This window comes from Prevotella sp. tc2-28, from assembly GCF_900107705.1.
Classification (GTDB): domain Bacteria; phylum Bacteroidota; class Bacteroidia; order Bacteroidales; family Bacteroidaceae; genus Prevotella.
Genome location: NZ_FNRE01000002.1, coordinates 230,687 through 287,796, shown reverse-complemented (window position 1 = coordinate 287,796; position 57,110 = coordinate 230,687). Strand labels below are relative to the sequence as shown.

The following is a 57,110-nucleotide window of genomic DNA, read 5'->3' as shown; positions in this document are numbered from 1 at the left end:
ACGCCAACCACGACATCATCTTGCAGACCGTCCGTCAGAAGCAGACCGACCTGGAGAACGAGATGCAGCTGCAGTACAACGCCTATACGCAGGTCGCCGCCCAGCTCCTGGCTGCCGAGGCTAAGGTACAGGAGGAGACCCCTGCCTTCACCACCCTGCAAAGTGCTACGGTCCCTGTTCAGAAGGAAGGTCCTAAGCGCACCCGTACCGTCCTGATTTTCCTCTTCCTCGCTTTCCTGGCTACTACAGTGTACTGCATCTACAAGGAAGGACACCTCATCCCCCTCTTCAAACCCTCCAATAGCCCGGAGGACGATCTTGACGACCTCTCCCTTACCGACCTTGCCCGTCTCCTTAAAGGCGACAAGGAATAAATTCTCTCGCGCACATTGCGCGTAATAGATAATTAAATTAAAAAAATAAATTATTGCCCCCCTATAAAGGGGGCAATGAATTTTAAAAAAGAAACAGGGATCCGTTGGCCGACCGTTTCCGCAGAGGTATTTGTTGTACGCACTTCTCATCATATCGAATCAATTTTAATTCTTTATCGGCTGCAAAGATACAAAATCCGCAAACACCTTATGTGACCAAAATGGTCACACAATCTGTAAAGAAATCCGAAATCCTTTCAAACTACTAACATAATTTAACATTTAGCCCCTCTCCAAATGAGTTAACTCATTTAATCGATCGAGTTAACTCATTCGATCCATCGAGTTAACTCACCTTTTTTCAGTCGTTAACGCACCCCCAAATACACAAAATATAATTACCCAAAATGTAAAAACCTTTCATAACCTAAATACCATAACGAAACACAGTCTTTTTGTAAGCTGTCAATTTTGACGTATTGTGTATGAACTGGAAAATGATACCGTTCTTCGACGAGTCAAGTGTACCAAAGAAACGATGAGGATTAGTTATAAGAAAGAAATCTATGTTGTTGGTTATTTAGTGGTACAATTGTGGATATTCAAATTACCTGATTATGGATACCTGCAAAAAGTCGTAGAAAGAATTCATGATTTACGTTATGAACTGGATGGAGTTCATAGTCATATCTCTTATTTGAAAATGCATCTCATTACTCGCAAACTCTTTCGTATTTGGCCAAGGTTTCGGATGTATGGTTGGATACTTTATAATAGGATTATGTTTAGGCTGATAGGTATTAAGTATGGACGAAATCTTAGGGTATATGACAAGGTCTGTATTAACGGTCGGGGGTGGTACATTGTTGGTGACGACTTTAGATTTACTTCGGGTGATAGTATAACCCCAATTTGTAGAAATATTAGAGGGGCACTGTACACAATGAATAAAGACGCTCGTATTGAAATCGGCAATCGGGTAGCTATCACATCAGCTTGTATATGGGCTAAAGAGTGTATCACTATAGGTAATGATGTAAATATTGGGGGGGATTGTCTAATCATGGATCATGATGCACATCCAATAGATTATAGATTGCGTATATCAGAATATGAAAGGCGTGTCGGTAAAAGGGCTTATGAAAAGACGATTGTTTCTGGCCCTATCGAAATAGGAAATGACGTATGGATAGGTGCTAGATGTGTCATTCTAAAAGGTGTTCATATCGGTCCTCGTAGTATCATTGCTGCTGGAAGTGTAGTGACAAAAGATATTCCTTCAGATGTAATAGCAGGAGGGAATCCGTGCAGAGTAATAAGACAATTAATGAAAAATTAGAATATATTTTAGGGTCGAGTTAACTCATTCGATCCATCGAGTTAACTCACCTTTTTTCAGTCGTTAATGCACCCCAAAAATACATAAAATATAATTACCCTAAATGTAAAAACCTTTCATAATCTAAATACCATGACGAGACACAGTCTGTTGGTACTCAGTATAAACTCAGCCTTCATCCCATTAAACGAGGAAAAAAATGGAAGTAATAAAAACAGCAATTGACGGTGTCCTTATCATCGAACCACGTGTATTTGAAGACTCCCGTGGCTATTTCTTTGAATCTTTCTCACAACGCGAGTTTGACGAGAAGGTGACTCCAATTCTTGGGCATACCATAAACTTTGTTCAGGATAATGAGAGTATGTCCTCTTATGGTGTAATGCGAGGACTTCACTTCCAGAATCCTCCTTATACTCAAAGCAAGCTTGTTCGTTGCGTGAAAGGTGCTGTTCTTGATGTGGCAGTTGACATTCGCAAAGGCAGCCCTACTTATGGCAAACATGTGGCAGTGGAACTGACTGAGGACAACCACCGCCAGTTCTTTGTCCCTCGTGGTTTTGCCCACGGTTTTGCCGTATTGAGTGAAACCGCTGTTTTCCAGTACAAGTGCGACAACTTCTATGCACCCCAGGCAGATGGTGGTATAAGCATACTTGATGATCGTTTGGGCATTGACTGGAAGATTCCAACTGATAAAGCCGTTTTGAGCGAAAAAGATACAAGGCACGCCTTACTAAAGGACTTTGATAGTCCCTTCTCAATTGATGTTGACTTGTATGCTAACTGCTAAAATATAACCGATATTATCGTAAAATGTCCGATATATCAGCAAATAACAAACGTATAGCCAAAAACACTATCGCCTTGTACTTCCGCACATTCATCACAATGATTGTGGGATTATATACGGGGCGTGTGATGCTTCATGCCCTTGGCGTTGATAACTATGGCATCAACAACGTTGTAGGTAGCATAGTTGCAATGTCTTCGCTCATTACTGCTACTATGTCAGCAGCAATCTCACGTTATATTACTTATGCCCTGGGAAAAGGTGACAAAGACCAGTTGAAGACGATGTTCTCGACCTCTGTCAATGCTCAGATTGTAATGTCAATAATCGCAATTGTCGTTTTGGAAATAGGTGGTCTGTGGTTCTTGAATACCGTTGCGCAAATTCCACAAGGACGAGAAATGGCTGCTTTCTGGGTGTTTCAATGTTCTCTAATCTCGCTGGCCATTGGCCTCGTCAGTTCCCCATATAATGCACTGCTCGTGGCACATGAGCGAATGGGAATATATGCATATACAAGTATTGCAGAAGCAATGCTTAAACTGGCTATATGCTTCATCATATTGGCTTATGGTGGAGATCGTCTTATACTCCTTGCCATCCTCACCGTTTTGGTAGGACTTGGAATGCGCATATTCTATGGATGGTATTGTGGTAAGAACTTTTATGAAGCTCATTATAGTCCAAAGATATTTGATAAAGGATTATTAAAAGAATTGACCGTGTTCAGTGGATGGAACTTGCTGAATAATGGTGCATACACTTTTGCAACTCAAGGCGTTAATATGCTAATCAATGTTTTCTTTGGAGTTGCATACAATGCCGCGAGGGGTATTGCTAATACTGTTAATGCCGCAGTGCAGAGTTTTGTGGGAAACTTTACTATGGCATTTTCTCCTCAGATTACCAAATCATATGCGTCAGGAGATAAGGCGTATGCTATCCACCTTGGTAATAGGGGAACGAAGTTTTCGTGGCTGCTGATGTACATTTTCATCGTACCTGTTTGCTGTGAAGCAGATACGCTTCTTAGACTTTGGTTAGGAAAAGCACCAGAATGGTCTGCTCTATTCCTTCGTTTTGCAATGTTCGAATCTTTGGCTGTATGTTCCGGACAGAATCTCTTTCGTCTTATTCAGTCAGATGGTCATGTAAAGAGTTACACCATTCATGCAGCAATTACCGCTGGTTTTATATTTCCTCTTACGTGGATAGCATATACTTTAGGGGCACCGGTATGGTTGTCGTACGTTATTTTCATTATAGATTTTGTGGTACTTAATCTGGTTAGGTTCTATGATATAAAAAAACTCATGCAATTCTCTATAAGACAACATATAAAAGAGGTCATAATACCATGTGTGATGGTATCTATTACTTCATTCATCGTCCCACTTGGTATATGTTACTATATTAATCCTGGTATAATACGCTTCTTGGTGAATGTTCCAATATGTGTTCTTTGGACGGTAGTTTGTTGCATATTATTTGGTCTGACCAAGAATGAGCGCAACTTCATTTGGGATAAGACGAAGTTGGCAATAGAAAGGATAAGAAAATGATGACTATTAGTGACAAACATAACTGTTGTGGGTGTTCAGCCTGCCAGCAAGCATGTCCTAAGCAATGTATCTCAATGCAACAGGATGCAGAAGGATTCTTGTATCCTCAGGTCGACACGTCAAGCTGTATAGACTGTGGCTTGTGCGAAAAGGTGTGTCCTTTCCTTCATCCTTACGAGTCAAGAACACCTATTCATTCTTATGCTGCCATCAATAATGATGAGCAAGTCCGCATGGAGAGTTCTTCAGGAGGTATCTTCACATTATTGGCTGAACAAGTAATAAACGATGGAGGAGTCGTATTTGGAGCGCGCTTTGATAAAAATTGGCAGGTTACTTTAGACCATACCGAGACAATAGATGGTCTTGCAGCTTTCAGAGGCAGTAAATATGTTCAGGCTTGTGTAGGAGATACGTATGCTAAATGTTCCAAATTTCTCAAGGCAGGAAGAAAGGTTATGTATTCTGGAACACCTTGTCAGATTGCTGGATTGAAACATTATCTCCGAAAGGAATATGACAATTTATTAACGGTTGATTTTGTATGCCACGGAGTTCCAAGTCCTAAGGTGTGGGAGAAATATCTTCACGAACTGGTCGAAACCGTAAATTTACAAGGAGTGTTAATGCGCGATAAGCAGCATGAAGGGTGGAAACGCTTCAATTTTGTCCTTGACTACAAAAAGGAAGGGAAGATGATTTCCTTGTCATCGTGGCACCAAAAGAACGACTATATGAACGCATTTCTTCGAGACATGATACTAAGACCCTCGTGTTATGCATGTAAAGCCAAGGAATGCCGTAGTCATAGTGACATTACTATAGCAGACTTCTGGGGTATCCAAAGCATCCGCCCCGCAATGGATGATGATAAGGGTACAGGATTAGTCCTGATTCATACCGCAAAAGGCAAAGGATATGTGCCTTTTGATAAGATGAAGTATAACGAGGTCACCTTCGAAGAAGGCTATCGTAATAACTCCGCAATATATAGAAGTGCTAAACCTTGGCCTAGACGTACAGAGTTTTTCCGTCAGCTTGATAACGAAGATGGGGTTGTAGAATTGATTCGTAAATCATTAAGGCCAACTGCCAAGATGTGCCTTAAGTCATTTACAAAAAAGCTGCTTACTTACCCTATAAGGATTGTTAGAAAAGCAATCTTCATAATGGGGGAGGGCAAAACTGAAATAACTCAAAGAAATATACATAAAGAAAATTTGAATGTAGTAGCCATTCCTGTTGCAATACTGCGAACTTATATGATTAGTTCTATTAAATTTCGTGATAAGCAGAAGGGGTGGTCACAATATAGTATTACAATAGAAATGCAAAAAAATGAAAATAGCATTATTAAACTTAAAATATGATAATAACTATGGGGGGAATCTTCAGCGGTATGCACTGATGAAGGTTCTTCAGGACATGGGACACGATGTAACCCACTTAAATCTCAGGTTTAATTATCATCGTCCATGGTATAAGATGCTTCTTTCACTTATAAAAATAATGGTTAAAAAGTTTTTCCTTGGTAAGGATGTGAAAATTCCTCGATGGCAGCATGCGCAACATACATACGAAGAGTTATGCTCTATCACCGAGCCTTTCTATAATAAATATGTTAAACATACGGAGCAGATCACCGATCTGCGCAAACTTAGCAAGTTCAACGGATTTGATGCATACTTTGTGGGTAGTGACCAGGTGTGGAGAAAAAGAATAGCAGGCGACTATATCAAGACAATGTTTCTTGATTTCCTGCCTAAGAATACGAAGTCTAAAAGAATTGCATATGGAGTGTCGCTAGGTGTGACAGAAAATGAATTTTGCAGCGAAGAGATAAAACAATTGTCAGACTTGTACCGACGTTTTGATGCAGTGTCTGTGCGTGAAGATTCTGCCTTAGACTTGTTTAAGTTGTATGGATGGAACGAACCTCAGGCCATTTGGGTACTGGATCCAACATTGCTTCTGTATAAGGAAGACTATATGCGGCTGATTGAAAGCGGAAATACTGTACAGCCTGAAGGCAATCTATTCTGCTATATTTTAGACAAGACTGATGATATGGATTCCCTAATCCAACAGAAAGCCAAAGACCTAAACCTGAAAGCCTTTGAATTAGGCCTGGATAAACCTGTAAGCATTGAGCAGTGGCTCCGGTCTTTTTCAGATTCAGAGTATGTAATTACTGATTCGTATCACGGATTGGTGTTTTCTATTATATTCAATAAGCCATTCTTTTTGATAAGAAATGAGTTTAGGGGAAATGCCAGGTTTGATAGTGTTATACGAATGTTTGATATAGAAGATGATTGCAGTGACAATTTGAATTGGAATTTGATTAATAAAACCATAGCGGATTACAGGGAGAAATCGTTCTGTTTCATAGCTAATGCAATGAACTAAAATATTAATTTTAATGAAGATAATATATTATAGTAGTTGTTTCTTTGCGGATTGTGATTTTCCTCTAATAAAGGAGTTACAAGATAAAGGTATAGACGTTAGGTATTATATTCCAATTGGATTTAATTTCCAAATAGCAAGTATTTTAGAGTTCAAACAACCTGTCCATAGATGGGGCATATATAAAGCGAAAAGTTTTGTAGACATGCAGATATATAAGGACTGTGTGGATTTAGACCGACTATATTTTATATGTGGGGATAAACCTGCAAAATGGTTTCCATTGTCATGGGTGTTGTGGATATGGGTGTATATTCATATGTTGCTTCAAAGAGCGGATGCTATTCATATCACCTGGCAATTTCAAGGATACGATATGATATTAAAATATCTACCATTTAAAGGGAAACGGTTTATGACAGTCCATGACCCTGTGCAACATTCAGGAATAAGAGGGCGATCTGATCAAGAAGAAAAGCGGAAGATGTCTATTAAATGGGCTAATTATTTTATGTTGCTTAATCATAACCAGGTTGACATTTTTACTAAAACTTATAATATTGAAAAAGGTAGAATCACAATTTCTAACCTTGGTGCATATACAAGTTTGCTCCATGTTAAGACTAATCCTGAACCAATTTGGGACAAGCCTTACATATTATTCTTTGGACAGATAACTCCTCATAAAGGTGTTGAGTATCTGCTTAAGGCTATGGTTCAGGTACATAATGAATGTCCAGATATAGGTCTTATAATAGCAGGTAGCGGGGAGATTTATTTTGATTATACTCCATACGAAAAACTTGACTATATTAGATTGCTGAATTATTATATAGGAGTGAAAGAACTAGTAAATTTGGTTGGAAATTCTATTTTTACAGTATGTCCATATAAAGATGCTACCCAAAGTGGTGTGGTTCAATCGTCATTGGTATTGAGCAAACCGGTTATAGTTACAAGGACGGGAAACATGCCTGAAATGATTAAAGAAGAAAAATTCGGTTGTGTTGTTTCTCCATGCAATAGTTATGAACTAACAAGTTCGATTATTGATTTGATAAAGAACCCGAGGAAATTAGACTGTCTGGTAAACAATATAAAAAATGAATGGATTCCCTCTATATCATGGGCTCCTATTGCTGACAAATATATAGAATTATATAATTCTATATCAAAATGATAATTTTGGTTTTTTAAGATTGGAAACAGAACTTTCGATTATCTGGAGCCATCTCTACACATACCGTCTAAGCGAGTGGCTAAGAAATAAGAGGAATATGCTCTATACCCTCTGGATTCGAAATTTTCTCGTTGAAGTTGGTGAAATTCTCTGTGATGTCAGATGTTGTGAATAAAATAATGAAATCTGTTATAAAAAGCATGTTAGGGTTCCTAATGTGGATGGTCAGTAAGATATATCCATACGCACTAAGCAAAAAATTACGTAGGTGTCGGAATCTCCTATATACGATGTGGATTAGGAATTTTATTGGTGATGTAGGTGAGAATTCCTGTTTCTGTTACCCTTTGCGACTGCAAGGTGGAGGGAGTAAGCGGATACATATAGGAGATAGAACAGGCTTCCAACCTTATTGTGTGCTTGGCTGTTGGGAACGTTATGGCAAGGACGAATGCTATGAACCAGAAATTATCATTGGAAATGATTGTAGTATAGGTGAATATTGCCATATTACGGCAATCAACCGTATTACAATCGGTGACGGATTGTTAACAGGTCGGTTTGTCTATATTGGTGACAATGCGCATGGCGGATTGTCGTTGGAAGAAGCTGAAACGCCCCCTGCTCGCCGTCATCTGACGTCAAAAGGCGAGATAAAGATTGGTCGAAATGTATGGATAGGTGATAAAGTCTCCATCTTCGGTGGTGTTACCATTGGTGACAATGTTATCATCGGTGCAGGATCTATTGTTACCCATGACATCCCAAGCAACAGTATGGCTGCAGGTATGCCTGCGAGGATTATTAAGCAATTATAATAAATTTTTAATGTATTTTTTTAGAATGAATTTATTAAGAAAGCTTGTTTATTATTTGATGCACGAAGATTATCATTTTGCTCGTAAAGGTGCAAACTGTTCAATTGGGCGAGAATGCATAATCAATTCTTCCTCTATGATAGAATTAGGCAACAATGTGTCCATTGGTCCAAGAGCTGTATTATATGCGATATATAAGAAGATTATATTCGGTGATAATGTTCTCCTAGGACCTAATGTGACGATAGTTAATGGCGATCATAGTATTAGAAAGATTGGTATTCCATTGATTAATAACCACGAGAAATTGCCAGAAGATGATGCAGATGTTATTATTGGGGATGAATCATGGATAGGAGCTAATGTTACCATCCTTAAAGGTGTAAATATTGGCAGAGGATGCGTCGTGGCTGCTGGAGCTGTACTTGTTAAAAATGTCCCCCCCTATACAATTGTTGGAGGTGTACCAGCAAAAGTTTTAAGGAATCGATTTACCTTAGAACAAGCTTTGCAGCATGAATCGATGCTTTACCCTATAGAAAAAAGATTATCAAAAGAAGAACTAAGTCATTTGAAATGATATATATTTATGTCAAAACCAAGATTAATTGCATTTTATTTACCACAGTTTTATCCTACGAAGGAGAATGACGAGTGGTGGCAGAAGGGATTCACAGAGTGGACTAATGTGGGTAATGCAAAGCCGTTATTTAAAGGACATTATCAGCCCAGAGTCCCTGCAGATTTAGGTTATTACGATTTACGAGTTCCAGAGGTTCGTGAAGAGCAGGCACAGTTGGCTCGTGAAGCCGGCATCGAAGGATTTTGCTATTGGCATTATTGGTTCGCAGGTCGCAGATTATTAGATAGGGTGTTCCGCGAAGTAGTGGAAAGTGGAAAACCAGATTTCCCTTTCTGCCTCTGCTGGGCAAATCACAGCTGGTATCAGAAGACATGGGACTCAACTAAGCCAGACAAACTCCTGATAGAGCAAACATACCCGGGAGTAGAAGACTATGTTAATCATTTTTATGCAATGCTTCCTGCGTTTAAGGATAAGAGGTATATAAAAGTAGACGGGAAATTACTTTTTGGATTCTTTTCTGCAACTGGTATAAGCAAAGAACAATTTCGGTTGTTTGCGTCAACATGGCAGAAATTAGCTCGGGATAATGATTTGGAAGGTTTCAAATTCTTCGGTTTTACCTATGATGCAGAAGAGTTTGATGAAATTTCCGAAAACGGATTTGATTATGTTACGATAGATTATCTTAATCATATGAAGCATACAGTTAATTTAGCAAAGAATGTTTTTAAAAGATTGTATCGTGACATTTCTGGTTGTCCTAATAAAGTTTATGATTATCAAGACTATGTAAAATATATTCTTAATAACTTTAATCCAAATAGGAAGAATCAGCTTCCTTGTATTTTGCCTAATTTCGATCATTCTCCAAGAAGTTCCAACAAAGCATTTATATTGCATAATTCAACTCCTGAAAGGTGGGAGATGTTATGTAAAAAAATGTTTAATATGATTTCTGACCGTCCGCATGAAGAAAATATAGTGTTCCTAAAGGCATGGAATGAATGGGGTGAAGGAAATTATCTAGAACCGGATTTGAAGTATGGGAAAGCTTATATAGAAGCTACTAAGAAAGCTATAGATAATGTGAAATAATAGCGTAAGTTGTCATTTTAATTGTAAGCTGTCAATTTTCTTTTAGAGAAAGCGAGTAAACTCGAGCGGACGTATTGTGTATGAACTGAAAATGATACCGTTCTTCGACGAGTCAAGTGTACCAAAGAAACGATGAGGATTGTTATAAGAAAGAAATCTATGTTGTTGGTTATTTAGTGGTACAATTGTGGATATTCAAATTACCTGATTATGGATACCTGCAAAAAGTCGTAGAAAGAATTCATGATTTACGTTATGAACTGGATGGAGTTCATAGTCATATCTCTTATTTGAAAATGCATCTCATTACTCGCAAACTCTTTCGTCTTAGGCCGAAGTATAAATTCTATTGGTATATAATATGGAATCGGATCTTTTTCTGGCTGCTAGGTATTGATTACGGCAAGCACCTTCGGGTATCTAATAAAATATATATTCTAGGGAAAGGAAAAATTATAATCGGTGACGATTTTAAATTTAGTTCTGGCGGCTGTATTAACCCGATTAGTCGTAATATTCGTGGAGCAATGTTTCTAATGACCCCTAAAGCAAGAATAGAGATTGGCAATAGAGTTGGTATATCATCTTCCTATCTTTGGGCAAAGGAGCGCATTACCATTGGTAACGATGTGAATATAGGTGGCGACTGTTTGATTATGGATAATGATGCGCATCCGATAGATTATGAGCAGCGGCGTAGGACCTACGTGAAAGAAGTTGGTGAAGAGTCCTATTACAAGACTATTGGTACGTCCCCAATAGAAATAGGTGATGATGTGTGGATTGGTGCAAGGTGTCAGATATTGAAAGGTGTTCATATCGGTGCTCGTAGTATTATTGCCGCAGGTAGCATTGTTACAAAAGATATTCCTGCAGATTGTATTGCAGGAGGTAATCCATGTCGGGTAATAAGAAATATCGATAGTACTTCTGGCTGTTAGTCTCATGTAAGCTTTTCTTTCTTTTGAATGAGAGCGGACTCAAGCGAACGGACGTATTGTGCAACGAAAATGGAGAATATACCCTTAACATATGGTTCGCAATTCATGGTTAAGACTTAATGGTTCTTTAATTTAATTTTTTCGCTCGTCGTCAAGTGCTTGATTTGTTGCATCGTCGTAGAAGAAAAACAACTCTAAAACGATGTTATAAACCTAGACGTCCGCTCGTGGTTACTCTCTTTCTTCTGAAAGATAATAGACAAGATTACAATTTAAAGTATAGGTTGAATCCCAATGCCATTGGTGAGATGATTATCGCCTATATGGACGAGTTGCGGTTTGCCTCAAATAGCAGGTGGGAATCCATCTAGAATAATTAGAAATGATAATGAATAAAATACTAGAGTACAGTTTGTCAATCCCCAAAAGTATATTCTTCTGTTTTAGATGTCTTTCTTTTAGAAATGCTTTGCATCTTCCTATTTTGATAAGATATAATGTCATGATTAAGAGCATAGGTGATATTGAGCTGAAGGAGGTAGGGTTTGGCTGTGTTAGAATTGGGTTTGGTGATGTCGGAATTTTTGATAAAGCTCATGAGCGCTCAATCTGGGATGTAAAAGGAAAAGTATCTTTTCTCGGGCATTGTTTCATAGGACATGGCTCTAGAATAGTGGTTGGCCCAGAGGGACAGGTAAAGTTTGGAGATTTTTTTAGATGTACTTCAGCCATGTCACTAATATGTTTTAAGGAAATCTGTTTTGGATATAGGGTGTTAGTTAGTTGGGATACTCTTTTCATGGATACAGATTTCCATTATGTCCAAGACCTCAGTGATAATACGATTATAGATAACAGAAAACCTATAATAGTGGGTAATCATGTATGGATAGGATGCCGCACTACAATTATGAAGAATACTAGAATTAATAATGATAGCATTGTTGCGGCTGGTACGGTCGTTGTTGGGCAATATAATGAAACTAATATTATTATCGGTGGATGTCCGTCTAGAATAGTGAAAAAGGGAATAAATTGGAAAGAATAATGTTCCATTATAATTGGAACGAGATAGTTTTTAATCAAATAGCCTTGGAAAGAGGGGACAATAGAGTTCTTTAACACCAGAGGAACGGGGGGACAGGTACCTGTTTCACGAAAACAAGAGTTAGCGATAATCAATAGTTAAGTTATGCCACGGCAGGCAAGAGAATCATCAGGAACTGGTATATATCACGTGATGATGCGTGGTATAAATCATCAGAACCGACGCACGCAGCAGGCGCAGAGCCAAACGTGTTTGAGCTATGCCTTGCAAGAAGGAGGAAGACGAAGTCAACATTTTCGAGGAACAGGAGGACTATTACCAGTTTCTCAATACCTTGGAAATGATGGCTCAGTCGTATGAGCCCGATGGTACTCCCTCTGGAAGATACTATATTCTATATGCTTATTGTCTGATGTCGAATCATATCCATCTGCTCATTCGTGAACGTGATGATAAGATTGGATTGGCAATAAAAAGGATCGCTTCCTCCTATGTTTACTATTATAATCACATGTATTCGAGAGACGGTCATTTGTTCCGCGAGCGGTATAAGAGTGAGCCAGTGAACGATATGTCCTATTTCGTAACTCTTCTGAGGTATATACACTAGAATCCTGTGAAGGCAGGGATGGTGGATGAGGTAAAGGATTATGAGTTTAGCAGTTGGGGCGAATACATTGATAAGAATAGTACGCTGATTCCATTGTGCGATACTCTCACTGTTTTGAACCGAATACCATTTGGTGAGTTGAATGAACTCGTGAATGAACCCCTGTCTGATGATATTGCTTGCCTTGATATAGAAGAAGCTTCGAAACGATGTCCTTAGGACGATCAGGTAATGATGCTGATTAAAGAAAAGACTGGCGCAACAAATAGCAACGCTTTTCAGCAATTGCCGGCTGAAATAAAAAGGTCTGTGTTAGTAGAGCTGAAGGGTAGGAGAGCCTCGCTGCGCCAATTGGAAAGATTGACCGGAATAGGAAAAACCATGATTTATCGCATGTGATGAAACAGGAACCTGTCCCGGTGTTCCTTAAAGCATACCTTCCTTTGGATTTTGATAAAGTATTGTCAAAATTTCATGCCGATAATATTAATTATTAACCATACTTTAAAATTTGCTGAATAAAAATGAGATTTAGTATTATTACAGTTTGTTTTAACAGCAGTCACACTATTAGGGATACTATCCTTTCTGTATTAAATCAAACAATGTCACCTTTTGAATACATAATTATAGATGGAAAATCAACAGACGGAACACTTGACATTATAGAAGAATTTAAGCATATTTTTGAAAATAAAAAAATACCTTTAAGAGTTTTCTCTGAGTCTGATAAAGGCCTTTATGATGCTATGAATAAGGGTATTGGAATGGCTAGTGGTGATGTTATCGGTATAATTAATAGTGATGATTGGTATGAACCAAAAGCTATAGAATATGCAAACAGAGAATTTGAACAAAGGAAGAGCATATCCATTGTACATGGTCTAGTGAGAAGGATAAGACATGATGGGTATTCATATTTAATGGCAGGCAAAAACATCAAACGATTGCGATATTATATGTGTTTAAATCATCCAACCTTTATGGTAAAAAAATCAGTATATGATAGAATAGGGGCATTTGATTTACAATACAAACTATCAGCCGATTATGATTTCACCTTAAGAGCATATTTATCAGGATTTGAGTTTTATAAGGTAGAGAAGATAATGGCCAATATGCGTTTGGGTGGCATTTCTGAATTAAGATATAAAGAAGGTTTAAAAGAAAAAAGAATAATCCAAAAGAAAAATGGATTTTCTTTTTATGTATACTCTCTGTCATACATCGCTTTTGAAATTAAACATCGCATCATTAATTTTTTGGTCAAACGTAATATAAATTATCAAAAGTTTATAAAAAAGAAAATATGATGAAGATTCTTCATGTAATAAATTCTTTGTCTAGTGGGGGGGCAGAAAGACTTGTAACCGACTTGATGAGAAAGATGAATAATGATGATTATGAATTAGAGACTTTGATCTTTTCGAATAAAGCAGATGTATATTCCAAAGGTTTAATTGCCGATGGCTATGTTGTTCACAAACTTGCAGATGTTTCTATTTATAATCTTTTATTTGTAGTGCCTAAATTAATTATTTTTTTCAGAAAACATAATTATGATATCATTCATGTGCACTTGTTCCCTGGTATGTATTATATATCTTTATTAAAAAGATTCCATTGTATAAAATGTCCGATAATATTTCATGAGCATAACACTTCTAATGGTCGTTTGGAGAAGCCAATGTTTCGACTAATTGATAGATTTGTGTATAAACCATATAAAAAAATAATTTGTATAAGTGAGGCCGTTTCTCAAATGTTGACATCGGTTTATCATCTTTCATCTGATAAAATTTGTACTATTCAAAATGGTATTGATTTAGACAGGTGCAAGCAAGCAAGGCCTGTAATGAGAAAGGTTATTAATAAGAACCTATCTAAGGATGATATACTAATTATAATGGTGGCACGATTCAATAAACAAAAAGACCATTTGACATTGTTAAATGCTTTGGCACGAATGCCAAATAAGTTTAAATTGGCATTATTAGGAGAAGGAGAACGTGAAGAAGAATTACGAGAAATGGTGTCTGAACAAAATTTATCTAAAAGAGTGTTTTTCTGTGGTTATAAATCTAATGTTTATGATTATATCAAGTCGTCGGACGTGTTTGTCCTATCTTCATTTTTTGAGGGGTTTGGACTTTCATGTATTGAAGCTATGGCATGCGGAATTCCTGTTGTCATATCAAATGTTCCTGGTCTTGCAGATGTGGTTGGATTTGCGTCAGAAAAATTTGAAGTAGGTGATATTGATGGCCTAATAGAATCAATTTACAAATTGATATTTAATAAAGATATTTATAAAGAAAAAGTATTAATGGGACTAAAACAAGCAAGATTATATTCAGAAGATAAAATGATCTCAGATCTTGGTAGATTATATAAATATGTTGTAAATGAAGGCGAAAGTAATAATAAATAATATTGCAAAGGCAATTTTCCTATTTTCATCATTTACGGTTTGGTTCGCTTTGACACCGTATCTAAGATGGAATATTTTTTTAATTCTACTTCTGTGTGGAGTTAATGCAATCTTGTATTTGTCTTTACCTAAACTTTCGCTTCCAAAGGATTCTTTTGTAGAAAATGTTATAATGATAATGTTAGTAGTGATAATATCATTATCGTTTATTTTTAATATAATATTTAATCCTCATCCCAAGTTATTATCTAATTTCTTGGGTATGTTAGTTGTTATAGTTGTATTCTATTTTTATTATAATGCAGTAATATATTCATATATCAAAACAGATTTAATAATAAAGTGGTGTGCTTATGGTGGTGTGCTTGTTATTCTAATCTCAGTCTTAGATGGAGTACTAGCAAATTTTTTTAATATCCGTATACATGATTGGTTTGTATATGGATTTCCTGGTAATGCTTCTTATTTTGACAGGGCAATTTGGTCTTCCCCATGTAGCCCGTGTGTAGAACCTGCTGAGACAGCATTGTATATCAATTGTCTTTTTCCTTTTTGTTTGTATTATTTTAAAGGGATTAAGAAATACTATCTTATAATATTATATATATTCTGTATTTTTGAATTATTTTCAAGTGCGGGAATATTTACTATGATTACGGGGGCGTTATTCTACCTCTATATGACTCAGCCCAAAATGAAGATGTTTACAATTTTAGGCGTCATATTTTTCTTTCTTTTATTATTGGTCATTTATTATTCTGAATCGGTATCTTATTATTTGGAACAATTAGCCTTTGTAGAAAAAATAACGTTGAGCGGTGAGACCGCTTCCGATTCTGATAGAAGCGATGCATGGGCAAAGGCAATTGCCGATGGATTGAAATCTCCTTTTTTGGGTAATGGCCCTGGATATGGAAAAGATACACGAGAAACAGGATACTTAAGTCTTTTTTTGCTTATGCTAGGAGATTATGGCATAATTGCTTTTCTTTTATTTATAGTTTTCTGGTTTTTATTATGGTATAAAACATTCTTAATAAAGGGCAGAATTCGTGTTTATATTATTCTTTCTTTTTATTCTGTTACTATTGCCGCCTTATTGGGAGACACATCTAATAGTTTTGTCCAATGGTTACTTATTCCCATAATATACAAATTTTATAATAATAGCAAGTATTCTTTGATTCCTGTTAAATATGTTGTAAAAATATTATTAAAGGGAAATAATGTTGATTTTAAAGTGAAATGATTATAGTAAATTGCTATGAAGGTCCTCCATATAGGTAATTTTAAAAGTGGAATTGATACATATATCCGTAATACTGTAGCGTTAGCAAGCTCGGACTTTACTTTTGTTATTGTCGGTGGTGCTGATGATAATAGTGAACCTTATATCCGTCATGGAAAACCACTGAAACAGTACACTATTGCTATGTATCGTGCTTTAAATCCTCTTAAAGATACAAAGGCCGTAATTCAAGCTGTAAAAATTATAAAAAATGAAAAACCAGACATAGTACATTGCCATAGCGCAAAAGGCGGAGTAATAGGTCGATTTGCAGCATTCTTTACAAGGAGGAAGAGTATTTATACTGCGCATGCTTTTTCATTTCTTTCTGCAGAGTCAACAAAGAAACAAAAGGTATTTTTGGCTTTAGAAAAAATTGCGAGACTGAACTCTGTGCTTTTGGGATGTTCGGAGAGTGAGCGTCTGTTGGGAATGGAGAAGGTTGGCTATACAATGAAGAATGCTTTTGCGTGGAATAATGCTATTCCACGGATTCAAGAGAAGGATATTCAAGATCCAGATGAAACTATTAAACATGAAAAGTATGTTATATCAATCGGGCGTCCCTCATACCAAAAGAATCCACTTCTTATGGTAGAGGTGATGAAAAGAGTGCATATGAAACACCCTGATGTAAAGTTTTATTTGGTGGGTGTGGGCTTTTATTCGCCAATGCTTGATAAAACTAAAGCGCTGATTCATCAATATGGTCTGGATGATAGTTTTGTTATGGTACCATGGTTGAACCATGCTGAAACATTAGGTTATTTGAAATATGCGCAGGTTTATCTTACAACATCGCTTTATGAAGGCTTGCCTATTGCGGTGCTTGAAGCAATGGCGATGGGTAAACCTATCGTATCAAGTGATGTGATAGGCAATAATGATTGTGTGAAAGATGGTGAAAATGGCTATTTGTTGCCAATGGATGCAGATAAGTTAGCTATAGCTGTCACTCGGCTGCTTGATGATGAGAAATTACGCGAAAAGATGGGTAAAGCTTCAATAGAAGTTTTTGAGAGAGAATTTTTGATTGACAAAAGAATAAAGGATTTGGAAAATATTTACCAGGAAATTGCAAAGAAGAAATGAATTATATTATAACTGGCGGTACTGGTTTTATCGGTACTCATTTGACTAATCTACTGAATGAAGTATATCCAGAGGCCAAAGTATGGAATCTGGATATTGTAAAACCGGGAACTCCGAATCCGGTAGTTAAGAATTATAAGCCTGCAGTAAGGGAAGGAGAAAAACTCGGTTCGGCATTCGTAGAGTGTGATGTTAGGAAGCCTATCGAGAATCTGCCTTTTGCTCCAACACCTGAAGATGTGATATTTAACTTTGCAGCTGTTCATCGAACACCGGGACATGAGGATATAGAGTATTTTGAAACGAATATCCGAGGGGCAGAGAATGTATGTGCATTTGCAGAGAAATATGGTATTAAGCAGATTGTCTTCACTTCATCAATTGCTCCGTATGGTGCATCAGAACAGTTGAAAACAGAATTGACTCTTCCAACTCCTAATACTGCTTATGGCATATCCAAACTAGTGGCAGAGAAGATTCATCTGGCTTGGCAAGCTGGTGGTGCAGATCGAAAGCTGACAATTGTCCGTCCGGGCGTTGTGTTCGGACGTGGAGAGAATGGAAATTTCTCTCGTCTGTATTGGGGTATTCGTAAACATACGTTTGCTTATCCTGGAAGAAAAGACACCATCAAGGCTTGTATTTATGTAAAAGAACTGGTGAGATTTATTCTTTGGAATGTAGAGGAACGCAAGACTGCATTTGATTTGTTTAATTGTACTTATGAGCCTGCTTATACGATTGAGAAAATCGTGAAGACGATGAAGGAGGTAACAGGTCTGAAACAGTTTGTGCCGTACATTCCTAATGCAATCATTATGCCAATGGCAGCATGTGCAAAACTTGTTGGTAGTCCAATGGGAATATGTCCTGCTCGCGTGAAGAAGCTACAGATATCAACGAATATTTGTGGTAAGAAAATGAAATACAGTGGCTATCAGTTTAAGTGGAAATTTGAAGATGCTTTAGCTGATTGGTACTGTGACAATAATGGAGAATGTCTAGAATAATTACCAAAATTCTTGGTGATTTATTAAATATTGGCCAGAGGGCTAATTACAATAAACGTTAAACAATAACCAATAAACTGTGAGAAGCAATAATCAAACGAACGCTTTTGTGCAAAAGAGCGTCATTGCGGGGGACTTTATCGTCTTTAACCTGATATTGGGGGTGTTCGCACTCAACCATTGGAGGATAGAGGCGTGGGAGGAGAACCAGTTGGAGGTGTTCGGACTGGTAGGGAACCTGGCATTGGTCATCAGCCAGCTACGCTTCTCGCCCACCATCCACCAGCGTGTAGTGGGGGCAGGGGACATCTTGCGGAGAATCATGGGAATGACCATCCTGCAAGCGATAGTAGGCTATCTTCTCTTGAAAATAGTAGACTACAACTTGCCTGTGGGTTGGCTGATATGGGAAATCAATACGGTGTTCTTCGTATCGATGGTCTTTAAAAGAATGATAGAACGCCAGTTAATCAGGTTCTTCCGTGAGGCGGGACGTAACACTCGCATGGTGACATTGGTGGGATCGGACACAGAACTGGTGAACATCTACAGGAAATTGATGAACGATGCGACGTTGGGATACCGGGTTATAGGTTATTACGATAACCTTAACCCTAACGTTAACGGGAACGGGAACCTTAACGTTAACCCTAACCCTAATGTTAACGTTAACGGGAACGGGAACGGGAACCGGGAGACGATAAGCGGTAACCCTGACGATAACCTTACCTTTGAGGATTACGGGTTGAGGAGATTGGGTTCGATTGATGATATGCTGGCGGCGATGGCGCGTCATGAGGATGTGCAATTAGGTGATGAGGTGTATGTGTGTCTGTCGCGACGGGATGGTGACGTGATTAAGAAGATATCAAGGTATTGTGACTACAAGGTGGTGAGGTTCTTCTATGTTCCTGTGTCGGTGGAGTCGATAGGACTGAACTTGAAGCGGGAACTGATGGACGACATAGAGATCTATACGACGTATGAGATTCCGCTGCAGAACTTGGGTAACAGGATGATAAAGCGGGCGTTCGACATCGTGGCGTCGCTGATATTCCTGATACCGACAGCGCTGATGTTCCCCTTTATCTGGCTGATCATCAAGATACAGAGCCCGGGACCTATCTTCTTTAAGCAGGCGAGGACGGGAATTGACGGCAAGACATTTATGTTGCTGAAATTCCGCTCGATGCATGTGAACAAGGATGCAGACAGACTGCAGGCAACGAAAGACGACCCGAGGAAATTTCCATTCGGTAACTTCATGCGTAAGTCGAACATCGACGAGCTGCCGCAGTTTTTGAACGTGTTGAAGGGTGACATGAGCTTTGTAGGCCCCAGGCCTCACATGCTGGCGCATACGGAACAGTACTCGGCACTGATAACCAAATATATGGTGCGCCACTTCGTCAAGCCGGGACTGACGGGATGGGCACAGGTGACGGGATTCCGAGGGGAGACGAAGGAGCTGTGGCAGATGGAGGGACGCGTGAAGCGCGACATCTGGTATATGGAGCACTGGAGCATCTGGCTGGACATCCGCATCGTATGGCTGACCGTCAAAACGATATTTATACATGATGAACATGCGTATTGACAACGGGAACGGGAACGTTAACGGGAACGGGAACGTTAACAGTAACAGTAAAGTAATGTATAGATTTGTAGTTGGTCTTATGCTGGGCTTGTGCTCGGTGTGTACGAGAGCTCAGGTGTTTGAGACGGTTAGTGATTCCGTTGAGACGGAGCGTGTGGTGGTGGCGGATGGGTTCTGGAGGCACTGGTTTTTGCAGATGGGTCTGGACATGACGCTGCAGAACCCGTATGGGTATGACTTTGCGAAGGTGTTTCCAAACGGAAAGTCGTTCGGACTAGATGTGGCGGTGGGTAAGTGGTTTACTCACCAAGTAGGCTTCCGTGGGAAGTTCAACTGGGAGAATCGGTTGCCGCTGCTGAAGAATGGGCACGCGAACTGGCTAGCTCCGTTTGACCAACCAGGGGTGAATAGAGAGAAGGGGGGATATGTCGCTTTCTACGGGGATGTGTTGCTGAACATGCATAACCTGTTCGGGACGTACCGGGCGGACAGGACGTGGAACATGAGCCTGTATCCGAGGATTGGCGTGAACTATAACTTCGGGGTGTCGAAGGGCTCGCTGCTGGCAGGTATCGGACTGCTGAACACCTACAGACTGAGCGACCGGTGGAGCGTGTATGGGGACATCGCATATATCATGACGGGAAGTGGCTTCGTAGGGAAAGACAAGGTGAAGGGTACCGGGACGGGAAGTAACTCGAACGGATACCTGACGATAGGCCTGGGAGCGCAGATGACGCTTGGAAGAATTGAAAGATTGAAGAATGGAAGAATTGAAGGATTGAAGGATGGAAGAATTGAAGAGGGACGTGGGGTGCTGGCAAATGGCATCTGGGACAACTGGTTTGTGGAGGTTGGTCTGGACATGGGACTGATGAACCCCTACGGCTGTAACTTCTCGAAGGTGATTCCGAAGGGGTTGACTTTCGGACTGAATGGTGCAATGGGTAAGTGGTTTACGCCTGAGTTTACTCTGCGTGCCCGTGTGCAGTGGGAGAATGGGATGATTCCGAATAACGGACTAGAATGGGTGGCACCCAGTGACAGTCCGAAGGATAATTATAAAAAAGGTGGAATAGGGGTGGCTACGCTGGATGCCATGCTGAACATGACGAATACGATAGCGGGCTATATCCCTGACAGGAAATGGCATACGACGGCCTATCTGCGAATGGGACTCATCAGCCAGTTTGTGGAGGGCTCCAGCTCGCCGCTGATGGGCGTAGGTCTGGAGGAGACGTACCGCCTGACGGACAGGACGAGTGTCTATGGACGGGTGGGGTACCAGGTGTCGACGAGTGAGGGCATGGGCTACAGCACGACAGGCGTGGAGGTGGCTGCTGGCAGCAACGGCTTCTTCGACATCGGAGCTGGTATCAGGTATGACCTGGGACAGAACCAGTTCTATCCTTATCGGGGACAGTCCCTCAGTGATCCGCAAGGCTGCTCACAGCAGGACCAGTTCCCTGAGGGACATAACTGGCCGAGATTTGCAGTGAGCACACTGGCATCGGTAGGGGTGTCGTATGCGGCAAAGACAGCGCTCAAGGCGATGATCAAAGTGGAAAGACCGGACCATTCTGACAACAAGTCGTTCCCCTCAGGTCATACCGCCATGGCCTTTGCTGTGGCCCGCTCCATCGACAAGGAGTTCAGAAACGAGAGCATCGTGATTCCCATCATAGGCTATTCTGCTGCTACGGCAGTAGGCATCCAACGCATCGCAAGTGACCGCCACCACTGGTATGACGTGGGGGCTGGTGCCGTGCTGGGGTTTGCCTCTGCAGAACTGTCGTGGTGGCTGAGTGACAAACTGTTGAATCGATAAAGGGAACGTTAACCTTAACCCTAACCTTAACCCTAACCCTAACCCTAACGTTCTTGAGACCTACGGAACAAGCGAGCAAGCTCGAGCGAACGGGAACAATAAACAGTAAACGGGACTCCGAGCTTTGCTCGCCTGAGCACCTACGGAGCGCAAGAAACTGTAAACGGTAAACCGTAAACAGTAAACCGTAAACAGTAAACTAGAATAAAAGAATTTGGGCTGACCTTTTGGTTAGTCCATTTTTTTTGTGTAATTTTGCACGCGATTTTCAGAATATAACATTTCATTGCAATGAATATATCGTATAAATGGTTAAAAGAGTACGTTGATTTCGACCTGACACCGCAGGAGGTGTGTGATGCGCTGACATCCACGGGTCTGGAGGTTGACGCACTTGAGGAAGTTCAGAGTATTAAGGGTGGACTGAAGGGACTTTACGTCGGCAAGGTGCTGACGTGTGAGATGCATCCTGACTCAGACCATCTGCATGTCACCACCGTTGACTTGGGTAAGGGCGAACCTCAGCAGATTGTATGCGGAGCACCTAATGTGGCCGCAGGACAGAAGGTTATTGTGGCTGACTTGGGTTGTGTGCTCTACGATGGCGACAAGGAGTTCGTCATCAAGAAGTCGAAGTTGCGTGGTGTAGAGTCGCTGGGCATGATTTGTGCGGAGGACGAGATTGGCATTGGTAACGACCATGCCGGCATCATTGTATTGCCTGAGGATGCCAAGGTGGGTATGCCTGCTGCGGAGTACTACCACTTGGAGAGCGACTGGCTCATCGAGGTGGACATCACGGCTAACCGTGCTGACGCACTGTCGCACTGGGGTGTGGCTCGTGACCTGTATGCGTGGCTGAAACAGAACGGATATAAGACGGCAACGCACAAGCCGGGGGCATCGTCGTTCACGGTAGACGACAACAGCCTGCCCATCGACGTGGAGATTGAGAACACGGAGGCTTGCAAGCGTTATGCGTGTGTGAGCATCACAGGCTGTGAGGTCAAGGAGTCGCCCGACTGGCTGAAGAACAAGCTGACAACCATCGGTCTGCGTCCGATCAACAATATCGTGGACATCACCAACTATGTGATGATGGCCTTAGGTCAGCCGCTGCACTGCTTCGATGCTGACATGGTGAAAGGTCATAAGATTGTCGTCAAGACCATGCCGGAGGGTACGCCCTTCCAGACACTGGACGGTGTGGAGCACAAGCTCTCTGACCGTGACCTGGCTATCTGCAATGCGGAGGAGCCTATGTGTATCGCTGGTGTCTTTGGTGGTAAGGGTAGTGGTACGTATGAGACCACGAAGAACGTGGTACTGGAGTCTGCCTACTTCCATCCTACCTGGATCCGTAAGTCGGCACGTCGTCACGGACTTAGCACGGACGCCTCGTTCCGCTTTGAGCGTGGCATCGACCCCAATGGTACGATAGAAGCACTGAAGTATGCAGCCCAGCTGTGTAAGGAACTGGCTGGCGGTAAGGTATCGATGGAGATCAAGGATGTCTATCCCAACAAGATGGAGAATGCCGTCGTAGACCTGAGCTACAGCTATGTACACGCTCTGGTCGGCAAGGACATTCCCGTAGAAACCATCAAGAGCATCTGCGACTCGCTGGAGATGAAGGTGCTTAGCGAGACTGATGAGGGATTGAAACTCGAAATTCCTGCCTATCGTGTGGATGTACAGCGCCCCTGCGACGTCGTCGAGGACATCCTGCGCATATACGGATATAATAATGTGGAGATTCCCACGCAGTTGAAGTCAAGCTTAGTCATCAAAGGTGACGAGGACCAGAAGCATAAGTTAGCTAACCTCGTCAGCGAACAGCTGGTAGGTGCCGGATTCAATGAGATACTCAACAACTCACTGACAAAGTCGGCCTACTATGACGAGGAACAGCAGGCTCAGCTGGTGAAGATCATGAATCCGCTCAGCAGCGACCTGAACGTGATGCGTGGTACGCTGCTCTTTGGCGGACTGGAGAGCATCGAGCATAATGCCAAGCGCAAGCAGGGAAACTGCCGATTCTTCGAATTTGGAAACGTGTATAACGTTAACGGGAACGTTAACGTTAACGCTAACCTTAACCCTAACGAGAAAAGCGGGGACTGGTTGAAGGCTAATGGTTATTCTGAGGAGAATCATTTGGGTATATGGCTCACGGGTAAGCGTGTGGAAGGATCGTGGGCGCATGCGGATGAGGATACCTCGTTTGCTGAGCTGGATGCTCACGTTGATAACATCCTGGCACGTATCGGTGCTCAACCAGGCATGCTGGTGCGTAAGAAGTCGGACAATGCAATATTCTCTGCTGGTCTGACCATAGAGAACCGCGGTGGTAAGAAACTCATTGAACTGGGTGTGCTGACCAAGAAGCTACAGCGCCAGTTCGATATCGATACACCGGTATACTATGCTGAGCTGAACTGGACAGCGCTGATGAAGGTCATCCGCAAGCAGAAGGTGGAGTTCACCGAGATAGCCAAATATCCTGCTGTCAGCCGTGACCTCGCCCTGCTCATCGACAAGAACATCGAGTTCCAGCAGATTGAGGACATTGCACGTCAGACGGAGCGTAAGTTCCTGAAACGTGTCGAGCTGTTCGATGTCTATGAGGGTGACAAGTTGCCTGCCGGCAAGAAATCTTATGCCGTCAACTTCATCCTTCAGGATGCTGAGAAGACCATGGGCGACAAGCAGATTGAAGCCATCATGGCGAAGCTGATACAGAACCTGAAGAAGCAACTCAATGCTGAGCTGCGATAGGGGAATAGACCGCAGATTACGCAGATTTTACAGATTATTGCAGATTTTTGATTTCTATTCTGAATGGAAGAAGAAGAGTACAACTTGCTGAAAAAATATCGTGATGATCAGACTTTTGCTGTTATTGGAGCCGCAATGGCTGTTCATCGTGAGTTGGGCCCTGGATTTCTTGAATCTGCCTATGGGGATGCTCTTGAAATGGAGTTTGAAGAACGAAAGATTCCTTATGAGAGGGAGAAACTGATTCATATATTCTACAAGGGAAAACCTATCAAGACACTCTACAAAGCTGATTTCGTCTGCTATGGTGGTCTAATAATAGAGATGAAAACTGTTGAGACAATTACAGATGTTCATCGATCTCAATTGATTCATTATCTTAAAGCGACAAAAATAAAAAAAGGATTATTAATAAATTTCAAGAACAAAAGTCTGCAGTATGAAAGATTCGCTAATGATTATTAATTAATCTGTGTAATCTGTGTAATCTGCGGTTAATTATTCAAACTTATGGGAAGAGCATTTGAATATCGCAAAGCTGCGAAATTGAAGAGATGGGGCCACATGGCCAAGACGTTCACAAAAATTGGTAAGCAGATTGCCATTGCCGTGAAGGCTGGCGGTCCGGAGCCTGACATGAACCCTGCACTGCGTGCTATCATTGCCAATGCTAAGCGCGAGAACATGCCGAAGGATAATATCGAGCGTGCCATCAAGAACGCAATGGGTAAGGACCAGAGTGACTACAAGGAGGTGACCTATGAGGGATATGGCCCTCACGGAGTAGCTATCTTCGTAGACACCCTGACAGATAACACAACACGTACCGTGGGTGACGTCCGCTCAGTATTTAACAAGTTCAACGGTAACCTGGGTACACAGGGATCACTGTCGTTCCTGTTCGACCACAAGTGTGTGTTCACCTTCAAGAAGACCGACGGTCTGGATATGGACGAGATGATTCTCGACCTGATTGACTACGGTGTGGAGGATGAGTACGACGAGGACGAGGAAGAGAACAGCATCACCATCTATGGTGACCCCTCCAGCTTCGGTGCCATCCAGAAACACCTGGAGGAGAATGGCTTCGAGGTTACCGGTGCTGAGTTCACCCGTATTCCTAACGACCTCAAAGACGTTACGCCCGAGGAGCGCGAGACCATCGACAAGATGATCGAGAAACTCGAAGACTTCGATGATGTACAGACCGTGTACACCAATATGAAGCCGGAGGGGATACAATAAACGTTAACCCTAACCCTAACGTTAACGGGAACGGGAACGGGAACCAAGATACAATATACAATAAACCGCTTGGGATGCCGAGCGGGTTATTGTTTGACGTAGTCTGATTGACGGAACGTAGTGTTAAAGAGCTGCGTTCCTTTTTTCTTTTTAGAGTAATAGACGTAGCGGAAGTTGTAGCCGGCTTCTTTGTAGATGCGGAGGTTGGCACTGTTCTTGACTTCGTTGAGTAAGAGATCACGGGTGTTGACACCATTAACCACTGCGGAGTCATCGATGTCACCACTCAGGGTGTAGGCATAGGTGATGGTGTGTGTGGACTTGTTGAAGGTCATGCTGTCCATCACGATATTCTTGGCAACGAGGGTGGGGCAGTGCTTGGCAGTGTAATCCTTTGCCTCACGCTCACAACGGTCTTCGAGGGTCTCCTGACAGGCTGTCATCAGTACTAATGCAGCAGCTATCCATACGATTTTTTTCATCTTCATTCTATTTTTATGCTGCAAAATTAGTTATTTTTTTAGAATATCTTGCTATTCTTTAATTAATTATTTTTATCTTTGCACTTCAAAGGAATAATTATGAGGAGAGATGAAAAAAACGGTAAACAGTAAACAGTAAACGGTAAACTAAATATGAAAAAGATGTTTTTAATGTCGTTGGCTACTATGTTCGCAATGACGGTAGGCCACGCAAAGGTCAATGTGACAGAGAACAAATCACAGACACCTGACGGTGTAGAGGCTGTCGACATGGGACTCAGTGTGAAGTGGGCTAACATGAATGTGGGAGCCAAGAAGTCGTCGGGCTTCGGTACGTATTTCGCCTGGGGCGAGACAAAGCCGAAGGAGTATTACTCATGGAACACCTATGCCTGGAGTCGTGGCAACACCCAGTTCCTGACGAAGTATTCCACAACAGACAGAAGAACGCAGCTGGCACTCTCGGATGATGCTGCTCGTGCCAACTGGGGTGGTGAGTGGCGTATGCCCACCGTTTCAGAGTATGAGGAGCTGATCAACCCTGCCAACTGCTCTTGGGAATGGACTAACAAGGATGGTGTGAACGGCTATAAGGTTACTAGCAAAAAGACCGGAAAGTCTATCTTCTTCCCCATCACTGGCTGCCGCTTCTTTGGCGAAGTGCAGTTCCGTGCCATCAATGGCATCTACTGGACATCCTCGCTCTATACCACCAATCCTAACAAGGCATGGTGTCTGGAATTCAACTTCGAAGACGTCTCCGTCTATTACGGTGACCTGTCCAGCAACCGCTTCAGCGGAAGATGCATTAGGGCGGTGAGATAACGGGAACGGGAACGTTAACCACTAAAAAAAAGGAACCGATGTGGTTCCTTTTTTTGTTGCGGAGAGTGAGGGATTCAAACCCCCGATACCCGAAAGGGGTATACCGGATTTCGAGTCCAGCGCGATCGATCACTCTGCCAACTCTCCGAATAAGTGAGCGCCAAAGAACTTGTTCATTTGGCCGAGCGTGAGGAGAGTCAACTTAGTTGAACTCTCTCGATTTTGCGGATGCAAAGGTAGTTATTATTTCTGAAATGGCCAAACTTTTCCTTAATTTCTTTGGTGTTTTCCTCACTTATTAGTACTTTTGTGGCATGGAACAACATACAAGGGAAGAAAAGATGGCGGCCTTCGGGCGAATGTTGGATATATTGGACGAGCTGCGGGTGAAATGTCCGTGGGACAGAAAACAGACCAACGAGAGCCTGAGACCGAATACCATAGAGGAGACCTACGAGCTGTGTGACGCACTGATCAAAGGTGACGAACATGAAGTGATGAAAGAACTGGGCGACGTGCTGCTGCACGTGGCTTTCTATGCCAAGATAGGTGAGGAGAAAGGACAGTTCGACATGGCTGATGTTTGTAATTTCCTCTGTGACAAACTGATATTCCGTCATCCACATGTGTATGGCGAGCAGAAGGCGGAGAGCGTAGAACAGGTGTTGGACAACTGGGAACAGATAAAACAACGCGAGAAAGATGGCAACAAAACGGTGTTGTCTGGTGTGCCTGCTGCACTGCCTTCACTCATCAAGGCCTACCGAATACAGGACAAGGCGCGCCATGTGGGCTTCGACTGGGAACACCGCGAGGACGTATGGGCCAAGGTGCGTGAGGAACTGGGTGAGTTGGAGGCGGAACTGGCTCGTGACGACCGTCAGGCCTCTGAACAGGAGCTGGGTGACTTCCTCTTCTCCGTCATCAACGCTGCCCGCTTGTATCACTTAAATCCTGACAATGCGTTAGAGATGACGAACCAAAAGTTCATCTCTCGCTTCAACTACATTGAACAGCGCAGCAAGGAGATGCAGAAACCCATGGCAGAAATGACACTGCAGGAGATGGACCAATTGTGGGAAGAAGCGAAAACGGTAAACGTTAACCCTAACCTTAACCCTAACGTTAACGGGAACGGGAACCTTAACCCTAACCTTAACCCTAACGTTCTTGAGACCTACGGAACAAGCGAGCAAGCTCGAGCGAACGGGAACAATAAACAGTAAACGGGACTCCGAGCTTTGCTCGCCTGAGCACCTACGGAGCGCAAGAAACAGTAAACGGTAAACAGTAAACGGTAAACAATAAACAGTAAACGGTAAACAGTAAACAATATATGAAGAGAATTAATGTAATCATGATGGTGGCTGTCTGTGTATGGATGATGGCCAGCTGTGGTAACAAGACTCAACAGGTAGCTTTTGAGGAAATCGATTCCACAGGAATGGGAAATGTTGATCCTACCATATACGGTGTGTGTGGTGAGGCTACTGCGATGAACACACTGCAACTATTGACGGACACCGGAGATACGCTGAACATAGACATGGCAGATGCCCAGGAGAAGGAACGCGTACTGGGCGGACTTCAAGTGGGTGACCGACTGGCGGTCGTTCCGACAGCGGACAAGAAGGCGGCAGTTATGGTGATCAACCAGACTTCGTTGCTGGGCAACTGGGTGATGCCGAATCCTATTGACGGCAGCGACGAGGTAGGTATCTGTATCAAGGAAGGCGGTATTGCCGAGGGCATTGAACAATCGGCTATCGTCTATAAGACCTGGCGTCTGGTGAAAGGACAGTTGGAAATCATCATGACGCATGAAGGCGGTAGCGGTGAGGATGAGCTATACCTCTATGATATCGTGAAGCTGGGACCTGACTCACTGACCTTCAAAGACAGCGAGGAGACGTTTGAGTACAGTCGACAGAAGCCTCGCGAGGAATATGGCAAGGACGTGAAACTGGAGGAGTCGTCAATTACGGACTTCGCGATGTAAAAGCCTTGGAGCCTTTTAAAGTTCACATATTAGGATGCGGCAGTGCACTGCCAACCTTGCGCCACTTCCCATCAGCGCAGGTGGTGGAAGTCAGGGGCAAGCTGTTCCTGATGGACTGCGGCGAGGGTACGCAGATACAACTGCGGCGCTCAAGACTGCGGTTTACCAAGATCAGTGCCGTCTTCATTTCCCATCTGCATGGTGACCATTGCTTCGGACTCATCGGACTGCTGAGTACCTTCGGACTGCTGGGACGTACGGCTAAGTTGACGGTGTATTCGCCTGCAGCATTGGCTACTGTCATGCAGCAACAGATGGACACGTTCTGTCGTGACCTGGAATATGAGGTGGACTTCATACCTGTGGACACCATGGTTCAGCAGGTGGTGTACGAAGACCGCTCGCTGACCGTTGAGACCATCCCGCTGGAACATCGTGTGAAATGCTGCGGATACCTGTTCAGGGAGAAACCCACGCTGCCACATATCCGTCGTGACGTTGCCGACTTTTACGGTATTCCCGTCAGTCAGTTTGACAATATTAAGGCGGGCGCGGACTGGACGACAGCAGAAGGGGAGGTGGTGGCCAACAGCAGACTGACAACACCTGCGGATGCCCCCAGGGCCTATGCCTATTGCAGTGACACGCGCTACATACCTACCTTACACGAGCGGTTGAAAGGTGTCACCACCCTTTATCATGAGAGCACCTATGGCGAGGATAACCACCTGAGAGCAGAGAAATATTTCCACTCGACGGCTCGCGAGGCTGCGATGGTCGCCCGTCAGGCAGGCGTTTGCCAACTGTTGCTTGGACACTACTCGTCACGCTACGAAGACGAACAGGTGTTGCTGCGGGAAGCACAGGAAATTTTCCCCAACAGTCTGCTGACTGACGAGAACAAAGTGTTCGACGTATGATTTTTTTGTCACGGAAAAGTGATTTTTCTTACAAAATATTTGGTGGAATGAAAGAAACTTCGTATATTTGCACCAATTAATGGATATACGTACGTATGACAAAACGTTTACTGATCTTCACATTAAGTGCGCTGATGCTGGCTCCAGTAACCATTCTGAAGGCAGCAAATGCTCCGTTTGAGACGGTTCAGCAAGACATGGACGATGAGGTGACCATCAGTGTAAACGGTACGTCGGTAACCATCTGCAATGCTCAGGGTGAGACCCTTGAGGTCATCTCGCTGACAGGACGTAAGATGATGACCGTACGCATTGACTCTCCGGCACAACGTATAGACCTTAATGTTCCAAAGGGATGTTACATCCTGAAAGTGGGGAAGGTAGTCAGAAAAGTTTCCCTGCGATAATTCTATTATGTTACGACTGAAAGACCCGAAGACGCGACGTGAAGCGTTTGAACGGCTGGTTAAAGAGTATAGCGAACCGCTGTACTGGGTGGTAAGGCGTATCGTGCTGAACCACGAAGATGCCAACGACGTCGTACAGAACGTGTTCATGAAGGCATGGATAGGACTGGATAACTTTCAGGAGGAGTCCCGCCTGTCGACATGGCTTTACCGTATCGGTCTGAACGAAAGTCTTGACTTCATTCGTAAGCAAAAGAACCAGATGGTCAGTGCCGACGATCCTGATGCGGGAGCACTTGCCAAGCAGCTGATGGCTGACGAGTATTTCGACGGTAATGAGACGGAGGCGCTATTGCAGGAGGCTGTCGCCCAGTTGCCTGACGTACAACGTGCAGTCTTTACCCTGCGCTATTTCCAAGAGATGAAATACAGTGAGATGAGCAAGATACTGAACACGTCGGAAGGCGCGCTGAAAGCGTCGTATCATATTGCTGTCAAGAAGATTTCGGAATTTTTCAAGCAACGGGATTAAACTTTCCATGAATGGAAACGTCAAAGCAATAAAAGAACAAAACAATGATGATACAAGAAGAACAAATTCTGAAGGAAAAGGTAGGACAGCGCAACTGTTTCAAAGTGCCAGAAGGCTATTTTGACCAGTTGTCAGCCAGCGTGATGGAAAGCCTGCCCCAGCAGGAGCAAAAGGCCCGTACGACCGTTTTGCGTAAGTTGCTTTATATGGCAGCCTGTACCGTCATTGCCGTACTGATGGGTGTTACCTATTATTTCCATCAGGGCAACAGTCATGTGGAGGCTCCCTCGGAATCGAACTATTATGAAGAATTGGCCGACTATGCCATGATAGACAATATGGATATCTACGTCTGCATGGCAGAAGAATAAGGTTGAACAAAAGAAAGGATGATGGCATGAAAAGATTTCTGATCATAGGAATGCTACTGGTGACGGTCATGATGGCCGGAGCACAGGACAAGAAGAAGTTCTCGCCGGAGAAATTTCAGGCTGACATGGAGGAATATATCTCTGAAAAGGCCAACCTGACGCCCCAGGAGGAGGCGAAGATCTTCCCCTTGCTGCGCGAGATGCATAAGAAACAGCGTGCCATCTATAAGAAGGTTCACAGGCTGGCGAAGAACAAGCCGACAGACGAAGCAGCATGTGCCTCAGTCATCGAGGACTACGACAATGTGAACATCGAGCTGAAGCAGATAGAGAAATGCTATCACAAGAAGATGATGCAAGAGGTGCCTGCCTCAAAGGTCTATGAGGTTATCAAGGCTGAATACTATTTTCACCGTGGGTGGATGAAAGGCATACAGAAGGACAAACGCCGCTAAGTCCGCAACGCTCACAGTGAGGGCGTCGCGATGTGCAGACATAACGCCCGTGAAGCAATAACCAATGATGTGCCCGTGGAATATCTTCCGCGGGTATGTTTTTTACCAGTTCCTTCTCTACATGATAAGGGGTGTCCGCCTTCTTGGCTACCAGGCCGAGGCGGTGACTGACCCGAAAGACATGGGTGTCGACAGCCATCGTGGACTTGCCAAAGGCAACACTCTGGATGACGTTGGCAGTCTTGCGACCAACGCCCGGCAGGTCGAGCAACTGACGCATGTCCGAGGGTACCTCGCCATGATGACGCTCCACCAACATACGGGCCATCTGCGACAGATGAGCGGCTTTGGCATTAGGATACGAAACGCTACGTATATATTCGAAGATCTCGTCGGCATCAGCCTGTGCCATCGCATGGGCATCGGGGAAGCGACGGAAAAGCTCGGGGGTTACCTGGTTGATGCGCTTGTCGGTACATTGCGCACTGAGGATAACGGCTACCAACAGTTGAAAGACACTGCCGAATTCCAACTCGGTCTGTACCTCGGGCATTTCCTGACGAAAATAGTCCAGAATATAGGCGTAGCGTTCCTTTTTATTCATAAATCACTGCAGCTTGTCAGCCACGAAGTCTGCCAGCTCCTGTCCACGGAGTCCGCGACGCAGGACCTTGCCTTTCTGGTCGACAACGATGGTATGGGGAATGCTGGTGATGTTGAACATCAAGGCAGCAGCATTGTCCCATCCCTTCAGATCGCTCATCTGCGGCCAGGGGATGTTCAGCGACTTGATGGCACCCACCCAGGCGTCTTTCTCGTTGTCGAGGGAGATACCCACAATGCCGAGACCCTTGTCCTTGTATTGGTTGTAAAGGGCGATGACGGAGGGCATGTCCTGACGACAGGGACCACACCAGGAGGCCCAGAAGTCGATGATGGTGATGCGTTTTTTGCCAACCTCACTCATGATGCTGAGAGAGGAGCCGTCAGGAGCAGGCTGCGAGAAATCAGGGATGGTAGCGCCCTCACTGGTCTTGGCAGTCGCTGCAAGGCGCTCTTCTATCTGCTTGATGGCAGGACGCTGGCGCATCTCATCAGGGAGTTGCTGGATCAGACGGGCACGTGCGTCATTGTCTATCAGCTCATCAGGATAGTAGGTCAGCAGGAAATAGCCGAACTCGTTCTTGATATGCTTCTCGGTGGTTTTCACGACGAGGTCGGCAAAACGCTTGTTGAGCAGGGTAATCTGTGCCATGCCCTTCTGTTGCTCTTCTTCACTGATGTTGTTGCCATAAATGTGTTCGGCAATGCGGTTGATCTCCTTGCCGATGCTCATCACGGAGTCGTTCAACTCCTGCCAGGCGTCGTTGCACAGCGTGCCACCGACACGACTGGTGCCAGGCTGTTCCTTGAGGGATATCTTGATATTGCCACGCTCGATGAAGAACGGGGCGTTGATCTCATTGCGCTTGGCACTGTAGATCATATGGAGACGAACGGAATCGACCTCACCGCTGAAGGAGAACGCACCATCCTCGACGATGATGGTGTCACAGGGAGTGGCCATCTCCATGTCAGACGTTAAAAAGAGGGTGTCGCCGTCGGCGGCTCCCTCGATGGTTCCTGTGACCTGATAGGAATTGGACTGACAGGCAGTCAGTGTACCGAAGAAGAGTACACTATACAATATATTGGTCAGAGATACTTTCATTGTTGATTACTCTACGGATGGTTTCTGCAAACATATCGGCAACGCTGAGCTGCTTGACCTTGGCACAACGCTGGGTATAGGGAATAGAGTCGGTGAAGACAATCTCTTCCAAGGCTGATGCCTGGACACGGTCACTGGCAGGACCGCTCATCACACAGTGGGAGGCACAGGCACGAACGGTCTTGGCACCGGCTTCCTTCATGATGTCGGCAGCCTTGGTGATGGTGCCTGCCGTGTCTACCATATCGTCGATGATGACGACGTTTTTACCGGCAACGTCGCCGATAATCTGCATGGTGGCTACCACATTGGCACGGGCACGTGTCTTGTTGCACAGCACGAGGGGACAGCCCAGGTACTTGGCATAGGTGTTGGCACGCTTCGAACCACCTACGTCGGGAGAGGCGATGACCACGTCGTCCAGATGCAGGCTCTGCAGATAGGGCAGGATGACACCGGAAGCATAGAGATGATCGACGGGTACATCGAAGAATCCTTGAATCTGGTCGGCATGCAGGTCCATCGTGATGACACGGTCCACACCTGCCACACTGAGCAGGTCGGCAACGAGCTTGGCTCCGATGGATACACGTGGCTTGTCCTTGCGGTCCTGACGAGCCCATCCGAAATAGGGGATGACAGCATTGATGGTGCGGGCAGAGGCTCGCTTGGCTGCGTCGATCATGAGCAGCAACTCCATCAGATTGTCAGAGTTGGGGAAGGTGCTCTGCACGAGGAAGATGTCGCGTCCACGAATACTCTCCTCATACGAAACAGCGAACTCGCCGTCAGAAAACTTCGTGATCTGAAGCTTACCAAGCGGACAACCTAAACTTTGGCAGATTCTCTCTGCAAGGTACTTTGTGGCAGTACCCGAAAATACCATGTAGTTTTTGTTAGGATTCATTGTTGTTTATTGATGTTAACCGATTGCTTTGCGTAGTTTACTGAAATGGTCAATCACACTCTGATAGTCCACTTCCTGTTGGATGTTAAAGCGGTTCCAGATATCGCCACAGATGACAATACCGCCAAAACCGAGGTCTTTCATCTGCTTGACCGTGTCAAGGTTCATGCCTCCCAGGGCGTAGACGTGGCGATCGATGAGTCCGCTGCGCGACGCCTCCTCCAGCTGCTGCTGGGTGAACGAGGCCTTGCAGTCGGGCTCTGACTGGCTGTCGCCAATGTATTTCAAGAACACATAGTCGGCCTTGCGCTTCGCCTCTTTCAACAGCTCCAGGTGGGTACATGTACGACTGACATGTCCCTTGTAGCCGCTGGGCACTGGCGTCGTCTCGTCCTCGATATGGATGCCGTTCAGCTGGAACTCCTCTTTCAGATAGTAGTTGTCATGAACGGTAATCCGCTTATAGTTGTTCCCGGGAAGCAACGATAACAGTCGCTCCGAGTACATCGGTGACGAGCCCGGCTTGTAGAGATGAAGGTTATCGAGGCCCTCGTCGAAGAGTGCCGCGAGAATCTTGTCTTCCTCCACAAAGAATGTGGGGCGTGTCATAACTACCAGTTTCATGCAGAAGACGGGTTAGTTGGCGGATTCGAATTCTTTCAGGAAACGAACGTCGTTCTCAGAGAACATACGCAGGTCGCTGACTCTGTATTTCAGGTTGGTGATACGCTCGACACCCATACCGAAGGCATAGCCACTGTATATCTTGGAGTCGATGCCGCATTGTTCAAGCACGTTGGGATCTACCATGCCACATCCCAGGATCTCCACCCAGCCGGTATGCTTGCAGAAGCCACAGCCTTCACCACCGCAGATGAAACAGGAGATGTCCATCTCGGCAGAGGGCTCCGTGAAGGGGAAGTAGGAGGGACGCAGACGAATCTGCGTGTCGGCTCCGAACATCTCACGGGCGAAGGAGAGCAATACCTGCTTCAGGTCGGTGAACGACACGTTCTTGTCGATATAGAGACCCTCGACCTGATGGAAGAAACAGTGCGCACGCGCTGTGATGGCCTCGTTACGATAGACACGTCCCGGACAGATGACACGGATGGGGGCTGTCAGTTTGCCGTCTTCCGTATGCATGTGCTCCATCACACGGGCCTGGACACTGGAGGTGTGCGAGCGAAGCAGGATGTTCTTGGTGACGTCGTTGGGATGCTGTGACACGAAGAAGGTGTCCTGCATATCACGAGCGGGGTGGTCGGCGGCAAAGTTCATCTTGGTGAACACATGCAGGTCGTCCTCCACCTCAGGACCGTCAGCCAGCACGAAGCCCATACGTGAGAAGATGTCGATAATCTCGTTGGTCACGATGGTCAGGGGATGGCGCGTACCCAGCTGGATGGGGTAGGGCGTGCGCGTGAGGTCGACGGCCTCGTCGGTAGTCTCCTGGTTGGCACACTCCTCGCGCAACTGGTTGATACGCTCGGTAGCCAGGGCCTTCAACTCGTTAATCTTCATGCCGACGGTCTTTTTCTGGTCGGCTGCCACATTACGGAAATCGTTCATCAAAGCCGTGATCTCGCCTTTCTTACTGAGGTATTTCAGGCGCAGCTGTTCCACCTCGTCGGCATTCTTGGCACTTAGTGTTTGTACTTCTTTCAGAAGTTCGTCTATCTTATCTAGTATCATAATCTGACTAATAATGCGTAAATTTTGATGCAAAGGTACAAAATAAATCATAATTCATAATTATTAATTCATAATTATTTTCTATCTTTGCACAAAATTTAGAGAGAATACCGATTTTTTGGTGTAAATAGATGGAACGATACCTTATTTCAATGAGCTTGTTGCTCTTATTGCTGGCCTCATGTGGCGGTAATAAGACGAAGAACATAGACGAAGAAGTGGCACCTGACACGCTGAACACTGACACAACAGTGGTCGATTCTATGGAAATCGTCATGGAGAGCATGCCTGTTCCCAAGGCTGCTGACGAGTTGTTCGACGACTTTATCTTCAACTTCGCTGCCAACAAGAAACTTCAGATGGAACGTATCCTCTTTCCCTTGCAGTCGTATAATGGCAGGGAGAAGAAGATGATCAGCAAGAAAGAGTGGAAAATGGACTATTTCTTCATGCGACAAGGCTATTATACGGTGCTCTTCGACGATGAGCGTGCCATGGAGATTGTCAAGGACACGCATATCAGTCATGCGGTACTGGAGAAGATCTATTTCAACACCTCATCGGTCATCCAGTATATCTTCGACCGTCCCAAGGGGGCCTGGATACTGACAGCGCTCCGTACCATCCCCATCAGTCAGTCGAACAACGCCTCGTTCCTCCAGTTCTATCACCGCTTCGCCTCTGACAAGGAGTTCCAGACGGAGAGCCTGGGAGCTACGGTGAAGTTTGTGGGACCTGACCCTGACGACGACTTCAGCCAGATGGAGGGCATCATCACCCGCGACACGTGGGAGGCCTTTGCCCCTGAGCTGCCTACAAGGATGATCTATAACATCATCTACGGACAACCGAAGAAGGAGGCACAGACAAAGCTCTTCGTCATGCGTGGCATCGCAAACGGTCTGGAGATGGAGATGTCGTTCAAGAACAAGGGCGGCAAGTGGATATTGGTAAAGCTAACAACCTGAAGCCATGAAGGATTGCAAGAACTATAGTCTGCTGAGACATAACACCTTCGGCATTGATGCACAGTGTCAGCGTTTCCTGGAATATGCCGACGAGGCGGAAGCCTGTCAGGTGGCTGGCGTGCTTCGTGAACTGACGTCACCTTATATTATTATAGGAGGAGGAAGTAACCTGTTGCTCACACGTGATTTCGACGGTATCGTCGTACACTCCGCCATTCGTGGCATTGAACAGCAGGGTGACGGACGTATCCGCTGTGGCAGTGGAGAGGTCTGGGACGACGTGGTGGCGTGGTGCGTGGCCCATCAGCTGTATGGCGCAGAGAACCTCTCGCTGATTCCCGGTGACGTGGGTGCCTCGGCCGTTCAGAACATCGGTGCCTATGGCGTGGAGGTGAAAGACCTGATCGTCGGTGTGGAAGCTGTTGAGATAGCAACCGGCAGGCTGTGCTCTTTCTCCAATGCAGACTGTCAGTATGGCTATCGCGACAGTCGATTCAAGCATGCGTGGAAGAACCAATACCTCATCACGCATGTGGTGTATCAGCTGTCTACCGCCTTCCAGCCTGTTCTGGACTATGGCAATATTCGCACAGCACTCGCTGAGAAAAAGATAGACGAGGTGTCGGCCCAGGCATTACGCGACACGATCATCGACATCCGTAACCAGAAACTGCCTGATCCTGCCGTACTGGGCAATGCCGGCAGCTTCTTCATGAATCCTATTGTCAGCCGTGAACAATACGAGCTGCTGGCGAAGGAATATCCGCAGATGCCACACTATTTCATTGACGACGACCACGAGAAGATTCCCGCAGGATGGCTGATAGAACAGTGTGGCTGGAAAGGAAAGTCACAGGGAAGGGCAGGGGTGCACGACAGACAGGCGCTCGTCCTGGTGAACCGCGGAGGTGCTACGGGTAACGAGATAGTGGCCCTTTGTGAGACCATTCAACGCGATGTACAACAACGTTTTGGCATTGCCATTCATCCGGAGGTGAACGTCATATGAAGCTAACTTTCTTGGGAACAGGGACATCATGTGGGGTACCCACCATCGGGTGTAAGTGCTATACCTGCACCAGCAAGGACCCTCATGACAAGCGGCTGCGCTGCTCGGCACTGCTGGAAACAGAACAGACACGACTGCTTATCGACTGCGGTCCCGACTTCCGGCAACAGATCATGACGCAGCCGTTCAGGAAGATTGACGGTATCCTGATCACCCATGCCCATTACGACCATATGGGTGGCATGGATGATATCAGACCCTATTGCCAGTTCGGAGAAATCAATGTCTATGCTGATCCCTTGGCATGTCAGGGCATGTTACAGATGTTGCCTTACTGCTTTGCAGAGCACCGCTATCCTGGCGTGCCTGCCATCCAGTTGCACCAAATCGAGAAACACCATCCCTTCCAGATTGGCGACTTGCAGATCATGCCTTTCGAAGTGATGCACCACGACCTTCCCATCCTTGGATTCCGCATTGGTTCCCTGGCATATATCACGGACATGAAATCCATCCATGAGGAAGAAATTACTTTTATAAAAGGATGCGAAACGCTGGTAGTCAATGCGTTACGTAATACACCGCATCACTCTCATCAAACCCTTTCAGAGGCTGTAGACTTCGCCAGAAGGATTGGTGCCAGACAGACGTGGCTGATTCATAGCAGTCACGACATCGGTCGACACAAGGAGGTCAATGCCCAGCTACCCAGTGATATCCAACTGGCGTACGATGGACAGGTCATTGAAGTCTGAAAGAAAGAATTGATTTTACTTGCGTTTCTTCTTGCCGAAGAGATGTCCGTAGCTCTTCATCAGTTTACGGACGAGCAGGAAGGCATCAATAGCTGTGATGCTGTTGCTGATCAGGTTGGCAATGAGTTCCCCCTTGGAATCTGACTTCTGGGGGGCTGTCAGTTGATGCCACAAGAGGCCGATCTGCTCGTTATCCTTCTGGATATTGGCATGAAGGGCTTCCTTACGTTGCTGGATCTGTTCTAAAGTACTGTAGGTGGACTGTGGCATGGTTCTAATTCATTAAGATGTTTGCAAGGAAACGGACAAGGGGACGCTCAATCCAGGACTTGCGGAAAGAGAATACCAGCAGGAGCAGCAGGAAGAAGACCATTGCAATGAAGAAGAATGCCCAACCGGTACCGATGACGGGCGTCAGCCAATAGGCTACGGCCAGTGAAAGGTAGAACATCACGGCAATGCCCAGTACAACCAAGACAAAGGCCAGGATGAGTGCCGTGACAAGACGTACCACTTTCTCGATTACATCGAGCTTCAGATATTCCTTCTGAAGCCCCATGTAATCTTTTAGCACCTCAATGAGTTGAGCAATGGATTCTACGTTCTTGTCGCTTGAAAACATAGCCATAACAGATGATTATACCTCAGGAGCTGCATCTGCAATGTCGTCGACGAGGTCGCTGACTTCCTTGCGGCTCAGTTTGATGTTGTGCTTCTTCATGAAGTCGTCAACAGCGTCCGTGATCTTCGTACGGGTGTCTTCGCCCTTTTCAGGAGCCAACAGAAGTCCGATAACTGCTCCGGCGATAGCACCACCGAAGAATGCACCTAAATAACCTAAACTTTTCATAATCGTATTTTTTAAGAGTTAAACATGTTTCTGTTTTCATCGCAAAAATACAAAAATAAATTGAAATATGGCACAGAAAAATCCTAATTTTTTGTTAAAAAGGGCCGTTTTTTTTTATTTAACAAACTTTATGCACGTTTTTTGTTGTTTTTTCTGCAAAAATACGTATCTTCGCAGTGTTTTTATGACAAAACTAATTTTTATATATTGAAACTGTAAAAAGGAATTATGAAAAAGTACACTGTTTTTTGCGCAACAATGTGCGCAGCTTTGCTCTTCACCGGTTGTAAGTCTAGCGAAAGTGCTTATAAGCAAGCTTACCTGAAGGCTAAACAGCAGGAAGAGATGCAACAGGCCACTGCTCCCGCTGCCAATGAGGTCACCGTCGCTCCGATGGTAGAGAAGCCCGCTAACCAGGCACGTGTCGTGGACAATGCCGACAACATCGCTGTTCGTCAGGAGAACGTCACCGTTGTGAACGGTTCTGGTCTGAAGAACTTCAGTGTGGTGGTAGGCTCCTTCTCACTGAGAGCCAATGCCGAGGGTCTGCAGCAGACGCTGAAGAGCGAGGGCTATGACGCTCAGGTGGTTATGAACAGTAATGTATCGCCTGCTATGTATCGCGTAGTGGCTACTACATTCGATACAAAAGCCGATGCAGCTGCCAGCCGTAACGCTTTGCAGACGAAGTATCCTGGCGCATGGCTGCTCTATGCTAAATAAGCAGTGGCCAGAATATTATCAATAGATTACGGTAAAAAACGTACAGGATTAGCAGTTACCGACCCGCAGCAGATGATTGCCAGCGGGTTGGCAACTGTTTCTACATCTGAACTTTTTGACTATCTGAAAAAATATGTTGCCGCTGAGCAGGTGGAGTGCATCGTCATTGGCGAGCCCCGCCAGCCCAATGGACAGCCCAGCGAGAATCTTCAACGCGTTCAGCAGTTCGTGAACAGATGGCGCAAGGCGATGCCTGACGTGCCCATTGACTATTTTGACGAGCGCTTCACGTCTGTATTGGCTCATCAGGCCATGCTGGACGGAGGACTCAAAAAGAAGGCGCGCCAAGACAAGGGGTTGGTGGACGAGATCAGTGCCACCATTATCCTGCAAGACTATATGCGCTGGCGCCAAAAATGGTAAATCGATAAAAACATAATAGAATATGGTATTACCTATATATATATATGGACAGCCCGTCCTTCGCAAGGTGGCAGAAGATATTCCTGCCGACTATCCGGAGTTGGACGCTTTTATCAAAGATATGTGGGATACGCTGGCTGAGAGCGAGGGGATAGGTCTGGCTGCTCCTCAGGTAGGGAAATCTATCCGCGTAGTGGTGATTGACTTGGACCTCATCAGTGAAGACATGCCGGAGTACAAAGACTTCCGTCGGGTATTCATCAATGCCCACATCGTGGAGTATGACGACTCGGAAACAGAAGCCTTGGAGGAAGGGTGTCTCTCACTGCCAGCCATCCACGAGAAGGTGTTGCGTCCCAAGCGTATCCATGTCCAGTGGCTTGACGAAAAGATGCAACCCCATGACGAGTGGATAGAAGGCTATCTGGCTCGCGTCATGCAACATGAGTTTGACCATCTGGATGGAAAGATGTTTGTCGACCGTGTCTCACCACTGCGGAAACAGCTGATAAAAAGTAAACTGAAAGCATTGCTGCAAGGTCGTTTCCGTTGCGGATACAAGACCAAGGTGGCAAAGCGATAGAAAGACGATGCTTAGGAAGTTCTTGTTCCTTATCTTGTTATATCCTGCGGTCGGATGGGCTCAGTTCAACACAGACCGTTTGGTCATGATAGGACGCTCAGCGCTCTATTATGAGGACTATGTACTTTCTATCCAATATTTCAACCAGGCGATTTCTGCCAAGCCCTATCTCTTCGACCCCTGGTACTACCGTGCGATAGCCAAGTTCTATCTTGACGACTATGTGGGTGCGGAACAAGATTGTACGGAGGCTATTGAAAGAAATCCCTATGTCGTCGGCATCTATGAACTGCGTGGACTTTGTCGTATTCAGCAGAAGCAGTATGACAATGCCATCCGCGACTATAACGTCGCACTACGCTATGATCCCGTGAATATGAATATCTGGCATAACCGTGCCTTATGTCGTATTCAACAGAAAGACTATGACCATGCACTGAACGACCTTGACTCCATGGCTGTCATGTGGAGCAGGAATGCCAGGATATACGCCATGCAGTCGGAAGTATACCTGGCACAGAAGGACACCACCAAGGCCATCGCCGCCCTTGACAAGAGCCTGGACATGGATGCCTACAACGGAAGCACCTGGGCACAGCGCTCTTCCATCAGTCTGGCGCGCCAGGAATGGAAGGAGGGTGAGGGATATCTTGACAAGGCCATCCATCTGTTGCCGAAGGAGGCAGGACTATACATCAACCGTGCCCTGGCCCGCTTTAACCAGAACAATCTACGGGGTGCCATGGCTGACTATGACATGGCCCTTGACTATGACCCCAACAACTTCCTGGGACACTATAACCGTGGACTGCTCAGAGCACAGGTGGGTGACGACAACAGGGCCATCACGGACTTCGACTTCGTGCTGAAACTGGAGCCCGACAACCTGATGGCTCTCTATAACCGTGCCTTGCTGTTGGAGAATACGGGTAATCCACGTGCTGCCATCAGGGACTACTCAAAGGTGATCGAGCAATATCCGAATTTCTGGATAGGACTCCAACAGCGTGCCTCGTGCTACCGGAAGCTAGGCATGACCAGGCAGGCAGAACAGGATGAGTTCCGTATCCTGAAGGCGCAGATAGACAAGCGCTATGGCAAACAGCCCCGTCTCTCGAAGAAACAGATGCGCAAGCGCAGCGACGAGGATATCGAGAAGTACAACCAGTTGGCTGTTGCTGACGAGGAGGAGATGCAGCATGAGTATCAGAGTGAATACCGCGGTCGTGTGCAGAACAGGAAGGTTGACATGGACTACATGCCCATGTACTGCCTCTCTACCAGACAGAAGATCAGTGCTGTCAGGCATTATGTGACCTATGACCGTCAGGTGGACTCGCTGAACCACGAGCTGCCCCAAAACCGACAGCTGTATATCGTTGCCGGGGAAAGTGACATCAAGGACCCTTCAGTCTATCTCAAGGATGACGGCAGCTCGGCACTGGCCTTATGGATAAGGGCCATCGCCCAATGGCAGGACGAAAGCATTGACCTGCCGATGCGTACGTCAAACCTGATAGAGCTTCTGACAAAGGCCATCCAGCAGGCACCCGCCAATGCCTACCTCTACTATAACAGAGGAAATGCCTATGTGAAGTGTCTGGAATTCCAACAGGCCATAGCCGACTACTCCAAAGCTATCCAGTTGGATGGAAACATGGCGGAAGCCTACTATAACCGTGGACTTGCCCGTCTGGCCAATAAGCAACAGATCGAAGGCAACAACGACCTCAGCAAGGCCGGTGAGCTTGGCTTATATACAGCCTATAGTATCTTAAAGCGGCAAAGGAATAAATAAGCACTACAAAGTAAAACAAAAGACACTGAGATATGACACTGATTATCGTTACAATGCTGATTGTGTCCTACGTGCTGATAGCAACAGGTCACTTGACGGGAGTAAACAAAGCGGCCATCGCCATGTTCCTGGGTACCGTAGGCTGGGTGGTCTATGTGTGCTGGGGCTCAGACTTTGTCATGGACCAGCATCCGGCAGACTATCTTGAATGGCTTGCCGGCAGCGAGGCATCGAGCGATGCAGTGAAATATTTCATCTATGACAATATCTTCCTGAAATATGTGGGAAGGGCTGCGGCCATTGTGATGTTCCTGTTGGCGACGATGTCTATCGTAGAACTGCTGAACAACAACGGCTGCTTCGACTTTATCACGGAGTGGATACGTACGCGTAATTCCAAGCGTCTGCTGTGGACCATCACACTGGCCACGTTCATCCTCTCTGCCAACCTTGACAACCTGACGACGACCACCATGATGCTGGTCATCATGCATAACATCCTGCAGAACTCACGACAGCGTATGTATGTGGGGTCTGCCATCGTACTGGCCGCCAACTGCGGAGGTTGCTTTACGGTCATTGGCGACCCGACAGGACTCATCCTGTGGGGGAACGGTGCCGTGACGGCAAGTCATTTCTCTGCCTACCTGGCACTTCCTGCCATCATCGCATGGGTCATCCCAACCATCTTCATCAATCGCGAGCTGCCCGACAGACTGGATACCGCATGGAGTCCCTCGCCTTATCGTGGTGATGACACCCGTCTGAACCGCTGGCAGCGCTTCGTGATGCTGATTGTGGGCATTGGCGGACTGTGGTTCATCCCAACGTTCCACAACATCACCAAGCTGGCTCCATTCCTGGGGGCCCTGTGTGTGCTGAGCGTGCTATGGGTGGTCAACGAGGCGTTCAATCACAGACTCATCAGTTCAGACAGAACGACACAACGTCGCATCCCGATGTCACTGCAGTATGGGGTATTGCAACAACTGCTCTTCGTCATGGGTATCATGTTAGGCATGGGCGTCGTTACGGAGACAGGTGTATGGGCTGACGTATCCAACTGGATGGACACCTATGTTCATGATATCTGGATATTAGGATTCGGGGCTGGACTACTGAGCGCTATCGTCGACAGCTTTACCATTGCCATCTCCAATATCTCCCTGTATGTGGTCGGAATAGGCGACATCGCGACCAATGGATCCTTCTGGAAGATCATTGCCTATACTACTGCTGTAGGCGGGTGCCTGCTTTCCGTAGGAAGTATTAGCGGCTTAGCCCTCATGCGTGCAGAACATGTTTCGCTACTTTGGTATATCAGACATCTGACGCCTAAAGTCCTGCTAGGCTGGGTACTGGGTTATGTGATCCTTTGGATAGAAATCAATATCATCAGTATTTGATTTCAAATTGGACAAAATATGTTCTAAAAGTAATTTTTATGAAAACATTTCCGAAAAAAAAACGGAAATGTTTTTTTTGTTTGAATTTTTTTTTCTATCTTTGCAACAATATTGCTAAAACAATAATAACTTTAAATATTTAACTGCTTATGTCACAGATTGTTGGACACATTTCCCAGATTATCGGTCCTGTTATCGACGTGTTTTTTGATACCAAAGGACTGGATGCCGAGAAAGTGCTCCCCAAAATTCACGAAGCATTGAAGATTGACCGTGGTAATGGTAACCAGTTGATTGTCGAGGTGCAGCAGCATATCGGCGAGGATACGGTACGTTGCGTTGCCATGGACAATACCGACGGACTGCAGCGTGGATTGGAAGCTATCCCTATGGGCACACCTATCCAGATGCCCTCAGGAGAACAGATTAAAGGTCGTATGCTGAACGTTATCGGACAGCCTATTGACGGTATGAAACAACTCAATATGGAAGGCGCTTATCCTATCCATCGTGAGGCTCCTAAGTTTGAAGACCTGTCTACGACTAAAGAGGTCTTGGCAACCGGTATTAAAGTGATCGACCTGCTGGAACCCTATCTGAAGGGCGGTAAGATTGGACTCTTCGGTGGTGCTGGTGTCGGTAAGACCGTGCTTATTATGGAACTTATCAACAACATCGCCAAGGGACACAACGGTTTCTCCGTATTCGCTGGAGTAGGAGAGCGTACGCGTGAAGGTAATGACCTGATCCGTGAGATGATTGAGTCGGGCGTTATCCGTTATGGAGAGAAGTTCAAGGAGGCCATGGCTGAAGGAAAGTGGGACCTCTCTCTAGTCGATCCGGAAGAATTGAAGAAGTCACAAGCCACACTAGTCTATGGTCAGATGAACGAGCCACCAGGTGCACGTGCTTCAGTAGCCCTGTCGGGACTGACTGTGGCAGAAGGATTCCGTGATGGTGGAGGAAAAGATGGAGGTGCAGCAGATATCCTGTTCTTTATCGACAACATCTTCCGTTTCACACAGGCCGGCTCTGAGGTGTCTGCACTTTTAGGACGTATGCCTTCTGCGGTAGGTTACCAGCCTACACTGGCCTCCGAGATGGGTACCATGCAGGAACGTATTACTTCAACCAAGTCAGGTTCTATCACTTCTGTACAGGCCGTTTATGTGCCTGCTGACGACTTGACGGACCCTGCACCTGCAACAACGTTTACCCACCTGGATGCTACGACGGTGCTTGACCGTAAGATTGCTGAGCTGGGTATTTATCCTGCTGTTGACCCGCTGGGTTCTACTTCACGTATCCTTGACCCGCTTGTTGTAGGAAAGGCTCATTATGAGTGCGCTCAGCGCGTGAAGGAGATCCTTCAGCGTTACAAGGAACTGCAGGATATCATTGCCATCTTGGGTATGGATGAACTCTCTGATGAGGATAAACTGACCGTTAATCGCGCTCGTCGTGTACAACGTTTCCTCAGTCAGCCTTTCTCTGTTGCAGAGCAGTTTACCGGTCTGCCAGGTGTGATGGTACCCATTGAGGAAACCATCAAGGGATTCAATGCCATCCTGGACGGTGAGGTTGACGACCTTCCTGAGCAGGCATTCCTCAATGTCGGCACCATTGAAGACGCGAAGGAGAAGGCAAAGAAACTGTTGGAGGCAGCTAAAGGTTAAATAGTAAATGGTCAAATTGTAAATTTACAATATGTTAAAGCTGAAGATAGTTTCTCCCGAGCGGATAGAGTTCGATGGCGAGGTCGAGCGTGTTCTCGTACCTGGCTCTCTCGGACAATTTGAGATTCTGACGAACCATGCCCCTATCATCTCGTCATTGGACAAAGGGAAGGTGGTATATGGTCTGGCGTCGGGTGAGAAGAAAAGTCTTGATGTCATTGGAGGCTTCGTAGAAGTTCAGAAGAATGTCGTCAGTCTTTGTATAGAAATAGAATAAACTGAGTTCAGAGATGGTAGATATCGACAAACAGTGTAGCCATTACATCGTTCAGTGTATTGCCTTGTTCATTTTGCTGAATTTCCTGGCAAGTGTGGCCATGCACTATCACTATGTAGGCAATATCGTAGTACCAGTATTGGTGAGTTCGCTGTTTGTTCTAGTTCTGGAGGTAACTGCTGCACTTGTATGGCGCTGGGTAGCCAAAAAACACAGTGATATGCTGCCTTCGTTCTTCACGGCTGTTTCTGGCTTCCGTTTCCTGGGAGCATTGATGGTAATGGCTATCTGGTATCTGGCATCTGGACGTCAAGAGATGATGACGTTTATCGTTGTCTTCCTATTGTTCTACATGGTTTCTCTGATACACCATTCTATCTTCTTTTCGAGAATAGCTAATCGCTTATAACGGTTTAAACCCCAAAAAGTTAAATGAAACAATTAAAGTCAATATGTCTCTTGTTGATGCTGACACTGACACCAATGTCTATGCTGGCAAATGAGCAACAGGGTGAGGAGCTCAACATACCAGAAGTGGTTCTTGAGCACTTGGCCGACGCTTATGAGTGGCACATTGCGTCATATGAGGGAAAACACCTGAGTATACCACTACCTATTATCATAAGGAGTGAACAGACAGGTGAATGGTTCTTCTGTACAGAACACTCTCTGCCTCAAGGTTTCTTCTTCAATGAGGAGGCTCATGGAAAGATCTATGAGCAGATGGCTGACGGATCATCCGTGCGTCCGCTGGACTTGAGTATTACGCGCAATGTATTGCAGATATGGATAGTTGTTGCAGTACTGCTGGCTATATTCTTGTGTTGTGCGAGATGGTACAAGAAACATGATAAGACCAGCAATGCCCCAGGCGGCTTTGTTGGTGCTGTGGAGATGTTGGTAGTCATGATCAACGACGACGTGATTAAGTCGTCGATAGGTGAGAAGCACTACAAGCCATACGCACCCTATCTGCTTACGGTGTTCTTCTTCATATTGGTAACGAACCTGGTAGGACTCCTTCCAATATTCCCGGGTGGTGCCAACGTGACAGGCAACATCAATATCACCTTCTTTTTGGCCTTCTGTACTTTCCTTGCCATCAACCTGTTTGGAAACAAGGAGTATTGGAAAGAGATTTTCTGGCCTGATGTACCTATTTTCCTGAAAGCCATCCCTGTGATGCCAGCTATAGAGCTGTTTGGCGTGTTTACCAAGCCTTTTGCCTTGATGATCCGTCTTTTTGCCAATATGATGGCAGGTCACGCAGTGATACTGAGTTTCACTTGCGTCATCTTCCTCGGGTGGTCTATGGGTGTTGGCTATGGCCTTGGCTTGAACCTCTTCAGTATTGTCATGCTGCTCTTTATGAATGCACTTGAGTTGCTGGTCGCTTTCGTTCAGGCATACGTCTTTACCATGCTTAGTGCGGTGTTTATCGGCTTGGCACATAAGGATCACGAAGAATAAACAAAATAAAAAACAAATACATTATTAATATTAACAACTAAAAATTTTAAAAGTTATGATTACATCATTGATTTTAGCCGAGGGTCTGGCTCAGCTGGGCTGCGGTCTGGGAGCTGGTATTGCAGTAATTGGTGCAGGTTTGGGTATTGGTAAGATTGGTGGCAGTGCCGTTGACGCTATTGCCCGTCAGCCCGAGGCTTCTGGTAAGATCTTTACTCAGATGATTCTGACATCTGCTTTCGTTGAGGGTTGTGCCCTTTTCGCTATTGCTGCTTGTGCATTCTTGATCAAATAAGTTTAGCAAATGGATTTCACTCAATTACCATCAATCCTTACGCCTGATCTCGGACTATTGTTCTGGATGCTATTGGCGTTCTTGGTGGTCTTTGGGGTGCTTGCTAAGTTTGGTTTCCCAGCCATCATCAACATGGTGGATGAGCGAAACAAATACATAGACGAAAGTCTTCGCAAGGCCCATGAGGCCCAGGAGCGCTTAGCCAATATCGAGAAAGAAGGTGAATCCATCTTGCAGGAGGCTCGCGAGAAGCAGGCTCTGATATTGAAGGAGGCTGCTGCCACGCGTGATGCGATGGTAGAAAAAGCCCAGGAAAAGGCTAGGGCAGAGGGTGCCCGTCTGATGGACGAGGCCAAGGCTGCCATTGAACAGGAGAAGAAGGCCGCCATTGCCGATATTCGCCAACAAGTAGCCGCCCTGAGTGTTGACATCGCAGAGAAAGTCCTGAAGCAAAACTTAAAGGACGACAAGTCTCAGATGGATTTGATTGACCGTATGCTGGATGAAGTTTCTGCTAAAAAATAAATGGAATAACGTATGGATATAGGAGTAATATCGGTCAGATATGCGAGAGCGCTCTTGAAGAGTGCCACCGACGCAGGGCTTGATAACCAGTTATGTCAGGAGATGACCATGCTGGCTAAGAGTTATATCGAGGTGCCCGCATTACGCCAGACGATAGACAATCCCATGCTCTCAAAGGACAAGAAACAGGAGTTGCTCGAGACCGCCTGTGGTGGTCAGATTAGTCAACTCTGTCGTACCTTCATCAGTCTAGTACTGAAGGAAGACCGCGAGAACATGATACAGTTTATGGCTAATTCGTACGTCACGCTTTATCGCAAGCAGAAGAACGTCATCAGTGGCAAGCTGACCACTGCGGCTCGCGTGTCTGCACAGACCGAGCAGAAGATGCGACAGATGGTGGAAAGCCAGACTAATGGTATTGTAGAGTTTGAGACCGAGGTGAATCCCGACATCATTGGCGGATTCATCCTGGAGTATGACACCTATCGTATGGATGCGAGTGTCAGGACCAAGCTCAACAACATTCTTAACACACTTAAAAAGTAAAACAAATGTCAGATAAAATTAAACCAAGCGAAGTGTCCCAGGTACTGCTGGAGCAGTTGAAGGGTATCAGCGATGCTGAACGTTTCGACGAGGTGGGTACCGTACTGACTGTCAGCGATGGTGTAGCCCGTATCTACGGACTACGCAATGCCGAGGCCAACGAGTTGTTGGAATTTGAGAACGGCACGATGGCTATTGTGATGAACTTGGAAGAAGACAACGTGGGTTGTGTGCTTTTGGGTTCCACTGCTGGCATCAAGGAAGGTATGGTTGTCAAACGCACCAAGCGCATTGCCTCTATCCGTGTCAACGACAACATGTTGGGTCGAGTAATCAATCCACTCGGACAGGCTGTTGACGGAAAGGGCGATATCGACCTGAAGGATGCTTTCGAGATGCCGCTAGACCGTAAGGCACCTGGTGTTATCTATCGTCAGCCTGTAAAGGAACCGCTACAGACGGGTCTGAAGGCTGTCGACTCCATGATTCCTATCGGTCGCGGTCAGCGTGAGTTGATTATCGGCGACCGTCAGACCGGTAAGACCGCGATTGCTGTTGACACGATTATCAACCAGAAGAGTTTCTATGAGGCAGGTAACCCCGTCTATTGTATCTATGTAGCCATTGGCCAGAAGGCCAGTACGGTAGCTACCCTCGTTCAGACACTGAAGGAGCATGGTGCCATGCCTTACACCATTGTAGTAGCCGCAACAGCAGCTGATCCTGCCGCCATGCAGTATTATGCTCCGTTTGCTGGAGCTGCTATCGGTGAGTATTTCCGTGATCGAGGCTATGCAGCCCTCGTGGTATACGATGATCTGTCAAAGCAGGCTGTTGCCTATCGTGAGGTGTCATTGATCCTGCGTCGTCCTTCCGGACGTGAGGCCTATCCTGGCGATGTGTTCTATCTGCACTCTCGTCTGTTGGAGCGTGCTGCCAAGATGAACGAGCAACAGGAAGTTGCCGAGCAGATGAACGACCTTCCAGAATGTATGAAGGGACATGTTCGTGGCGGTGGTTCACTCACTGCACTGCCTATCATCGAGACCCAGGCAGGTGACGTGTCGGCATACATCCCCACCAACGTGATCTCTATCACCGATGGTCAGATTTTCCTTGAGAGCGACCTCTTCAACCAAGGTTTCCGTCCTGCCATCAACGTCGGTATCTCCGTGAGCCGTGTGGGTGGTTCGGCACAAATCAAGTCGATGAAGAAGGTTGCCGGTACGCTGAAGATTGACCAGGCACAGTATCGTGAACTTGAAGCATTCTCCAAATTCTCAAGTGATATGGATGCTGTGACGGCGATGACGCTTGACCGTGGACGTAAGAACAATCAGTTGCTTATCCAGCCCCAGTATTCACCTATGCCCGTAGGTGAGCAGGTTGCCATACTGTATTGTGGTGTACACGGATTGATGCGTGACGTGCCCATCGATCAAGTTCGTGAATGTCAGAACCAGTTCCTCGATAAGTTACGCTCATCAGCACCAGAGGTTATCGAAACGCTTGCCGCTGGTAAGATAGATGACGAGGTGACGAAGAAGATAGAAGCTGTCATGGCCGACATCGCAGGAACGTATAAAAAGTAACAGCCTATGCCAAGCCTGAAAGAAATTAAGGGCCGTATTGCTTCGGTAAACAGCACACGAAAGATTACCTCTGCCATGAAGATGGTGGCTTCCTCGAAGTTGCACCATGCGCAGGTGGCTATCCAGAATATGCTGCCATACGAAACGATGCTTGAGCATATTCTGAAATCGTTCCTCGCTGCCGAGGCAGAGCCACAGACCATCTTTGACCAGGAACGTCCTGTGAAGCGCGTCGCCATTGTCGTATTCTCCAGCAACTCATCGCTGTGCGGTGGCTTCAATGCCAACGTCATCAAACTGATGCAGCGCACGGTGGATGCCTACACCCAGGAGTTGGGGCAGGGCAGTGTCGAAGTGTGGCCCATCGGTCGCAAGGTGGCAGAGAAGGCTCGCAAACTGGGCTACGACGTGCAGTGCGACTATGCCGAACTGATAGACCATCCTCAGGTGCGCCAATGCATCGACATGGCCATGGAATTGGGCCGTCGTTTCGCAGAAGGCGAGGTAGACCGCGTGGAGATTCTGTATCATCACTTCAAGAGTGCCGGTTCGCAGATTCTGACCAACAAGACTTTCCTGCCCATTGACCTGGAGGCTGAGCTGGGCCGTGACCACGAGCGCGATTTGACCAGTAACATTGCGACGAAGAAAGCGCAGGACTATCTGCGCAAGAACCGCCGGCAGCGCGAGACGAAGGAGGGTGAGGTTGCCCCGCTTAACGACAACTTCATCGTTGAGCCCGACATGAACACCGTCTTGTCGAAGCTGTTGCCCAAGATGGCACATCTGATGCTCTACACAGCTCTCCTTGACAGTGTGGCTTCTGAGCATGCCGCCCGTATGGTAGCCATGCAGACCGCCACGGACAATGCCGACGAGCTGTTGCGCCAGCTGAACCTGCAGTACAACAAGTCGCGCCAGCAAGCTATCACCAGCGAACTGCTCGACATTGTCGGCGGCAGCGTAAACAACTAACGATGAGAGGTAAGGGTAGCAATCTCTTACCTCTCATTTTTCCCTATCAACCATTTAAGAATATCAAACTAAACTTATGAAAAAAGGTATTTTATCGGTGGTCCTCGTGGCCATGACACTGCCGACGATGGCGCAGCAGGTGAAATACAGCGTCAGCGGCACGTCGGCGAAGAACGGCCAGAAGGTCTACCTGATTGACCGGCTGAGCGAACGGCCCATTGACAGCGTGACCGTTGCCAGCGACAAGTTTGCCTTCAGCGGCACGGCCGAGAAGAACGCCCTCATGGCCGTGAGGGCGGGTGGAAGCCAGTGGGAGACGCCGTTCTTCAACGACGGCACGCCCGTGACCATCAACGTCAACGACAGCACGCTGAAAGGCTCTGCGCTGAACGAGCGGCTGACGAAGTACGACCTGGAGATGGACGCTCCGAGCAAGGTTTTCAATGCCAAGGTCGCCAAGCTGACAAGGGCAGAAATCGGTGCCCGCCAGGACGAGCTTATGGCCGAGTACAACAAGATACAAGCCCACCAGACGGCGATGACCAACAAGATTTTCCAGGACGAGTCGAACACGCTCATTCCGGTGGCCTTCGCCCAGCTGTACTTCTTCGACAACGGGTGGGACGCCTACGACGAGCTGGTTGCCCAGCGAGTGGCCTACGCCGGTCATCCCTATCTGAAGAAAGCCAAGGACGACGTGGAGAAAATCCTGAAACCCAAGGACAGTCCGCAGACCGCCTTCATCGGTCAGCAGTACACCGACCTCGAGATGGCCGATGCCAACGGCAAGATGCACCGCATCAGCGACCTCGTGGGCAAGGGAAAATGGGTGCTCGTAGACTTCTGGGCCTCGTGGTGCGGTCCCTGTCGCGCCGAGATGCCCAACGTGCTGGAAGCCTACAGCAAGTACCACGCCAAGGGCTTCGAAATCGTCGGCATCTCCTTCGACCAGAAGAAGGAGGCATGGGTCAAGGCCGTCGAGCAGCTGAAAATGCCGTGGCTGCAGATTTCCGACCTGAAGGGCTGGAAATGCGCCGCCGCCCCCGTCTACAAGGTTGAGGGCATTCCCGACAACATCCTCATCGACCCACAGGGGAAGATCATAGACAGAGCACTTCGTGGCAAGATGCTGCATAAGCGTCTGCAAAAGATATTCGGAGAGTAAGAGACATCAACAACGACGATTATGGCTACAGTTGACGACAAGAAAGTGATTTTCTCGATGGTCGGTGTGAGCAAGACCATTCAGCAGAATCAGAAACAGGTGCTTAAAAACATCTATCTTAGTTTCTTTTACGGAGCAAAGATCGGTATTATTGGCTTGAATGGTGCAGGTAAGTCGACGTTGATGAAGATTATCGCCGGACTGGACCAGCAGTTCCAGGGTGAAGTGGTGTGGAGTCCAGGTTATTCCGTAGGATATCTGCCACAGGATCCTCCTTTGAATGAGGAGAAAACCGTGAAGGAAAACGTGATGGAAGGTGTTCAGTATGTCTATGATGCGTTGGCAGAATATGACGATATCAACATCAAGTTCGGACTTCCTGAGTATTATGAAGATGCGGACAAGATGGATAAGCTGATGGCTCGACAAGCAGAGCTGCAGGATATCATCGATTCGACCGATGCATGGAATATGGATTCCAAACTGGATCGTGCCATGGCTGCCCTTCACTGTCCTCCAGGAGACTGGAGCGTCAAGACACTGTCAGGAGGAGAACGCCGTCGTGTGGCACTCTGTCGATTGTTGTTGCAGAAACCCGATGTGCTGTTGCTCGATGAGCCTACCAACCACCTGGACGCAGAGTCCATAGACTGGCTGGAGCAACACCTGCAACAATATGAAGGGACGGTTATTGCCGTTACTCACGACCGTTACTTCCTGGATGATGTGGCTGAATGGATTCTTGAACTCGACAGGGGTGAAGGTATCCCATGGAAAGGAAACTATTCGTCATGGCTGGAACAGAAGTCCCAGCGCTTGGCATTAGAAGAGAAGACAGCCTCGAAGCGTCGTAAGACACTGGAACGTGAGCTGGAGTGGGTACGTATGGCTCCTAAGGCCCGTCATGCCAAGGGAAAGGCTCGTTTGAACTCCTATGACAAGATGTTGAATGAGGAACAGAAACAGAAAGAGGAGAAACTGGAGATCTTCATTCCCAACGGTCCTCGTCTGGGTAACAAGGTGATAGAGGCTGAGCATGTGGCGAAATCATTCCCTGAGAAGATGCTTTTCTCTGACTTGAACTTTGTTCTTCCTCCTAACGGCATCGTAGGAGTGATCGGTCCTAATGGTGCTGGCAAGACGACTCTTTTCCGTCTGATCATGGGACTCGAACAGGCTGACCAAGGAACGTTCAGCGTTGGCGAGACGGTGAAGCTCAGCTATGTGGACCAGCAACATAAGGATATTGATCCCGAGAAGACCGTTTACCAAGTGGTCAGCGGCGGCAACGACACCATTCGCATGGGAGGACGTGACGTGAATGTACGAGCCTATCTGTCAAGGTTCAACTTCACAGGCGTCGACCAAGAGAAGAAATGTGGCGTGTTGTCTGGCGGTGAACGCAATCGTCTTCATCTGGCCATCGCTTTAAAACAAGAAGGAAACGTCCTGTTGCTTGACGAGCCCACCAACGATATTGACGTCAACACGTTGCGTGCCTTAGAAGAAGGCTTGGAAGCCTTTGCCGGCTGTGCCGTGGTAATCAGTCACGACCGTTGGTTCCTGGACCGTATCTGTACGCATATCCTTGCTTTTGAGGGCGAAGGCAACGTGTTCTATTTCGAAGGCAATTATTCTGAATATGAGTCAAACAAGGCTGCCCGCCTAGGACTGGAAGAGCCCAAGCGTGCCAGATACCGTAAACTGATGGAAGAATAAGCAAGAAGATGTATAGAGTAGGGAAGAGCGTTGTATTATTGATGGTGAGTGTCATCCTGTTGGCTGCCTGTGGGCAACAGGCGAAGGATGCCGATTCTGCCTTTGGCCGTTATGCTGAGCTGTTGGACGACCAGAAGATGCAGCAAGTGTTACGTCAGATGATGGACAGTGACTCATCACGATGGGCAGCCATAACCACTTTAAAGCATTATTATCAAGAGAACAGCACCCCGGTATGGTTCACCCATCAGGGTGTTAGTGAGGATGCAGACCAGCTGCTCGCTTACCTGCAACGGGAGTTGCCTCAGAATGGACTGGACACCATTTCCTTTCGTTTGCCGGATATCGCCTCTGACCTGAAGATCATCCATGAGCTGTCATTCGATTCTTTAGGAGTTGACATCAACGATGTCCTTCCCCGTCTGGAATATCACCTGTCACGCGCTTTCGTGGTCTATTCTACCTACCAGCGCTACGGATTCGTGCGCCCTGAGAAGCTGTTAAACCAATCATTTATGAGGGATGACAGCACGGGATATGCGCGACTGTTCGACTATCAAGTGGAGTCACCGGACTATCAGGAGGCTGTCAAGCAACTGACTGACGACGACCGTATGAACTACCTGCAGTCCTCGGACCCCCAGAATCCGCTCTATACCACCTTACGTGAAGCGCTGTCAAAGACCACAAGTCGGCAAGCCAGACAGCAGTTGCTTGTCAACATGGAACGTTGCCGTTGGCGCACGAAACAGCCCGACCGCACGCCTCGTGTTTTGGTTAACCTGCCCGCCCAGCAGCTGTGGGCCATCCATTCCGATTCCGTACTGGACATGCGTATCTGTTTTGGGGCAAAAGCCACGAAAACCCCTGTCTTGTACAGTGAAATCAAGTATATGCAGGTCAACCCCGACTGGCTGATTCCCTTCAGCATCATCAAGAAGGATGTGGTGCGCCATGAGCACGACTCGGCATACTTTGCCCGTAACCATTATTATATTGTTGACCGTCAGACTGGTGACACCCTGAATCCGGCTCATGTGTCTGCCGATCAGATGCGCTCAGGAAAGTATCGTATTGGACAGACGGGTGGGGCACATAACTCACTGGGGCGTATCATCTTCCGTTTCCCCAACCAATTCGACATCTATCTCCACGACACGAACAACCGTGGGGCGTTCAGTCGTGAGAAACGCTCCTTGTCACATGGCTGCATCCGTGTACAGAAGCCCTTTGAACTGGCTTGTTTCCTCTTGCCGGAGGCCAGCGAATGGGAACTCGACAAGTTACGTATCTCGATGGACCTGGAACCAGTCTCAGAGCGTGGCATTACCTGGCTTGAAGAACATAGCGACGAGAGTAAACCCCACCGTTTGGTCAGCTATTCCAAAGTGTCACCTTCGGTTCCCGTATACATCGTGTATTACACCGTCTATCCCAATCCGGCAACAGGAACCCTTGAGACTTTCCCGGACGTCTACGGCTATGATGCCCTTATCGCACGAGAGATAAAGCCCTGGGTGGCAGAAAATCCATCATAAATTTGGTTTTTCATTTCGTTTGCACTATCTTTGCAAACAATTATGATAGAAGTAACGATTCGAGATGCCCAACTGCGTCAGGCAGCCAGCGAAGGAATGGACGCCTTTGTTGCTGTTTTTATAGCTGCTATTAAGGATTCTATCGGTGGAGAACTGACTTCCGAGACGATGGGACAACTGAATAGCGACCAGATTACATTGCTGGCATGGGAAGTGCTGCATAACGAGGTGATGGACGGCGGCTTTGTACAGTTGATACACAATGGCTACGGACCCTTTATCTTCAAAAACCCCTTCGCCAAGGCTGTCAAGCTGTGGGGCATGAGGGAACTGTCGAAACTGGTGTATGATGCCCATACACTCTACAACAAATACCACGAGGCACTGGAGCGTGACTGTACCGACGACGAGTTCATGGCATTGTTCGAGCAATACCCGGAGTTTGATGACATGGACGACCTTTTCGTGGAACAGGAAGAGGAATGG

General features: G+C 46.0%; 61 protein-coding genes, 1 tRNA gene and 1 pseudogene (2 of these 63 running past the window's edge). 53 read left to right on the top strand and 10 right to left on the bottom strand.

All coding sequences use genetic code 11. The features are described from left to right. From BLU47_RS02955 to BLU47_RS02840, 24 genes are all read left to right on the top strand, one after another. Positions 1–374 carry the end of a GumC domain-containing protein gene (locus BLU47_RS02955; RefSeq protein WP_091958149.1) on the top strand. 775 nt of this gene lie to the left of the window's left edge, so only the last 374 of its 1,149 coding nucleotides appear in the window; the start codon falls outside the window, past its left edge; it ends in the stop codon at positions 372–374. A gap of 538 nt (positions 375–912) precedes the next feature. Continuing rightward, positions 913–1,713 carry an acyltransferase gene (locus BLU47_RS02950; protein ID WP_255402066.1) on the top strand — a complete coding sequence of 267 codons (801 nt, stop codon included), beginning with the start codon at positions 913–915 and terminating at the stop codon, positions 1,711–1,713. 199 nt (positions 1,714–1,912) lie between these two features. Continuing rightward, on the top strand, positions 1,913–2,506 hold the full coding sequence (gene rfbC, locus BLU47_RS02945; RefSeq protein WP_091958147.1) for a dTDP-4-dehydrorhamnose 3,5-epimerase: 594 nt from the start codon (positions 1,913–1,915) through the stop codon (positions 2,504–2,506). 23 nt (positions 2,507–2,529) lie between these two features. Next, entirely contained in the window at positions 2,530–4,068 is a 1,539-nt protein-coding gene (locus BLU47_RS02940; protein WP_091958144.1) for an MATE family efflux transporter, read from the top strand. Continuing rightward, positions 4,065–5,438: a Coenzyme F420 hydrogenase/dehydrogenase, beta subunit C-terminal domain gene (locus BLU47_RS02935; RefSeq protein WP_091958141.1), complete on the top strand. Its 1,374-nt coding sequence runs from the start codon at positions 4,065–4,067 to the stop codon at positions 5,436–5,438. Before BLU47_RS02940 ends, BLU47_RS02935 begins: the two co-directional genes overlap by 4 nt. After that, positions 5,407–6,477: a polysaccharide pyruvyl transferase family protein gene (locus tag BLU47_RS02930; protein WP_091958139.1), complete on the top strand. Its 1,071-nt coding sequence runs from the start codon at positions 5,407–5,409 to the stop codon at positions 6,475–6,477. Before BLU47_RS02935 ends, BLU47_RS02930 begins: the two co-directional genes overlap by 32 nt. A 13-nt stretch (positions 6,478–6,490) precedes the next feature. Next, positions 6,491–7,657: a glycosyltransferase family 4 protein gene (locus BLU47_RS02925; RefSeq protein WP_091958136.1), complete on the top strand. Its 1,167-nt coding sequence runs from the start codon at positions 6,491–6,493 to the stop codon at positions 7,655–7,657. A 545-nt stretch (positions 7,658–8,202) separates the two neighbouring features. After that, entirely contained in the window at positions 8,203–8,475 is a 273-nt protein-coding gene (locus BLU47_RS15075; RefSeq protein ID WP_255402065.1) for a DapH/DapD/GlmU-related protein, read from the top strand. Positions 8,476–8,500: 25 nt separating this feature from the next. Further along, positions 8,501–9,055, top strand: a complete 555-nt coding sequence (locus tag BLU47_RS02915; protein WP_091958134.1) for an acyltransferase — start codon at positions 8,501–8,503, stop codon at positions 9,053–9,055. A gap of 9 nt (positions 9,056–9,064) precedes the next feature. Further along, a complete protein-coding gene (locus BLU47_RS02910; protein WP_091958131.1) occupies positions 9,065–10,156 on the top strand; it encodes a glycosyltransferase WbsX family protein in 1,092 nt (363 codons plus the stop codon). 116 nt (positions 10,157–10,272) lie between these two features. Beyond that, positions 10,273–11,097 carry an acyltransferase gene (locus tag BLU47_RS02905; RefSeq protein WP_255402064.1) on the top strand — a complete coding sequence of 275 codons (825 nt, stop codon included), beginning with the start codon at positions 10,273–10,275 and terminating at the stop codon, positions 11,095–11,097. 388 nt (positions 11,098–11,485) lie between these two features. Then, positions 11,486–12,145, top strand: coding sequence for an acyltransferase (locus BLU47_RS02900; protein ID WP_176780423.1), 660 nt, complete (start codon positions 11,486–11,488; stop codon positions 12,143–12,145). Positions 12,146–12,404: 259 nt separating this feature from the next. Next, complete coding sequence (locus tag BLU47_RS02895; RefSeq protein ID WP_091958126.1) at positions 12,405–12,755, top strand: transposase; 351 nt, start codon at positions 12,405–12,407, stop codon at positions 12,753–12,755. Between the two features lie 231 nt (positions 12,756–12,986). After that, the gene (locus BLU47_RS14650; RefSeq protein ID WP_176780422.1) at positions 12,987–13,154 is read left to right on the top strand and encodes a hypothetical protein; all 168 of its coding nucleotides are present in this window, start codon (positions 12,987–12,989) and stop codon (positions 13,152–13,154) included. A 125-nt stretch (positions 13,155–13,279) separates the two neighbouring features. Continuing rightward, positions 13,280–14,068, top strand: coding sequence for a glycosyltransferase family 2 protein (locus tag BLU47_RS02885; RefSeq protein ID WP_091958120.1), 789 nt, complete (start codon positions 13,280–13,282; stop codon positions 14,066–14,068). Beyond that, positions 14,065–15,186 carry a glycosyltransferase gene (locus BLU47_RS02880; RefSeq protein WP_091958118.1) on the top strand — a complete coding sequence of 374 codons (1,122 nt, stop codon included), beginning with the start codon at positions 14,065–14,067 and terminating at the stop codon, positions 15,184–15,186. Before BLU47_RS02885 ends, BLU47_RS02880 begins: the two co-directional genes overlap by 4 nt. After that, complete coding sequence (locus BLU47_RS02875) at positions 15,161–16,435, top strand: O-antigen ligase family protein (protein ID WP_091958115.1); 1,275 nt, start codon at positions 15,161–15,163, stop codon at positions 16,433–16,435. Before BLU47_RS02880 ends, BLU47_RS02875 begins: the two co-directional genes overlap by 26 nt. Before the next feature lie 15 nt (positions 16,436–16,450). Then, complete coding sequence (locus BLU47_RS15070; RefSeq protein ID WP_255402063.1) at positions 16,451–17,566, top strand: glycosyltransferase; 1,116 nt, start codon at positions 16,451–16,453, stop codon at positions 17,564–17,566. Beyond that, positions 17,563–18,576 (top strand): NAD-dependent epimerase/dehydratase family protein, encoded by a 1,014-nt coding sequence (locus tag BLU47_RS02865; protein WP_091958112.1) that lies wholly within the window; start codon positions 17,563–17,565, stop codon positions 18,574–18,576. The genes BLU47_RS15070 and BLU47_RS02865 overlap by 4 nt, the downstream gene beginning before the upstream one ends. A gap of 109 nt (positions 18,577–18,685) precedes the next feature. Continuing rightward, entirely contained in the window at positions 18,686–20,173 is a 1,488-nt protein-coding gene (locus tag BLU47_RS02860) for an exopolysaccharide biosynthesis polyprenyl glycosylphosphotransferase (RefSeq protein ID WP_143025438.1), read from the top strand. Then, positions 20,154–22,001, top strand: a complete 1,848-nt coding sequence (locus BLU47_RS02855; protein ID WP_091958110.1) for a phosphatase PAP2 family protein — start codon at positions 20,154–20,156, stop codon at positions 21,999–22,001. Before BLU47_RS02860 ends, BLU47_RS02855 begins: the two co-directional genes overlap by 20 nt. Before the next feature lie 291 nt (positions 22,002–22,292). Then, positions 22,293–24,779, top strand: a complete 2,487-nt coding sequence (gene pheT / locus BLU47_RS02850; RefSeq protein ID WP_091958107.1) for a phenylalanine--tRNA ligase subunit beta — start codon at positions 22,293–22,295, stop codon at positions 24,777–24,779. A gap of 63 nt (positions 24,780–24,842) precedes the next feature. Next, the gene (locus BLU47_RS02845) at positions 24,843–25,244 is read left to right on the top strand and encodes a GxxExxY protein (protein ID WP_091958106.1); all 402 of its coding nucleotides are present in this window, start codon (positions 24,843–24,845) and stop codon (positions 25,242–25,244) included. Positions 25,245–25,289: 45 nt separating this feature from the next. Then, positions 25,290–26,024, top strand: a complete 735-nt coding sequence (locus BLU47_RS02840; protein WP_091958103.1) for a YebC/PmpR family DNA-binding transcriptional regulator — start codon at positions 25,290–25,292, stop codon at positions 26,022–26,024. Between the two features lie 86 nt (positions 26,025–26,110). Here the strand turns inward: BLU47_RS02840 and BLU47_RS02835 are convergent, their stop codons facing one another. Beyond that, on the bottom strand, positions 26,111–26,512 hold the full coding sequence (locus BLU47_RS02835; protein ID WP_091958101.1) for a hypothetical protein: 402 nt from the start codon (positions 26,510–26,512) through the stop codon (positions 26,111–26,113). Between the two features lie 147 nt (positions 26,513–26,659). Here BLU47_RS02835 and BLU47_RS02830 point away from each other — a divergent pair, with 147 nt between their 5' ends. Beyond that, a complete protein-coding gene (locus BLU47_RS02830; protein ID WP_091958098.1) occupies positions 26,660–27,331 on the top strand; it encodes an Lcl domain-containing protein in 672 nt (223 codons plus the stop codon). A gap of 59 nt (positions 27,332–27,390) precedes the next feature. On the opposite strand, the gene BLU47_RS02825 is transcribed toward BLU47_RS02830, so the two are convergent. Continuing rightward, positions 27,391–27,478, bottom strand: a tRNA-Ser gene (locus BLU47_RS02825). Positions 27,479–27,645: 167 nt separating this feature from the next. Here BLU47_RS02825 and mazG point away from each other — a divergent pair. The 7 genes and pseudogenes from mazG to BLU47_RS02790 all read left to right on the top strand — a co-directional run. Next, positions 27,646–28,422 (top strand): annotated as a pseudogene (gene mazG / locus BLU47_RS02820) (nucleoside triphosphate pyrophosphohydrolase); the annotation flags it as partial. A 245-nt stretch (positions 28,423–28,667) separates the two neighbouring features. Continuing rightward, positions 28,668–29,330, top strand: coding sequence for a lipocalin family protein (locus BLU47_RS02815; RefSeq protein WP_091958094.1), 663 nt, complete (start codon positions 28,668–28,670; stop codon positions 29,328–29,330). Between the two features lie 5 nt (positions 29,331–29,335). Next, entirely contained in the window at positions 29,336–30,250 is a 915-nt protein-coding gene (locus tag BLU47_RS02810) for a ribonuclease Z (RefSeq protein ID WP_091958092.1), read from the top strand. A gap of 95 nt (positions 30,251–30,345) precedes the next feature. After that, positions 30,346–30,657, top strand: a complete 312-nt coding sequence (locus BLU47_RS02805; RefSeq protein WP_091958089.1) for a T9SS type A sorting domain-containing protein — start codon at positions 30,346–30,348, stop codon at positions 30,655–30,657. Between the two features lie 7 nt (positions 30,658–30,664). Beyond that, positions 30,665–31,189 (top strand): RNA polymerase sigma factor, encoded by a 525-nt coding sequence (locus BLU47_RS02800; RefSeq protein ID WP_091958088.1) that lies wholly within the window; start codon positions 30,665–30,667, stop codon positions 31,187–31,189. A 44-nt stretch (positions 31,190–31,233) separates the two neighbouring features. Further along, positions 31,234–31,560 carry a hypothetical protein gene (locus tag BLU47_RS02795; protein ID WP_091958085.1) on the top strand — a complete coding sequence of 109 codons (327 nt, stop codon included), beginning with the start codon at positions 31,234–31,236 and terminating at the stop codon, positions 31,558–31,560. A gap of 26 nt (positions 31,561–31,586) precedes the next feature. Further along, a complete protein-coding gene (locus BLU47_RS02790; RefSeq protein ID WP_091958364.1) occupies positions 31,587–32,015 on the top strand; it encodes a hypothetical protein in 429 nt (142 codons plus the stop codon). Here the strand turns inward: BLU47_RS02790 and nth are convergent. Genes nth through pheS form a run of 5 tightly spaced genes read right to left on the bottom strand, consistent with a single transcriptional unit; the run spans position 31,951 to position 36,328 of the window. Beyond that, a complete protein-coding gene (nth, locus tag BLU47_RS02785) occupies positions 31,951–32,619 on the bottom strand; it encodes an endonuclease III (protein ID WP_091958083.1) in 669 nt (222 codons plus the stop codon). The genes BLU47_RS02790 and nth overlap by 65 nt on opposite strands. Before the next feature lie 3 nt (positions 32,620–32,622). Then, positions 32,623–33,726, bottom strand: a complete 1,104-nt coding sequence (locus BLU47_RS02780) for a TlpA disulfide reductase family protein (RefSeq protein ID WP_091958081.1) — start codon at positions 33,724–33,726, stop codon at positions 32,623–32,625. Then, entirely contained in the window at positions 33,695–34,633 is a 939-nt protein-coding gene (locus BLU47_RS02775; RefSeq protein ID WP_091958079.1) for a ribose-phosphate pyrophosphokinase, read from the bottom strand. The genes BLU47_RS02780 and BLU47_RS02775 overlap by 32 nt, the downstream gene beginning before the upstream one ends. 15 nt (positions 34,634–34,648) lie before the next feature. After that, entirely contained in the window at positions 34,649–35,257 is a 609-nt protein-coding gene (locus tag BLU47_RS02770) for a thiamine phosphate synthase (RefSeq protein WP_091958076.1), read from the bottom strand. Positions 35,258–35,269: 12 nt separating this feature from the next. Then, positions 35,270–36,328, bottom strand: a complete 1,059-nt coding sequence (gene pheS / locus BLU47_RS02765; RefSeq protein ID WP_091958073.1) for a phenylalanine--tRNA ligase subunit alpha — start codon at positions 36,326–36,328, stop codon at positions 35,270–35,272. A gap of 131 nt (positions 36,329–36,459) precedes the next feature. On the opposite strand from pheS, the gene BLU47_RS02760 reads away from it, so the two are divergent. From BLU47_RS02760 to BLU47_RS02750, 3 genes are read left to right on the top strand one after another with little or no spacing between them, the layout of a single operon-like run. After that, a complete protein-coding gene (locus BLU47_RS02760) occupies positions 36,460–37,296 on the top strand; it encodes a DUF4348 domain-containing protein (protein ID WP_091958070.1) in 837 nt (278 codons plus the stop codon). A 4-nt stretch (positions 37,297–37,300) separates the two neighbouring features. After that, entirely contained in the window at positions 37,301–38,305 is a 1,005-nt protein-coding gene (gene murB, locus BLU47_RS02755; RefSeq protein WP_091958068.1) for a UDP-N-acetylmuramate dehydrogenase, read from the top strand. Further along, positions 38,302–39,060 carry an MBL fold metallo-hydrolase gene (locus BLU47_RS02750; protein WP_091958065.1) on the top strand — a complete coding sequence of 253 codons (759 nt, stop codon included), beginning with the start codon at positions 38,302–38,304 and terminating at the stop codon, positions 39,058–39,060. The genes murB and BLU47_RS02750 overlap by 4 nt, the downstream gene beginning before the upstream one ends. A gap of 15 nt (positions 39,061–39,075) precedes the next feature. Here the strand turns inward: BLU47_RS02750 and BLU47_RS02745 are convergent, their stop codons facing one another. From BLU47_RS02745 to BLU47_RS02735, 3 genes are read right to left on the bottom strand one after another with little or no spacing between them, the layout of a single operon-like run. Continuing rightward, positions 39,076–39,330, bottom strand: a complete 255-nt coding sequence (locus tag BLU47_RS02745; RefSeq protein WP_091958063.1) for a hypothetical protein — start codon at positions 39,328–39,330, stop codon at positions 39,076–39,078. A 4-nt stretch (positions 39,331–39,334) separates the two neighbouring features. Continuing rightward, positions 39,335–39,688 (bottom strand): phage holin family protein, encoded by a 354-nt coding sequence (locus BLU47_RS02740; protein WP_369796954.1) that lies wholly within the window; start codon positions 39,686–39,688, stop codon positions 39,335–39,337. Between the two features lie 9 nt (positions 39,689–39,697). Further along, complete coding sequence (locus tag BLU47_RS02735; RefSeq protein ID WP_091958060.1) at positions 39,698–39,910, bottom strand: YtxH domain-containing protein; 213 nt, start codon at positions 39,908–39,910, stop codon at positions 39,698–39,700. Between the two features lie 228 nt (positions 39,911–40,138). Here BLU47_RS02735 and BLU47_RS02730 point away from each other — a divergent pair, with 228 nt between their 5' ends. The 18 genes from BLU47_RS02730 to BLU47_RS02645 form a co-directional block, all read left to right on the top strand. Beyond that, complete coding sequence (locus BLU47_RS02730) at positions 40,139–40,633, top strand: SPOR domain-containing protein (protein WP_091958057.1); 495 nt, start codon at positions 40,139–40,141, stop codon at positions 40,631–40,633. A 3-nt stretch (positions 40,634–40,636) separates the two neighbouring features. Next, the gene (ruvX, locus tag BLU47_RS02725; protein ID WP_091958055.1) at positions 40,637–41,056 is read left to right on the top strand and encodes a Holliday junction resolvase RuvX; all 420 of its coding nucleotides are present in this window, start codon (positions 40,637–40,639) and stop codon (positions 41,054–41,056) included. A 22-nt stretch (positions 41,057–41,078) separates the two neighbouring features. Next, complete coding sequence (gene def / locus BLU47_RS02720; RefSeq protein WP_091958052.1) at positions 41,079–41,639, top strand: peptide deformylase; 561 nt, start codon at positions 41,079–41,081, stop codon at positions 41,637–41,639. Positions 41,640–41,646: 7 nt separating this feature from the next. Next, positions 41,647–43,437, top strand: coding sequence for a tetratricopeptide repeat protein (locus BLU47_RS02715; protein ID WP_091958050.1), 1,791 nt, complete (start codon positions 41,647–41,649; stop codon positions 43,435–43,437). A 32-nt stretch (positions 43,438–43,469) separates the two neighbouring features. Beyond that, positions 43,470–44,843 (top strand): SLC13 family permease, encoded by a 1,374-nt coding sequence (locus BLU47_RS02710; protein ID WP_091958047.1) that lies wholly within the window; start codon positions 43,470–43,472, stop codon positions 44,841–44,843. Positions 44,844–44,992: 149 nt separating this feature from the next. Then, on the top strand, positions 44,993–46,519 hold the full coding sequence (gene atpD, locus BLU47_RS02705; protein WP_091958044.1) for a F0F1 ATP synthase subunit beta: 1,527 nt from the start codon (positions 44,993–44,995) through the stop codon (positions 46,517–46,519). Positions 46,520–46,550: 31 nt separating this feature from the next. After that, complete coding sequence (atpC, locus tag BLU47_RS02700) at positions 46,551–46,796, top strand: ATP synthase F1 subunit epsilon (RefSeq protein WP_091958042.1); 246 nt, start codon at positions 46,551–46,553, stop codon at positions 46,794–46,796. Positions 46,797–46,809: 13 nt separating this feature from the next. Beyond that, entirely contained in the window at positions 46,810–47,205 is a 396-nt protein-coding gene (locus tag BLU47_RS02695; protein WP_091958039.1) for a hypothetical protein, read from the top strand. Positions 47,206–47,228: 23 nt separating this feature from the next. Next, a complete protein-coding gene (atpB, locus tag BLU47_RS02690; protein ID WP_091958036.1) occupies positions 47,229–48,266 on the top strand; it encodes a F0F1 ATP synthase subunit A in 1,038 nt (345 codons plus the stop codon). Positions 48,267–48,321: 55 nt separating this feature from the next. Continuing rightward, positions 48,322–48,561 carry an ATP synthase F0 subunit C gene (gene atpE / locus BLU47_RS02685; RefSeq protein WP_091958033.1) on the top strand — a complete coding sequence of 80 codons (240 nt, stop codon included), beginning with the start codon at positions 48,322–48,324 and terminating at the stop codon, positions 48,559–48,561. Between the two features lie 9 nt (positions 48,562–48,570). Then, positions 48,571–49,086: a F0F1 ATP synthase subunit B gene (atpF, locus tag BLU47_RS02680; RefSeq protein ID WP_091958030.1), complete on the top strand. Its 516-nt coding sequence runs from the start codon at positions 48,571–48,573 to the stop codon at positions 49,084–49,086. A gap of 12 nt (positions 49,087–49,098) precedes the next feature. Further along, positions 49,099–49,635, top strand: coding sequence for a F0F1 ATP synthase subunit delta (locus tag BLU47_RS02675; protein ID WP_091958028.1), 537 nt, complete (start codon positions 49,099–49,101; stop codon positions 49,633–49,635). A 5-nt stretch (positions 49,636–49,640) separates the two neighbouring features. Next, the gene (gene atpA, locus BLU47_RS02670) at positions 49,641–51,227 is read left to right on the top strand and encodes a F0F1 ATP synthase subunit alpha (RefSeq protein ID WP_091958025.1); all 1,587 of its coding nucleotides are present in this window, start codon (positions 49,641–49,643) and stop codon (positions 51,225–51,227) included. A gap of 6 nt (positions 51,228–51,233) precedes the next feature. Further along, a complete protein-coding gene (locus BLU47_RS02665) occupies positions 51,234–52,202 on the top strand; it encodes a F0F1 ATP synthase subunit gamma (RefSeq protein WP_091958022.1) in 969 nt (322 codons plus the stop codon). A gap of 76 nt (positions 52,203–52,278) precedes the next feature. Next, a complete protein-coding gene (locus BLU47_RS02660) occupies positions 52,279–53,367 on the top strand; it encodes a TlpA disulfide reductase family protein (RefSeq protein WP_176780419.1) in 1,089 nt (362 codons plus the stop codon). A 21-nt stretch (positions 53,368–53,388) separates the two neighbouring features. After that, positions 53,389–55,086: an energy-dependent translational throttle protein EttA gene (gene ettA, locus BLU47_RS02655; RefSeq protein WP_091958020.1), complete on the top strand. Its 1,698-nt coding sequence runs from the start codon at positions 53,389–53,391 to the stop codon at positions 55,084–55,086. An 8-nt stretch (positions 55,087–55,094) separates the two neighbouring features. Continuing rightward, positions 55,095–56,624: a L,D-transpeptidase family protein gene (locus BLU47_RS02650; protein WP_091958017.1), complete on the top strand. Its 1,530-nt coding sequence runs from the start codon at positions 55,095–55,097 to the stop codon at positions 56,622–56,624. A gap of 42 nt (positions 56,625–56,666) precedes the next feature. After that, positions 56,667–57,110 carry the 5' portion of a DMP19 family protein gene (locus BLU47_RS02645; protein WP_091958015.1) on the top strand. 63 nt of this gene lie beyond the right edge of the window, so only the first 444 of its 507 coding nucleotides appear in the window; it begins with the start codon at positions 56,667–56,669; the stop codon falls past the right edge of the window.

What these genes read in the sequence shown, in the direction of transcription:
- BLU47_RS02950 (WP_255402066.1), top strand. Translation starts at nt 913, where the DNA reads ATGAGGATTAGTTATAAGAAAGAAATCTATGTTGTTGGTTATTTAGTG.
- rfbC (WP_091958147.1), top strand. Translation starts at nt 1,913, where the DNA reads ATGGAAGTAATAAAAACAGCAATTGACGGTGTCCTTATCATCGAACCA.
- BLU47_RS02940 (WP_091958144.1), top strand. Translation starts at nt 2,530, where the DNA reads ATGTCCGATATATCAGCAAATAACAAACGTATAGCCAAAAACACTATC.
- BLU47_RS02935 (WP_091958141.1), top strand. Translation starts at nt 4,065, where the DNA reads ATGATGACTATTAGTGACAAACATAACTGTTGTGGGTGTTCAGCCTGC.
- BLU47_RS02930 (WP_091958139.1), top strand. Translation starts at nt 5,407, where the DNA reads ATGAAAATAGCATTATTAAACTTAAAATATGATAATAACTATGGGGGG.
- BLU47_RS02925 (WP_091958136.1), top strand. Translation starts at nt 6,491, where the DNA reads ATGAAGATAATATATTATAGTAGTTGTTTCTTTGCGGATTGTGATTTT.
- BLU47_RS02915 (WP_091958134.1), top strand. Translation starts at nt 8,501, where the DNA reads ATGAATTTATTAAGAAAGCTTGTTTATTATTTGATGCACGAAGATTAT.
- BLU47_RS02910 (WP_091958131.1), top strand. Translation starts at nt 9,065, where the DNA reads ATGTCAAAACCAAGATTAATTGCATTTTATTTACCACAGTTTTATCCT.
- BLU47_RS02900 (WP_176780423.1), top strand. Translation starts at nt 11,486, where the DNA reads ATGAATAAAATACTAGAGTACAGTTTGTCAATCCCCAAAAGTATATTC.
- BLU47_RS02895 (WP_091958126.1), top strand. Translation starts at nt 12,405, where the DNA reads ATGCCTTGCAAGAAGGAGGAAGACGAAGTCAACATTTTCGAGGAACAG.
- BLU47_RS14650 (WP_176780422.1), top strand. Translation starts at nt 12,987, where the DNA reads ATGATGCTGATTAAAGAAAAGACTGGCGCAACAAATAGCAACGCTTTT.
- BLU47_RS02885 (WP_091958120.1), top strand. Translation starts at nt 13,280, where the DNA reads ATGAGATTTAGTATTATTACAGTTTGTTTTAACAGCAGTCACACTATT.
- BLU47_RS02880 (WP_091958118.1), top strand. Translation starts at nt 14,065, where the DNA reads ATGATGAAGATTCTTCATGTAATAAATTCTTTGTCTAGTGGGGGGGCA.
- BLU47_RS02875 (WP_091958115.1), top strand. Translation starts at nt 15,161, where the DNA reads ATGAAGGCGAAAGTAATAATAAATAATATTGCAAAGGCAATTTTCCTA.
- BLU47_RS15070 (WP_255402063.1), top strand. Translation starts at nt 16,451, where the DNA reads ATGAAGGTCCTCCATATAGGTAATTTTAAAAGTGGAATTGATACATAT.
- BLU47_RS02865 (WP_091958112.1), top strand. Translation starts at nt 17,563, where the DNA reads ATGAATTATATTATAACTGGCGGTACTGGTTTTATCGGTACTCATTTG.
- BLU47_RS02855 (WP_091958110.1), top strand. Translation starts at nt 20,154, where the DNA reads ATGATGAACATGCGTATTGACAACGGGAACGGGAACGTTAACGGGAAC.
- pheT (WP_091958107.1), top strand. Translation starts at nt 22,293, where the DNA reads ATGAATATATCGTATAAATGGTTAAAAGAGTACGTTGATTTCGACCTG.
- BLU47_RS02845 (WP_091958106.1), top strand. Translation starts at nt 24,843, where the DNA reads ATGGAAGAAGAAGAGTACAACTTGCTGAAAAAATATCGTGATGATCAG.
- BLU47_RS02840 (WP_091958103.1), top strand. Translation starts at nt 25,290, where the DNA reads ATGGGAAGAGCATTTGAATATCGCAAAGCTGCGAAATTGAAGAGATGG.
- BLU47_RS02835 (WP_091958101.1), bottom strand. Translation starts at nt 26,512, where the DNA reads ATGAAGATGAAAAAAATCGTATGGATAGCTGCTGCATTAGTACTGATG.
- BLU47_RS02830 (WP_091958098.1), top strand. Translation starts at nt 26,660, where the DNA reads ATGAAAAAGATGTTTTTAATGTCGTTGGCTACTATGTTCGCAATGACG.
- BLU47_RS02815 (WP_091958094.1), top strand. Translation starts at nt 28,668, where the DNA reads ATGAAGAGAATTAATGTAATCATGATGGTGGCTGTCTGTGTATGGATG.
- BLU47_RS02805 (WP_091958089.1), top strand. Translation starts at nt 30,346, where the DNA reads ATGACAAAACGTTTACTGATCTTCACATTAAGTGCGCTGATGCTGGCT.
- BLU47_RS02800 (WP_091958088.1), top strand. Translation starts at nt 30,665, where the DNA reads ATGTTACGACTGAAAGACCCGAAGACGCGACGTGAAGCGTTTGAACGG.
- BLU47_RS02795 (WP_091958085.1), top strand. Translation starts at nt 31,234, where the DNA reads ATGATGATACAAGAAGAACAAATTCTGAAGGAAAAGGTAGGACAGCGC.
- BLU47_RS02790 (WP_091958364.1), top strand. Translation starts at nt 31,587, where the DNA reads ATGAAAAGATTTCTGATCATAGGAATGCTACTGGTGACGGTCATGATG.
- nth (WP_091958083.1), bottom strand. Translation starts at nt 32,619, where the DNA reads ATGAATAAAAAGGAACGCTACGCCTATATTCTGGACTATTTTCGTCAG.
- BLU47_RS02780 (WP_091958081.1), bottom strand. Translation starts at nt 33,726, where the DNA reads ATGAAAGTATCTCTGACCAATATATTGTATAGTGTACTCTTCTTCGGT.
- BLU47_RS02775 (WP_091958079.1), bottom strand. Translation starts at nt 34,633, where the DNA reads ATGAATCCTAACAAAAACTACATGGTATTTTCGGGTACTGCCACAAAG.
- BLU47_RS02770 (WP_091958076.1), bottom strand. Translation starts at nt 35,257, where the DNA reads ATGAAACTGGTAGTTATGACACGCCCCACATTCTTTGTGGAGGAAGAC.
- pheS (WP_091958073.1), bottom strand. Translation starts at nt 36,328, where the DNA reads ATGATACTAGATAAGATAGACGAACTTCTGAAAGAAGTACAAACACTA.
- BLU47_RS02760 (WP_091958070.1), top strand. Translation starts at nt 36,460, where the DNA reads ATGGAACGATACCTTATTTCAATGAGCTTGTTGCTCTTATTGCTGGCC.
- murB (WP_091958068.1), top strand. Translation starts at nt 37,301, where the DNA reads ATGAAGGATTGCAAGAACTATAGTCTGCTGAGACATAACACCTTCGGC.
- BLU47_RS02750 (WP_091958065.1), top strand. Translation starts at nt 38,302, where the DNA reads ATGAAGCTAACTTTCTTGGGAACAGGGACATCATGTGGGGTACCCACC.
- BLU47_RS02745 (WP_091958063.1), bottom strand. Translation starts at nt 39,330, where the DNA reads ATGCCACAGTCCACCTACAGTACTTTAGAACAGATCCAGCAACGTAAG.
- BLU47_RS02740 (WP_369796954.1), bottom strand. Translation starts at nt 39,688, where the DNA reads ATGGCTATGTTTTCAAGCGACAAGAACGTAGAATCCATTGCTCAACTC.
- BLU47_RS02735 (WP_091958060.1), bottom strand. Translation starts at nt 39,910, where the DNA reads ATGAAAAGTTTAGGTTATTTAGGTGCATTCTTCGGTGGTGCTATCGCC.
- BLU47_RS02730 (WP_091958057.1), top strand. Translation starts at nt 40,139, where the DNA reads ATGAAAAAGTACACTGTTTTTTGCGCAACAATGTGCGCAGCTTTGCTC.
- def (WP_091958052.1), top strand. Translation starts at nt 41,079, where the DNA reads ATGGTATTACCTATATATATATATGGACAGCCCGTCCTTCGCAAGGTG.
- BLU47_RS02715 (WP_091958050.1), top strand. Translation starts at nt 41,647, where the DNA reads ATGCTTAGGAAGTTCTTGTTCCTTATCTTGTTATATCCTGCGGTCGGA.
- BLU47_RS02710 (WP_091958047.1), top strand. Translation starts at nt 43,470, where the DNA reads ATGACACTGATTATCGTTACAATGCTGATTGTGTCCTACGTGCTGATA.
- atpD (WP_091958044.1), top strand. Translation starts at nt 44,993, where the DNA reads ATGTCACAGATTGTTGGACACATTTCCCAGATTATCGGTCCTGTTATC.
- atpC (WP_091958042.1), top strand. Translation starts at nt 46,551, where the DNA reads ATGTTAAAGCTGAAGATAGTTTCTCCCGAGCGGATAGAGTTCGATGGC.
- BLU47_RS02695 (WP_091958039.1), top strand. Translation starts at nt 46,810, where the DNA reads ATGGTAGATATCGACAAACAGTGTAGCCATTACATCGTTCAGTGTATT.
- atpB (WP_091958036.1), top strand. Translation starts at nt 47,229, where the DNA reads ATGAAACAATTAAAGTCAATATGTCTCTTGTTGATGCTGACACTGACA.
- atpE (WP_091958033.1), top strand. Translation starts at nt 48,322, where the DNA reads ATGATTACATCATTGATTTTAGCCGAGGGTCTGGCTCAGCTGGGCTGC.
- atpF (WP_091958030.1), top strand. Translation starts at nt 48,571, where the DNA reads ATGGATTTCACTCAATTACCATCAATCCTTACGCCTGATCTCGGACTA.
- BLU47_RS02675 (WP_091958028.1), top strand. Translation starts at nt 49,099, where the DNA reads ATGGATATAGGAGTAATATCGGTCAGATATGCGAGAGCGCTCTTGAAG.
- atpA (WP_091958025.1), top strand. Translation starts at nt 49,641, where the DNA reads ATGTCAGATAAAATTAAACCAAGCGAAGTGTCCCAGGTACTGCTGGAG.
- BLU47_RS02665 (WP_091958022.1), top strand. Translation starts at nt 51,234, where the DNA reads ATGCCAAGCCTGAAAGAAATTAAGGGCCGTATTGCTTCGGTAAACAGC.
- BLU47_RS02660 (WP_176780419.1), top strand. Translation starts at nt 52,279, where the DNA reads ATGAAAAAAGGTATTTTATCGGTGGTCCTCGTGGCCATGACACTGCCG.
- ettA (WP_091958020.1), top strand. Translation starts at nt 53,389, where the DNA reads ATGGCTACAGTTGACGACAAGAAAGTGATTTTCTCGATGGTCGGTGTG.
- BLU47_RS02650 (WP_091958017.1), top strand. Translation starts at nt 55,095, where the DNA reads ATGTATAGAGTAGGGAAGAGCGTTGTATTATTGATGGTGAGTGTCATC.